At 72.0% G+C, this 56,954-nt stretch carries 47 protein-coding genes and 1 riboswitch (1 of these 48 running past the window's edge); of the genes, 17 read left to right on the top strand and 30 right to left on the bottom strand.

Annotation, left to right across the window (positions count from 1 at the left end):
* The 4 genes from J8G10_RS01250 to J8G10_RS01235 form a co-directional block, all read left to right on the top strand.
* Positions 1–252, top strand: the 3' portion of a protein-coding gene (locus J8G10_RS01250) for an ABC transporter permease (protein ID WP_251438666.1). The gene continues 699 nt to the left of window position 1, outside the view; only the last 252 of its 951 coding nucleotides appear in the window; its start codon lies off the left edge, out of view; its stop codon occupies positions 250–252.
* On the top strand, positions 249–1,154 hold the full coding sequence (locus J8G10_RS01245; protein WP_251438665.1) for an ABC transporter permease: 906 nt from the start codon (positions 249–251) through the stop codon (positions 1,152–1,154). The genes J8G10_RS01250 and J8G10_RS01245 overlap by 4 nt, the downstream gene beginning before the upstream one ends.
* Before the next feature lie 171 nt (positions 1,155–1,325).
* Positions 1,326–3,179 carry an ABC transporter substrate-binding protein gene (locus J8G10_RS01240; RefSeq protein ID WP_251438664.1) on the top strand — a complete coding sequence of 618 codons (1,854 nt, stop codon included), beginning with the start codon at positions 1,326–1,328 and terminating at the stop codon, positions 3,177–3,179.
* A gap of 63 nt (positions 3,180–3,242) precedes the next feature.
* Positions 3,243–6,479 carry an erythromycin esterase family protein gene (locus J8G10_RS01235; RefSeq protein ID WP_251438663.1) on the top strand — a complete coding sequence of 1,079 codons (3,237 nt, stop codon included), beginning with the start codon at positions 3,243–3,245 and terminating at the stop codon, positions 6,477–6,479.
* On the opposite strand, the gene J8G10_RS01230 is transcribed toward J8G10_RS01235, so the two are convergent.
* The 4 genes from J8G10_RS01230 to J8G10_RS01215 form a co-directional block, all read right to left on the bottom strand.
* Positions 6,463–8,067 (bottom strand): CdaR family transcriptional regulator, encoded by a 1,605-nt coding sequence (locus tag J8G10_RS01230; protein ID WP_251438662.1) that lies wholly within the window; start codon positions 8,065–8,067, stop codon positions 6,463–6,465. The genes J8G10_RS01235 and J8G10_RS01230 overlap by 17 nt on opposite strands.
* Before the next feature lie 103 nt (positions 8,068–8,170).
* On the bottom strand, positions 8,171–9,280 hold the full coding sequence (gene menC, locus J8G10_RS01225) for an o-succinylbenzoate synthase (protein ID WP_251438661.1): 1,110 nt from the start codon (positions 9,278–9,280) through the stop codon (positions 8,171–8,173).
* Positions 9,277–10,182 (bottom strand): GNAT family N-acetyltransferase, encoded by a 906-nt coding sequence (locus tag J8G10_RS01220; protein WP_251438660.1) that lies wholly within the window; start codon positions 10,180–10,182, stop codon positions 9,277–9,279. Before J8G10_RS01220 ends, menC begins: the two co-directional genes overlap by 4 nt.
* Positions 10,179–11,339: a M20/M25/M40 family metallo-hydrolase gene (locus tag J8G10_RS01215; protein WP_251438659.1), complete on the bottom strand. Its 1,161-nt coding sequence runs from the start codon at positions 11,337–11,339 to the stop codon at positions 10,179–10,181. The genes J8G10_RS01220 and J8G10_RS01215 overlap by 4 nt, the downstream gene beginning before the upstream one ends.
* Before the next feature lie 485 nt (positions 11,340–11,824).
* Here J8G10_RS01215 and J8G10_RS01210 point away from each other — a divergent pair, with 485 nt between their 5' ends.
* Positions 11,825–13,744 (top strand): ABC transporter ATP-binding protein, encoded by a 1,920-nt coding sequence (locus tag J8G10_RS01210; RefSeq protein WP_251438658.1) that lies wholly within the window; start codon positions 11,825–11,827, stop codon positions 13,742–13,744.
* A complete protein-coding gene (locus tag J8G10_RS01205; protein ID WP_251438657.1) occupies positions 13,741–15,549 on the top strand; it encodes an ABC transporter ATP-binding protein in 1,809 nt (602 codons plus the stop codon). The genes J8G10_RS01210 and J8G10_RS01205 overlap by 4 nt, the downstream gene beginning before the upstream one ends.
* Before the next feature lie 104 nt (positions 15,550–15,653).
* Here the strand turns inward: J8G10_RS01205 and J8G10_RS01200 are convergent, their stop codons facing one another.
* Positions 15,654–15,875, bottom strand: a complete 222-nt coding sequence (locus J8G10_RS01200; protein WP_251438656.1) for an endonuclease domain-containing protein — start codon at positions 15,873–15,875, stop codon at positions 15,654–15,656.
* Positions 15,872–16,498 carry a DNA helicase gene (locus J8G10_RS01195; protein ID WP_251438655.1) on the bottom strand — a complete coding sequence of 209 codons (627 nt, stop codon included), beginning with the start codon at positions 16,496–16,498 and terminating at the stop codon, positions 15,872–15,874. Before J8G10_RS01195 ends, J8G10_RS01200 begins: the two co-directional genes overlap by 4 nt.
* Before the next feature lie 283 nt (positions 16,499–16,781).
* Between J8G10_RS01195 and J8G10_RS01190 the strand changes: the two genes are divergently transcribed.
* Positions 16,782–17,633, top strand: coding sequence for a hypothetical protein (locus J8G10_RS01190; RefSeq protein WP_251438654.1), 852 nt, complete (start codon positions 16,782–16,784; stop codon positions 17,631–17,633).
* 190 nt (positions 17,634–17,823) lie between these two features.
* Here J8G10_RS01190 and J8G10_RS01185 read toward each other — a convergent pair whose 3' ends face one another.
* On the bottom strand, positions 17,824–18,276 hold the full coding sequence (locus J8G10_RS01185) for a GNAT family N-acetyltransferase (protein ID WP_251438653.1): 453 nt from the start codon (positions 18,274–18,276) through the stop codon (positions 17,824–17,826).
* 193 nt (positions 18,277–18,469) lie between these two features.
* On the opposite strand from J8G10_RS01185, the gene J8G10_RS01180 reads away from it, so the two are divergent.
* Entirely contained in the window at positions 18,470–20,689 is a 2,220-nt protein-coding gene (locus J8G10_RS01180) for an NADP-dependent isocitrate dehydrogenase (RefSeq protein WP_251438652.1), read from the top strand.
* A gap of 84 nt (positions 20,690–20,773) precedes the next feature.
* Here the strand turns inward: J8G10_RS01180 and J8G10_RS01175 are convergent, their stop codons facing one another.
* Complete coding sequence (locus tag J8G10_RS01175; protein ID WP_251438651.1) at positions 20,774–22,258, bottom strand: L,D-transpeptidase family protein; 1,485 nt, start codon at positions 22,256–22,258, stop codon at positions 20,774–20,776.
* A gap of 272 nt (positions 22,259–22,530) precedes the next feature.
* Here J8G10_RS01175 and J8G10_RS01170 point away from each other — a divergent pair, with 272 nt between their 5' ends.
* The 3 genes from J8G10_RS01170 to nagB are packed head-to-tail and all read left to right on the top strand — an operon-like array spanning position 22,531 to position 25,473.
* On the top strand, positions 22,531–23,682 hold the full coding sequence (locus J8G10_RS01170) for an ROK family transcriptional regulator (RefSeq protein ID WP_251438650.1): 1,152 nt from the start codon (positions 22,531–22,533) through the stop codon (positions 23,680–23,682).
* A complete protein-coding gene (locus J8G10_RS01165; RefSeq protein WP_285813933.1) occupies positions 23,679–24,701 on the top strand; it encodes an ROK family protein in 1,023 nt (340 codons plus the stop codon). The genes J8G10_RS01170 and J8G10_RS01165 overlap by 4 nt, the downstream gene beginning before the upstream one ends.
* Positions 24,694–25,473: a glucosamine-6-phosphate deaminase gene (gene nagB, locus J8G10_RS01160; RefSeq protein ID WP_251438649.1), complete on the top strand. Its 780-nt coding sequence runs from the start codon at positions 24,694–24,696 to the stop codon at positions 25,471–25,473. Before J8G10_RS01165 ends, nagB begins: the two co-directional genes overlap by 8 nt.
* 39 nt (positions 25,474–25,512) lie before the next feature.
* Here nagB and J8G10_RS01155 read toward each other — a convergent pair whose 3' ends face one another.
* The 6 genes from J8G10_RS01155 to J8G10_RS01130 all read right to left on the bottom strand — a co-directional run bounded on the left by J8G10_RS01155 (position 25,513) and on the right by J8G10_RS01130 (position 33,202).
* Positions 25,513–25,923, bottom strand: a complete 411-nt coding sequence (locus tag J8G10_RS01155) for an NUDIX domain-containing protein (RefSeq protein WP_251438648.1) — start codon at positions 25,921–25,923, stop codon at positions 25,513–25,515.
* Positions 25,916–27,334, bottom strand: coding sequence for an FAD-binding oxidoreductase (locus tag J8G10_RS01150; RefSeq protein ID WP_251438647.1), 1,419 nt, complete (start codon positions 27,332–27,334; stop codon positions 25,916–25,918). Before J8G10_RS01150 ends, J8G10_RS01155 begins: the two co-directional genes overlap by 8 nt.
* A gap of 8 nt (positions 27,335–27,342) precedes the next feature.
* Entirely contained in the window at positions 27,343–27,681 is a 339-nt protein-coding gene (locus J8G10_RS01145) for a YrdB family protein (protein WP_374208750.1), read from the bottom strand.
* 144 nt (positions 27,682–27,825) lie between these two features.
* Positions 27,826–29,937 (bottom strand): sigma-70 family RNA polymerase sigma factor, encoded by a 2,112-nt coding sequence (locus J8G10_RS19310; RefSeq protein WP_285813932.1) that lies wholly within the window; start codon positions 29,935–29,937, stop codon positions 27,826–27,828.
* A gap of 530 nt (positions 29,938–30,467) precedes the next feature.
* Complete coding sequence (nagA, locus tag J8G10_RS01135) at positions 30,468–31,643, bottom strand: N-acetylglucosamine-6-phosphate deacetylase (RefSeq protein ID WP_251438645.1); 1,176 nt, start codon at positions 31,641–31,643, stop codon at positions 30,468–30,470.
* On the bottom strand, positions 31,640–33,202 hold the full coding sequence (locus J8G10_RS01130) for a family 20 glycosylhydrolase (protein ID WP_251438644.1): 1,563 nt from the start codon (positions 33,200–33,202) through the stop codon (positions 31,640–31,642). The genes nagA and J8G10_RS01130 overlap by 4 nt, the downstream gene beginning before the upstream one ends.
* Before the next feature lie 85 nt (positions 33,203–33,287).
* A riboswitch (ZMP/ZTP riboswitch) is annotated at positions 33,288–33,370 on the top strand.
* A 34-nt stretch (positions 33,371–33,404) separates the two neighbouring features.
* On the opposite strand from J8G10_RS01130, the gene glyA reads away from it, so the two are divergent.
* The gene (gene glyA, locus J8G10_RS01125; RefSeq protein WP_251438643.1) at positions 33,405–34,679 is read left to right on the top strand and encodes a serine hydroxymethyltransferase; all 1,275 of its coding nucleotides are present in this window, start codon (positions 33,405–33,407) and stop codon (positions 34,677–34,679) included.
* A gap of 179 nt (positions 34,680–34,858) precedes the next feature.
* Positions 34,859–35,740 carry a bifunctional methylenetetrahydrofolate dehydrogenase/methenyltetrahydrofolate cyclohydrolase gene (locus tag J8G10_RS01120; RefSeq protein ID WP_251438642.1) on the top strand — a complete coding sequence of 294 codons (882 nt, stop codon included), beginning with the start codon at positions 34,859–34,861 and terminating at the stop codon, positions 35,738–35,740.
* A gap of 69 nt (positions 35,741–35,809) precedes the next feature.
* Here J8G10_RS01120 and J8G10_RS01115 read toward each other — a convergent pair whose 3' ends face one another.
* Positions 35,810–36,346, bottom strand: coding sequence for a hypothetical protein (locus J8G10_RS01115; protein ID WP_251438641.1), 537 nt, complete (start codon positions 36,344–36,346; stop codon positions 35,810–35,812).
* 118 nt (positions 36,347–36,464) lie between these two features.
* On the opposite strand from J8G10_RS01115, the gene J8G10_RS01110 reads away from it, so the two are divergent.
* A complete protein-coding gene (locus tag J8G10_RS01110; protein WP_251438640.1) occupies positions 36,465–37,808 on the top strand; it encodes an anaerobic C4-dicarboxylate transporter in 1,344 nt (447 codons plus the stop codon).
* 33 nt (positions 37,809–37,841) lie between these two features.
* On the opposite strand, the gene J8G10_RS01105 is transcribed toward J8G10_RS01110, so the two are convergent.
* Both J8G10_RS01105 and J8G10_RS01100 read right to left on the bottom strand, forming a co-directional pair.
* Positions 37,842–38,930 carry an N-formylglutamate amidohydrolase gene (locus J8G10_RS01105; RefSeq protein WP_251438639.1) on the bottom strand — a complete coding sequence of 363 codons (1,089 nt, stop codon included), beginning with the start codon at positions 38,928–38,930 and terminating at the stop codon, positions 37,842–37,844.
* 64 nt (positions 38,931–38,994) lie between these two features.
* The gene (locus J8G10_RS01100; RefSeq protein WP_251438638.1) at positions 38,995–39,582 is read right to left on the bottom strand and encodes a TetR/AcrR family transcriptional regulator; all 588 of its coding nucleotides are present in this window, start codon (positions 39,580–39,582) and stop codon (positions 38,995–38,997) included.
* 66 nt (positions 39,583–39,648) lie between these two features.
* On the opposite strand from J8G10_RS01100, the gene J8G10_RS01095 reads away from it, so the two are divergent.
* Entirely contained in the window at positions 39,649–40,125 is a 477-nt protein-coding gene (locus tag J8G10_RS01095; protein ID WP_251438637.1) for a DUF4188 domain-containing protein, read from the top strand.
* A 40-nt stretch (positions 40,126–40,165) separates the two neighbouring features.
* On the opposite strand, the gene J8G10_RS01090 is transcribed toward J8G10_RS01095, so the two are convergent.
* The 8 genes from J8G10_RS01090 to J8G10_RS01055 form a co-directional block, all read right to left on the bottom strand.
* The gene (locus J8G10_RS01090; protein WP_251438636.1) at positions 40,166–40,897 is read right to left on the bottom strand and encodes a DUF6882 domain-containing protein; all 732 of its coding nucleotides are present in this window, start codon (positions 40,895–40,897) and stop codon (positions 40,166–40,168) included.
* A 37-nt stretch (positions 40,898–40,934) separates the two neighbouring features.
* Entirely contained in the window at positions 40,935–42,185 is a 1,251-nt protein-coding gene (locus tag J8G10_RS01085; protein ID WP_251438635.1) for an MFS transporter, read from the bottom strand.
* Positions 42,186–42,350: 165 nt separating this feature from the next.
* Positions 42,351–43,154: an HpcH/HpaI aldolase/citrate lyase family protein gene (locus tag J8G10_RS01080; protein WP_251438634.1), complete on the bottom strand. Its 804-nt coding sequence runs from the start codon at positions 43,152–43,154 to the stop codon at positions 42,351–42,353.
* Entirely contained in the window at positions 43,139–43,927 is a 789-nt protein-coding gene (locus J8G10_RS01075; RefSeq protein WP_251438633.1) for a 2-keto-4-pentenoate hydratase, read from the bottom strand. Before J8G10_RS01075 ends, J8G10_RS01080 begins: the two co-directional genes overlap by 16 nt.
* Positions 43,924–45,087, bottom strand: a complete 1,164-nt coding sequence (gene hpaD / locus J8G10_RS01070) for a 3,4-dihydroxyphenylacetate 2,3-dioxygenase (protein ID WP_251438632.1) — start codon at positions 45,085–45,087, stop codon at positions 43,924–43,926. Before hpaD ends, J8G10_RS01075 begins: the two co-directional genes overlap by 4 nt.
* A 43-nt stretch (positions 45,088–45,130) precedes the next feature.
* Entirely contained in the window at positions 45,131–46,669 is a 1,539-nt protein-coding gene (gene hpaE / locus J8G10_RS01065; protein ID WP_251438631.1) for a 5-carboxymethyl-2-hydroxymuconate semialdehyde dehydrogenase, read from the bottom strand.
* 59 nt (positions 46,670–46,728) lie between these two features.
* Positions 46,729–47,394 carry a GntR family transcriptional regulator gene (locus J8G10_RS01060; RefSeq protein ID WP_251438630.1) on the bottom strand — a complete coding sequence of 222 codons (666 nt, stop codon included), beginning with the start codon at positions 47,392–47,394 and terminating at the stop codon, positions 46,729–46,731.
* Positions 47,391–48,884: a fumarylacetoacetate hydrolase family protein gene (locus J8G10_RS01055; RefSeq protein ID WP_251438629.1), complete on the bottom strand. Its 1,494-nt coding sequence runs from the start codon at positions 48,882–48,884 to the stop codon at positions 47,391–47,393. Before J8G10_RS01055 ends, J8G10_RS01060 begins: the two co-directional genes overlap by 4 nt.
* Positions 48,885–49,066: 182 nt before the next feature.
* Here J8G10_RS01055 and J8G10_RS01050 point away from each other — a divergent pair, with 182 nt between their 5' ends.
* Positions 49,067–50,446, top strand: a complete 1,380-nt coding sequence (locus J8G10_RS01050; protein ID WP_251438628.1) for an MFS transporter — start codon at positions 49,067–49,069, stop codon at positions 50,444–50,446.
* A gap of 106 nt (positions 50,447–50,552) precedes the next feature.
* Here J8G10_RS01050 and J8G10_RS01045 read toward each other — a convergent pair whose 3' ends face one another.
* Positions 50,553–51,251, bottom strand: coding sequence for an IclR family transcriptional regulator (locus J8G10_RS01045; protein WP_251438627.1), 699 nt, complete (start codon positions 51,249–51,251; stop codon positions 50,553–50,555).
* Positions 51,252–51,412: 161 nt separating this feature from the next.
* Between J8G10_RS01045 and J8G10_RS01040 the strand changes: the two genes are divergently transcribed.
* Entirely contained in the window at positions 51,413–53,281 is a 1,869-nt protein-coding gene (locus tag J8G10_RS01040; protein ID WP_251438626.1) for an FAD-dependent monooxygenase, read from the top strand.
* A 30-nt stretch (positions 53,282–53,311) separates the two neighbouring features.
* Here J8G10_RS01040 and J8G10_RS01035 read toward each other — a convergent pair whose 3' ends face one another.
* From J8G10_RS01035 to J8G10_RS01020, 4 genes are all read right to left on the bottom strand, one after another.
* Positions 53,312–54,172, bottom strand: coding sequence for a PhzF family phenazine biosynthesis protein (locus tag J8G10_RS01035; protein ID WP_251438625.1), 861 nt, complete (start codon positions 54,170–54,172; stop codon positions 53,312–53,314).
* A gap of 16 nt (positions 54,173–54,188) precedes the next feature.
* The gene (locus J8G10_RS01030) at positions 54,189–54,578 is read right to left on the bottom strand and encodes a DUF86 domain-containing protein (RefSeq protein WP_251438624.1); all 390 of its coding nucleotides are present in this window, start codon (positions 54,576–54,578) and stop codon (positions 54,189–54,191) included.
* Positions 54,579–54,598: 20 nt separating this feature from the next.
* Complete coding sequence (locus J8G10_RS01025) at positions 54,599–55,078, bottom strand: helix-turn-helix domain-containing protein (protein WP_251438623.1); 480 nt, start codon at positions 55,076–55,078, stop codon at positions 54,599–54,601.
* A 96-nt stretch (positions 55,079–55,174) separates the two neighbouring features.
* Positions 55,175–56,821, bottom strand: coding sequence for a thiamine pyrophosphate-binding protein (locus J8G10_RS01020; RefSeq protein ID WP_251438622.1), 1,647 nt, complete (start codon positions 56,819–56,821; stop codon positions 55,175–55,177).
* Positions 56,822–56,954 lie beyond the last annotated feature (133 nt).

Below are 56,954 nucleotides of genomic sequence, written 5' to 3'. Positions count from 1 at the left end.
CGCAACGCCTGCATCCCGCTCATCACGCTCGTCGGAGTCATGATCCCGACGCTGCTGGCCGGAAACCTCATCGTCGAGTCGGTGTTCAACTACCCCGGCCTCGGCCTCCTGTTCCTCAACAGCCTGCATCGGGAGGACTACCCGGTGCTGCTGGCCTACACCCTCATCGGTGGCGCGCTCACCGTGCTGGGCAACCTCCTCGCCGACCTCGTGGTCGCACGCGCGGACCGACGGATCGAGCTGAGCAGATGACCACCGCACACCCCGAGATGTCCGAGAAGACCGACGTCATCGTGGCCACCGCCACGGCGGCGCGACCTCTCGCGGCCGCCGCCGTGCTGCGCGCGCTGCGACGCAGTCCGATGGCGGTGGCGGGCGCGTCGCTGCTCGTGCTGCTCGTGCTGTTCAGCTTCGTCGGACCGCTGCTGTACCCGACGAACCAGACCGACGTGAACCTCCTCGACGCGCTGCTGCCCCCCGGCGAGGGCTACCCGCTCGGCACGGATCCGAACGGCTTCGACGTGCTCGGCCGGCTCATGCTCGGCGGTCAGGTGTCGCTCGAGATCGGTCTGCTCGCCGCGGTCTTCGCGACCACCCTGGGCACCGTCTACGGCGCCGTCGCGGGACTCGTGGGCGGGGTGGTGGACGGGATCATGATGCGCTTCGTCGACGTGCTGCTGGCGATCCCGTTCCTGTTCTTCGTGCTCATCATCGCGGCGCGCTTCACCGCGACGCCGCTCACCCTGAGCCTCGTGATCGGAGGGTTCTCCTGGCTCGTCTCGGCCCGGCTGATCCGCGGCGAGGTGCTGTCCCTGCGGGTCCGCGAGTTCGTGCAGGCGGCGCGTCTCATGGGCGCCAGCGATCGCCGGCTGATCTTCACCCACCTGATCCCGAACACCATGGGCGTGATCATCGTGAACCTCACGTTCCAGGTCGCCGACGCCATCCTGGTGATCGCCGCTCTCGGATTCCTCGGCTTCGGGCTGAGCTATCCCGTCACGGACTGGGGCAGCCAGCTCTCCAGCGGCGTCGCCTACATCACCGCCGGCAACTGGTGGCTCATCTACCCCGCAGGGCTCTGCATCGTGCTCGTGGTGCTCGGGCTGAACCTGCTCGGAGACGCCCTGCGCGACGTCCTGGACCGACGCCGATGAGCGGCCGCAGGGGTGTGTCCGCGCACACAGGCGCACCGCATCGAAACTGTCCGGATCGCTGAACGGGCGGCCGCGCCCGTCCTGCACCCTCGAATCACCGGAATACGACGCCGGCGGCCGCACCGCCGATAGCGTCCGCCCGAACCGACCCACCCGAACAAGGAGCACAGCATGAACCCGCAGGTTCCCCGGAGGCGACGGCGCCTCCTGATCGCCCTCACGGTCGCCGCCGCACTGATCACCACCGGCTGCAGCGCCGGCACCGCCAAGGTCGACCCCTCCCAGTACCGCACCATCCCCGCCTCGAGCGGCAAGGCCGTCGACGGAGGCGTCATCACGGTCGCCATGACGCCGGGCCTCGCGCCGAACTACATCTTCCCGTACCCGCCCGCCGAGGCGAACGGCGCCGTCATCGGCTACGACCTGATGTGGCGCACCCTGTACCGGGCCGACGTCGACGGCAAGAGCAACGCGGACACGAGCCTCGCCGAGGCCCCCGTGTACGGCGACGACGGGCGCACCGTCACGATCACCCTCAAGAAGAACGACTGGTCCAACGGCAAGCCCCTCACCGCGGGCGACGTGGTCTTCTCCCTCGACATCCTCAAGGCCGCCGTCGCCGCGAGCGCGGCCAACTGGGCGTTCTACACCCCGGGCCAGTTCCCCGACGGCGTGACCGCGACCGCGAGCGGCGCCGACACCGTCGTGCTGACGCTCGAGAAGGCGTACAACCCCGCCTACCTCGAGTCGCTCCTGCAGCAGCTCGTCGTGCTCCCCTCGGCGGACTGGAGCATCGCGACGGCGGGAGGGCCCGTCCTGGACTACACCGATCCGGCCAACGCGGCCGCGATCTACACGTTCCTCACCGGCCAGTCCGCCGACCAGTCGTCGTTCGCGACGAACCCGCTCTGGCAGGTCGTCAGCGGCCCCTACGCGCTGAAGAGCTTCGAGCCCACCACCGGCTCCTTCTCGCTCACGCCGAACCCCGCGTACACGGGTCCGGGCGAGCACAAGCTCGCGCAGGTCGACTTCAAGGCGTTCACGTCGGCGGCCGCTGTCTACAACCAGTATCAGGCGGGAACGGTGACCGTCGGGCGCCTCGACTCCAGCTACTCGTCGAAGATCGAGGACCTGCGCAAGAAGGGCTACGACGTCTACGCGGCTCCGGCGCCGGCGCGATCGGATCCGCTGGTGATCAACTTCGCCAACACGACCGGCGGCTTCGACAGGATCATCGCGCAGCCGTACGTGCGCCAGGCGCTGCAGCACCTCGTCGACCAGCCGGGCTACATCAAGAGCCGCGGGGTCTACAACGGGGCGGCCAGCGAGAACTACGCGACCGTGGGACTCGGCTCCGCCTTCCCTCCCGCGTTCGGGGACAAGGCCCCGTACCCGTTCGACCCGAAGGCCGCGGAGAAGCTGCTGACCGAGCACGGCTGGAAGGTCGACAAGGCCGGGACCGTCTGCGAGAAGCCGGGAGCGGGATCCGGTCAGTGCGGCGAGGGCATCGAGAAGGGGCAGAAGATCTCCTTCACGCTCGCCTCGGCGAGCTCGCCGAGCTACGTCGGCGCCCGCGACCTGGCGTTCTCCTCGGAGGCGAAGAAGCTCGGCATCGACGTGAAGGTCGTCACGAAGTCGCTGAACTACATGTACGAGAACTACACGAACCCGGGCGCTCCGGCGAACGCGGACGAGTGGGGGATGCAGGACACCGGTCCCCTCGTGATGACGTCGTACCCGACGGCGAACGGCGCGTTCAACACCGACGGCAGCTTCAACCTGGGCAGCTACAGCAACCCCGAGGCCGACAAGGCGATCGAGGCGAGCGTGTTCGGCTCGGATCCGAAGGCGCTGAGCGCGGAGACCACCCTGATCTCGAAGGATCTGCCGGTGCTGTTCCTGCCGACCCCCGACAACCTCATCGTCTGGAAGAGCACGCTCTCCGGACCGCCCGAGACGTTCGAGGGCCTGCTGAAGTTCATCTACTCCCCGGAGCAGTGGTACTTCACCGAGAAGCAGAAGTAGCGGATCCGGATCCGGGGCCGGCCGAGCAAGGCCGGCCCCGGCACGGTGAGAGGATCGACCCCGATGCATGAGACGGACCGGACGCACGTCCTGCCCCTGGCGGCACCCGGCGAGCCCTGGGATCCCGCGCTCGTCAGGGAGCTGGTCGGCGATGCGCGCATCGTGCTGCTCGGCGAGGGCGCGCACGGCGTCGACGACTTCGCCCGGCTCGCCGACGGGCTGTTCCGCACGCTCGCGAGCGATCTCGGCTTCACGGCGTTCGTGAGGGAGTCGGGCTTCGCCGAGGGCATCGAGGTGGACGACTGGATCCAGGGCGGTCCCGGGGAGGTCGGCGACATCGCCCGCGCCGGGCTCACCTACGGCTTCGGCGAGTCCGAGGCGGTGCGGCGCCAGCTGACGTGGATGCGCGCGGAGAACGCCCGTGGCCGGTCGCCGCTGCGCTTCTGGGGCATGGACCTGCCCGGCTCCGCCACGTCCCCGGGCTCCGCCGTGCGGCTGTGCCTGGCCCGGATCCCCGCGGAGGCGGGCGACGACGAGCTGCGCCGGATCACCGACCTCGGAGGGCGCACGGAGGCGGCGATCGCCTGGGAGACCAGGGACGAGGCGGCCCGCGAGCAGATCCGGGCGGGCATCAGGGGGCTCCTGGACCGCGTCGAGCGTCACGGCGACGACCTCGCGCGCCGCTCGGCCGAGACCCTGCGCGCCTTCCTCGCCGAGCTGTCGTGGTCGGGCGGCGAGGGACCCTATCCACGCGAGTCGCTCATGGCCGGCACCGTGAGCTGGATCGCCGAGCGCGAGGAGCGGATCCTCGTGCTCGCGCACAACGCGCACGTCCGCCGGGAGCCGCTGCACGGCCGGCCCACCCTGGGCTCCCTGCTGCAGGAGCGCTGGGGATCCGACCTGCGTGTGATCGGCATGACCTCCGGCCGCGGCCCGGTCGTCTCCTTCGCCGAGCGCTCGCCGCGGCCCTTCGACTGGGAGGCGTCGCTCGCCGAGCGGGAGCCCGTGCCCGGTTCCCTGGAGCACGCCCTCGACCCGCTCGGCGACGCGGTCGTCGACCTGCGCAGGGCGCCGGCCGCGCTCCTCGCGGGGGTCGTGGGCACGCTCGCCGGCACCGGGCTCGACCCGCTCGCCGATGCCGCCACCGCCTTCGACGCGATCGCCCACCTCCGGCGCGCGTCGCTCGTGGAGGGCCGCCTGGAGAGGCTGCGCGCCGAGTTCGGCGCCCCGGCAGCGGCCGGTGCGCCGCCGCTGGCGCGCACCGGAGCGACGGTCGAGACCGTCGCCGGGATCGCCGTCGCGGATCCGTACCGCTGGCTGGAGGGGGACGCGGCCGCCGACCCCGAGGTCGGCGCCTGGCAGCGCGCGCAGGCCGCCTACGCCGAGGAGACGATCTGGGCGGGCCGGGACCGCGACGCCGTGCGCGCCCTCATCGAGCGCAGCCACGCCGGCGCCCGCCCGGAGCTGCCCGTCGGCGCCGGCGGCCGGTGGTTCCGCGCCGAGGGGCGCCGCATCGTCGTCGCGGACGAGCCGTACGGTCCCGGGCGCGCGCTCGTCGACCTGGCGGAGTTCGACGGACCCGGGCGCACGGCGGTGCTCAGCTGGTTCGCCCCGTCCCCGGATGGCACGGTGCTCGCGGTCGGGGTCTGCACCGACGGCAGCGAGCACAACCGTGTCGAGCTGGTCGACGTGCGCTCGGCCACGCGGCGCGACGACGCCCCGCCGGAGCTGCTGCACAGCGCCTGGGGCGGCGGGATCTCGTGGCGTCCGGACAGCGGCGGATTCTCGTTCCTCGGGCTCAGCGGCCCGGCGCACGACTTCCACCAGGTCGTGTACCGCCGGGACCTGGGCGTCCGCGGCCCCTCCGAGCTCGAGCACGTGCCCCTGCCGGAGGGCTCCCGCGAGTACACCCGGATCCAGTTCTCGCCGGACGGCCGCTGGGCGGTCGCCAGCCATCGGGTCGGCACGCCGTTCCCCGTCGCGGTGCGCGACCTGCACGATCCCTCCGGCGGCTGGCGGCCCTTCCTCGCCCCGGGGCAGGAGACGGTGGCCGGGCACGTCGTCGGAGACCGCTACGTCGCCGTCACCGACCGGGGCGCGCCGCGCCGGCGGCTCGTGGCGATCCCGCTGGACGCCGCCGATCCCGACGACCCGGCCTGCTGGGCGGAGCTGGTACCGGAGAGCGACGCAGTGCTGCGGTCGGTCCTCCCCGTCGGCGACGCGCTCTACCTGAGCGAGTTCCACCGTACGGCGGCGCGGGTGCGGATCCTGCGCGGCGACGGCACCGCGCAGGGCGTGCTGCCGCTGCCCGGGGAGGGGGCGCTCGCCGCCCCGTTCTTCCCGCTCACCGGGCTCGCGGCCACGAGCGACGGATCCTTCGTCTTCGCGTTCTCGACGCTCACGTCGTCCTGGGGCGTCTACCGGCACCGTCCCGGCGGCGCGCTCGAGATGCTGCGGGAGCCGGCGGTGACGATCGACGCGCACGCGGAGCTGCGCGCGGCGACCGCCCCCGACGGCACCCCGATCCCGTACCACGTGGTGCGCCCGCGCGGCGCGTCCGGGCCCGGTCCCGTGCTCATCTCGGCATATGGTGCGGCCGGGATCCCCACGCTGCCCCAGTACCAGCCCGACCTCGCGGCCTTCGTCGCCGCCGGGGGCACCCTCGTGCAGGCCTATCTGCGCGGCGGGGGAGAGTTCGGCAGCGCCTGGTTCCGCGCCGCCGACCGCGAGCGCCGCGGCGTCCGCGACGAGGACCTGCTCGCGGTCGCGGAGCACCTGCTCGCCGAGGGAGTGGCCGCGCCGGGGCGGCTGGCGCTCACCGGAGGCTCCGACGGCGGGCTGATGTGCGGCAACGCGATCACGGCCCGCCCGGAGCTGTGGCGCGCCGTGCTGCCCCGCGCCCCTCTGCTCGACCTCGTCGGCGGGTTCCGCAACCCGTACCTGGACTTCGTGATCCGCAAGGCCTGGGGCGACCCCGCCGACCCCGTCGACGTGGCGCGGATGATCGCGCTGTCGCCCTACGAGCGGGTGCGTCCGGCCGAGTATCCGCTGCTGTACGTGGAGGCCGGGGCCAACGATCCGCGCTGCCCTCCCTGGCAGGCGCGCAAGTTCGTCGCGCGTCTGCAGGCCGCGCAGCGCGGGCCGGCGCCGATCCTGCTGCACGTGTACGAGAACGCCGGACACGGATCCGGCACGGGCCACGACGTGATCGTCGCGCAGGACGCGGCCTGGCTGGCCTGCCTGCTGGGCGCGCTCGGGCTCCCGGATCCGAATCCGGATCCGGTCAGCGTTCTGCGTTGATCGCGCGCAGCCGCAGCTGCATCATCGCGCCGAAGCGCGCGTTCGGGTCGTCGAGGTCGATCCGGCCGACCTCGGCCACACGGCGCAGGCGGTACCGGAAGGTGTTCGGGTGCACGAACTTCGCGGCCGAGGCGACGGTCACGTCGCCGAACGCGTCCAGCCAGGCCTCGAGGGTCTCGGTGAGGCTGGATCCGTGGGTCTCGTCATAGGCGATCAGCCGCGCCAGGGGTCCTGACGGGATGTCCCGCGCGGCCCCGGCGACCTCGAGCAGCAGCGCCTCCGCGTGCACCTCGTCGAGACGGACGACCTGCCGGTCGACGATCCCGGCGCGGAGCACGCGCAGCGCGCGGTCTGCGCTGGTCCGCGAGCGGGGCAGCAGCGAGGTCTCCGCGACCGCGACCCCGACGCCGATCAGGGGACGCAGCGCCGAGCGCATCCGGGCGAGGAACTCCGTGGCGACCCGTGCCGCGCTGTCGCCCTCGTCGTCCGCGTCCGCGGCGAGGGGGAGCACCCCGTAGGCGACGTCGCCTACGAGCCCCGACACCGAGCGCGGGTGCGCGAACGAGAGGTGCACCGCGAGCGCATCGGCGACGCGTTTGCGCTCCGCGGCGAGGTGCGCGTGCGGGAGCTGCTCGGCCGCAGGGCCGTGCAGGGTCAGCGCGAGCACGACGCAGGGCTCCTCGCGCAGGCCGAGCCGGTGCACGGCCTCACCGGCGGAGGGACCGCCGGCGAGGGCGGTGCGCAGCAGCTCGGCCCGCAGCCGGCGCTCGACGTCGGCGTCGGTGCGCTGCCACACCAGGTGCATGGCGACGAGCTTGGCGCCCTCGCGCAGTGACGCGCCGCGCTCGGGGGTGAGGGAGCCGGCGACCCAGATCGTGCCGAGCACCTCGTCGCCCGCGCGCACCGCGATCGCGGTGCGCACCTCGTCGCCGGCGGATCCGGCGGTGACCTCGACCGGCCATTCGCTGCGGGCGATCCGCGCGAGCGTCCCGCTCTCCTCCAGCGCGCGCATGTCCTGCGGCGGCAGCGGCCTGGCACGGATCCCGGGGGCCCGCTGCGACTCCGGGCCGTTGGAGAAGGCGAGCAGCTGCGCGTTGCGGTCCTCGATCGTGACGGGGGACTCCAGCAGGGCGGCGATCGCGTCCGCCACCGCGAACAGGTCTCCCGCGAGTATTCCGCCGAAGGTGACCGGACGCGCGTCGTCCGGATCCCCCGGCGTCATCAGCGAGCGCAGCATGCCGGCCAGGTGCGCCCAGGTGGTGCCGGGGTTGAGGGCGAGCACGACGACCCCGGTCGCCTCGGCCTCGGCACGCAGGGCCTCTCCCGCGGCGAACGGCGCCCGCACCACGAGCGCCGTGACCCCGGCCTGCGCGAGCAGCGGGAGCAGGCCCAGGACGAGGTCGGGATCCTCGACGCCGACGCCCATGACGAGCGAGTTGCGCGGGGCGTCCGGCACGTCGCGCGGATCGTGGATGACGATCGCCTCGACCGTGCGATCGGGCCGGACCGTCCCGCATACGACCGTGAGCAGCGTGGTGTCGAGCGCCTCGAGCACCCGCACCAGGGTCACCTGCGGACGGTGGTTCATCGGGGGCACCTTCGCGACGCTAGCACGGCGGGCGCGGGCGCTCCCGGGCGTTCGTCGCCGCCCTGGGCGGGGCCGGGACGCGTCTCGACGGGCGCCGCGCCGTTCATGACGCGAGCGGGATCCAGGCGCGCGATTCCGTGACCGCCTCCAGCAGGTCCGGATCCGGGGCCACGCCGATGCCCGGGCCCGTCGGCACCGTCATGTGCCCGTCCTCGAGCCGGAACGGCGGGGTCAGATCGGTGGCGTAATAGCGCTCCGACGCCGAGGTGTCGCCCGGCAGCGTGAAGCCGGGGAGGGCGGCGAGGGCGAGGTTGGCCGCGCGGCCGATGCCGGTCTCCAGCATCCCGCCGCACCAGACCGGCACCCCGTGCGCCCGGCAGAGGTCGTGGATCCGGCGGGACTCCAGGTAGCCGCCCACGCGTCCCGGTTTGATGTTGACGATGCGGCACGCGCCGAGCTCGATCGCCTGGGCCGCATGCTCGGCGGACAGGATCGACTCGTCCAGGCAGATCGGCGTGCCGATCCGTCGTGCGAGCGCCGCATGGCCCACGAGGTCGTCGGCGGCCAGGGGCTGCTCCAGAAGCGAGAGGTCGAACGCGTCCAGCTTCGCGAGGTGCTCGATGTCGGCTCGTCCGTAGGCGGCGTTCGCATCCACCTGCAGCAGGATGTCGCCGAAGCGCTCGCGCACGGCGCGGACGGGCTCCAGATCCCAGCCGTGCTCGATCTTCAGCTTGATCCGCACGTAGCCGTCGGCGAGGTAGCCCTCGACGGCGTCCAGGAGTGCGGGGATCGTCGGGGTGATGCCCACCGAGACCCCGCAGGCGACCCGGTCCTTCACGGCGCCGAGGTGGTACGAGAGCGGCACGTCCCGGGTGCGGAGGTCGGCGTCCAGGATCGCGGTCTCCAGCGCGGCCTTGGCCTGGCGGTGCCCCTTGAACGGCGACAGCACCGCGGCGACGCGGTGCGGATCCAGGTCCCCCTGTCCGGCGAGCGCGGGCACGAGCACGTCCGCCAGCACCGCCGCCGCCGCCGGGGTGTACTCCGAGCTGTACAGCGGCAGCGCGCTCGCTCCGCACTCGCCCCAGCCCTCGCCGCCCGCGCCCACCGCTCGCACGAGCACCGCCTCGCGCACGGTCTCGGTGCCGAACGAGGTGCGGAACGGGCTCACCAGCGGCATCCGGATCGTCCGGATCTCCACGCCCTCGAGCTTCATGACCTCTCCCGTCTGTCGATGATGTACCAGCCCGCGCGGTCGAAGCCGCGCACGGTCGCGCCCTCGGCGAGGAGCGCCCCGAGCACGTCGCGCAGGGCGAGCCGCCAGTCGGCGGCTCGCCGCGGATCCGTCTCGCGCATGCCCTCGATATCGGCGGGCACCCCGATCAGCACCGTGTCGGCGTCGGACGCCGCGACGAGCGGGGCGTCGGCATCGTCCGGCCGCAGCGCGACGGCGGCGCCCTCGGCGCGCGCCCGGTCGGCGTCGACCACGAGCGGCCGGTGCGCGGCCGCGGCGAGGACCGGCGACGAGGCCAGCTCCCACCGCACCAGGATCCGGTCGGTCTCGTCGCCGCCGTTGATGCGGTCGTCGAGCGCGCCGTAGAGGCGGGGCAGATAGGCGCCGACCGATGCGGCGAGCTTGCCGAGGTTGAAGTGCGCGTTGCGGCGGATGAGCGGATCGTAGGTCCAGGTGACCGTGTCGATCCCGCGGTGCAGCGCCCAGGCGCGCTGGTGCAGCTTCAGGGCGAAGCCGAGGTGCCGCCCGCGTGCCCGCGGGACCGTGCCGGCGATGTGGCTGTGCAGGGTGCGCGCGGCGGGCGGGCCGAAGAAGCCGAAGCAGGCGCCGACGAGATCCGGGTCGCCGCCGCGGTCGTCGAAGGCGCCGGCGACGTAGTTGCCCGCCTGCACGAGCGCGCGCAGCAGATCAGCGGTGACCGGGGGATTCGTCGCTCCCGTGCGCCAGATGCCCTCGTACAGCGCGCGCACGGCCGCCAGGTCGCGCACGTCGTCGAGCAGGCGGATCACCACGCCGGACGCGGCCTCTGCGTCCGCGGCCGCGCGGTCGGCGCCGGCGGCCAGGGCGCTCCGTGCGCCCGGGGCGAGGGCGGTGGCGCCGTTCATCGGGCCGTGCTCGAGATCGGGGCCCGCGTCGAGGACGCGGCCGGCGCGGGCGGGCCGGGCGGCGCGGCGCGGAGGTCGTCGATGAGACCGGCGAGCAGCCGCACCCGGGGCTCGAGCTCGGCGATCAGCACGTGCTCGTGCGCGGCGTGGGCGCCGCCGCCGACGGCACCGAGGCCGTCGAGCGTGGGCGTGCCGACGCCGGCGGTGAAGTTGCCGTCCGAGGCTCCGCCGACGCTGATCCCGGTGAGCGGGGGCAGCGCGAGCCGATCCGCGACGCGCTGCGCCCGGCGGAACAGCTCGGCGGACGAGTCTGCGGCAAGGGGGGAGCGGTTGACACCGCCGTCGACCACGACGCGGGCGCCGTCGATCCGGGGGCTGAGCGCGAGCATCCCGGCATGCACGCGCTCCTGCTCCGCGGCGGAGAGGGCGCGCACGTCGACCGAGAACGAGGCCAGCGCCGGGACGGTGTTCGTCGTCGTGCCCGAGCTCGTGCGCGTCGGGGTGACCGTGGTGCCCGCCGCGGCGTCGCCGAGGAGGGCGACGGCCTGCACCTGGTGCGCGAGCTCCAGGGTGGCGTTCACGCCCCGCTCGGGGTCGAGCCCGGCGTGCGACGCCCGGCCGTGCACCGCGATCTCGTAGCGGGAGACCCCCTTGCGGGCGATCTTCAGAGCGCCGTCCGGACCCGCGGCCTCGAGCACGAGGGCGGCGATCGAGGCACGCGCCTCATCCTCGATGAGCGCCCGCGAGGTCGCCGAGCCGGGTTCCTCGTCGCCGGTCACGAGCACGGTGATCCCGGCCAGGTCGGTCAGCCGGCTCAGCGCGTGGAAGGCGATGACCAGCCCGGCCTTCATGTCGAAGGAACCGGGGCCGGCGAGGGTCTCGTCGTCGGCTCGGGCGGGGAGCTCGTCGAGGGATCCGACCGGCCACACCGTGTCGTGATGGCCGAGCACGAGGATCCGCGGTGCGCCGTCGAAGCGCCAGCGCAGATGGGTGCGTCCGTCGATGACGATCCGCTCCGGCACCGCGCCGAGGCGGGTCGTGCCCAGTTCGGCCACGGCGTCGGCGCTGCGGGCGACGGCGGCGAGGTCGTCCGACGGCGACTCGCAGCGGACGAGGCGCAGGATCTCCGCGACCATCGTCTCGACGGGTTCCGGCATGGCGGCTCCTTCGGATGGGGGTGGTCCCATCCTGCTGAGGCCCGGGAGCCGCCCGACTGTCCGCTCGACCGAAACCCGCTGCCCCGTTTGATCCGATCCGACGATCGGGCCGGCAGGGAAGGGATCCGGGCGGCGGGGCGTTCCCCCTCGCACCGGAGAATCGCCCCGACGCGGCGCCCGCGGCCGGTGCCGCGGGACCGTGAGACCGATTTCGGGAAAACGCTTGCGCTCCCGTGGATCCCGAACATAGGCTGGACGGCTGTCGCGTCAACCGACCGGCGGCCGTCGAACCGAGGAGGACACCATGCCCACGATCACCACTGCGTCGTCGATCAGCGCTGTCACCGGTTCGCCCCTCACCCCGGCCGAGGACTGACCGCTCCGGTCCTCCTCGGCCCACACCGGCCGCTCATCGCACGGATGCATCGCATCCGCTCCTTCTCGTCCCTTCCCTCCGTTGCCGCGATACGTCACTTCTGAGAATCATGTCTGAACACACCACGCCCTCATCCGCCTCCTCCCTGTCCACTCCCCGCGCGCTCGCGCGCCTGGCGCCCTTCGTCAGACCGGTCGCCTGGCGCCTGGTCGGCGGCGGGCTCTCGGCGCTCGCCGCCGCCGTCATCGCGCTGTGCGTGCCGCTGCTGCTGCAGGTCGTGCTCGAAGGCCCCATCGCGACCGGCGAGATCGGCGCCATCGTCTGGGGCGCCGTGGCCGTGACCGTGCTCGCCCTCGGCGAGGCGCTCATGGTGTGGCTGCGCCGCCAGTTCGTGCTGAACCCCGCGACGCAGGTGGAGTACCGCATGCGCACGCAGCTGTACTCCAACCTGCAGCGCCTCCCGGTCGCCTTCCACGACCGCTGGCAGTCCGGACAGCTGCTGAGCCGCATGATGCAGGACATCGGCCTGATCCGCCGCTGGCTGGCGTTCGGCCTCGTGCTGCTCGTCGTCAACCTGCTCACGATCGTCATCGGCGCCGCCCTGCTGTTCCGCTGGCACTGGCTGCTCGGCACGATCTTCCTGATCACGGCCGTGCCGCTGTGGATCTCGGGCTTCCTCTTCGAGAAGCGCTACGGCGTGCTCACGCGGCGCAGCCAGGACCAGGCCGGCGACCTCGCCACGAGCGTCGAGGAGAGCGTGCACGGCATCCGCGTGCTCAAGGCGTTCGGACGCGGCAAGCACGCCCTGGTCAAGTTCGCCCGGCAGGCCGAGTCCCTCCGCGAGACCGAGCTGAGCAAGGCGCGCTCGGTGGGCTGGATCTGGTTCTGGCTCGTGCTCATGCCCGAGATCGCGTTCGCGCTGAACCTCGTCGCGGGCATCTGGCTGATCGCCCAGGGAGCGCTGAACGCGCCCGAGCTCTTCGCGTACTTCGCGATGGCGACCGTGCTGCGCTGGCCGATCGAGTCGATCGGCTTCCTGTTCTCGTTCATGCTCGACGCGCGCACGGCCACCGATCGGGTGTTCGAGATCTACGACGAGCAGAACACGATCACCGACCCGGAGAACCCGGTCACCATCGCCGAGCCGCGCGGCGAGCTCGCGTTCGAGGGCGCCCGGTTCCGCTATCAGGACGCCCGGCCGCACGAGCGCGACCTGCTCGACGGCATCGATCTCGTGCTGCGGCCGGGGGAGACGATGGCGCTGGTCGGCATCACCGGATCCGGCAAGACCACGCTCACGACACTTCCGACGCGTCTGTACGACGTGACGGGAGGACGCGTGACGCTCGACGGCGTGGACGTGCGCGACCTCACCCTGGCGGAGCTGCGCACGCACATCGCCATGGCGTTCGAGGACGCGACGCTGTTCTCGGCGACCGTGCGGGAGAACGTGCTGCTCGGCCGGGCCGATCTGGACATCCGCAGCCCGGAGGCGGAGCGCGTGCTCCGCGAGGCGCTCGACGTCGCTCAGGCCTCGTTCGTCGACGCGCTCCCGGAGGGCGTCGAGACGATGATCGGCGAGGAGGGCATGAGCCTGTCCGGCGGTCAGCGCCAGCGGCTCGCCCTCGCGCGCGCCGTGGCCGCGTCGCCCAAGGTGCTCGTGCTGGACGACCCGCTGTCCGCGCTCGACGTCGACACCGAGGCGCTCGTCGAGGAGGCGCTGCGCCACGTGCTCGCCGAGACCACGGCGCTCATCGTCGCGCACCGCCCGTCGACCGTGGCCCTGGCAGACCGCGTCGCGCTGCTGCAGGACGGGAGGGTGACGGCCGTGGGCACGCACTCCGAGCTGCTGCGCACGAATGCGCACTACCGCCATGTGATCTCCAGCCTGGAGGCGGAGGAGGCGGTGCGCACCGGAGCGATCCCCGTCATCACGGTGGCCGAACACGACGAAGGCGGCTCCGAGCCACCCGAAGGGGGCTCCGAGCCCGTCGAAGAGCGCACAGAAGCAGAGGAGGTGCAGGCATGAGCGTCGTCGGAACGCAGGACGAGGACCGCTCCGTCCTGACCAAGGAGGAGAGCCGGGCGATCCGGAACAGGTCCATGCGGCTGTTCGGATCGCTGATGGCGCCGCTCAAGGTGCAGATCACGCTCACGGCGCTCGTGCTCGTGATCTCGACCGCCGCACAGGTGGCCGGTCCCGCGCTGATCGCCTACGGGCTGAACTCGGCTCTTCCCGCCGTGCTGAAGCGTGGGGACTGGATGCCGACGTTCGTCGTGGGCGCGGCGTTCCTCGTGATCGGCGGGCTCGGATCCGCCCTCATCGGCTGGTACGCCGTGCTCACCGCCCGGATCACCCAGGCGGTGCTGCTCGACCTGCGTAAGCGCATGTTCCTGCACACTCAGCGGCTGAGCCTGGAGTTCCACGAGAGCTACACGTCCGGCCGGATCATCTCGCGCCAGACCAGCGACCTGGACTCGATCCGGGAGCTCCTGGACGGGGGCCTGAACGAGCTCACCTCGGGACTCCTCTACGGGGTGTTCACGTTCATCGCGCTCGTGCTGGTGGACTGGGAGTCGGGCGTGGTGCTCGTGCTCGCGGGGATCCCTCTCGTGTACCTGATGCGGTGGTTCTACCAGCGCTCTCAGCTCGTGTACCGCGAGTCGCGCGTGATCAGCGCCAAGGTCATCGTGCAGTTCGTGGAGACCATGACCGGCATCCGCGCGGTGAAGGCGTTCCGCAAGGAGCCGCGCAACGACGTCTCCTTCCAGGAGGTCGCCGGAGACTACCGCGACGTGAACCGCCGCTCGATGCTGCTCTTCGGCACGTTCGAGCCCGGGCTCATGGCGGTCGCCGCGCTCACCCTCGGCGTGGTCGTGGTGTGGGGCGGCATCCGCATGGCGCAGGGCGAGATCCAGGTCGGCATCCTGCTCGCGGCGGTGCTGTACGTGCGCAACTTCTTCGCGCCCATGCAGGAGATCGCCATGTTCCTGAACTCCTTCCAGTCGGCCACGGCCGCGCTGGAGAAGGTGTCCGGGGTGCTGGAGGAGGTGCCGACGGTTCCGGATCCCGCGAAGCCGAAGGACTTGTGGGAGTCGAAGGGGCACGTGCGCTTCGACGACGTCGAGTTCGGCTACGCGGCGGATCGGGTGATCCTGCCCGACTTCTCGCTGGACATCCCGGCGGGGGAGACCATCGCCCTGGTCGGCACGACCGGCGCGGGGAAGTCGACCCTGGCGAAGCTCGTGTCGCGCTTCTACGACCCGACCGCCGGATCCGTGACGCTGGACGGCGTGGATCTGCGCGATCTGCATCCGAAGGACCTCCGCCGGGCGATCGTCATGGTCACGCAGGAGGCCTACCTGTTCAGCGGCACGGTCGCCGACAACATCGCGCTGGGCAAGCCCGACGCGACGCTGGAGGAGATCCGCGCGGCGGCGAAGGCGGTGGGCGCCGACACGTTCATCGAATCCCTGCCCGACGGCTATGCCACCGACGTGAACAAGCGCGGCGGCCGCGTCTCGGCGGGACAGCGACAGCTGATCTCGTTCGCGCGCGCCTTCCTCGCCGATCCCGCGGTGCTGATCCTCGACGAGGCGACCGCCTCGCTCGACATCCCGTCGGAGCGGCTGATCCAGGACGCGCTGCAGACGCTGCTCGCCGACCGCACGGCGATCATCATCGCGCACCGGCTGTCCACGGTGGCGATCGCGGACCGCGTGCTGGTCATGGAGCACGGCCGCATCATCGAGGACGACGCCCCCGCCGCCCTCATCGCCGGCACGGGCAAGTTCGCGCAGCTGCACGCCGCCTGGCAGCAGACCCTGGTCTGATCGGCCAGGAGGCGCGATTCTGCAGGACGTTTGCAGCTCTGCAGGATGGATCCGCGTGGATCGTCCTGCAGAGTTGCGAACGTCCTGCGCGTGACGCCTCGTCGTCATGCGTGGAACGGGGCGAGATGCGCACCGCGACTGATCGCGGCGATGAGGATCCGCTCGACGCTCGGCCAGTCGTACATGATCTGCGCGTAGGAGAACCGGAACACGGTGTAGCCGCGCAGACGCAGCTCGGCGTCGTGCGCGATGTCACGGGTGCGGTCTGCCGACGACGAGTGATAGGCCCAGCCGTCGACCTGGACGATGAGGTGCGTGCCGATCACGAAGTCCACGTCGTGGCCGGCCAGATGCACCTGAAGCGCAGGCGCACGCCCCAGCCGGTCAGCCGCACGTGGAAGATCGTCTCCAGCGAGGATCCGGTGTCGTTGCGCGCGTGCTCGGCGACCCGACGCGCAGCCGTGCTGCGCCACTTCACCTGCTGCAGGGAATCCAGGGTGATCGCCTCGGTGCGGATCGCCGATTCCCAGATCGCCGTCGCCTGGTCGAGTTCGAAGCACTCCGCTGCGTGGGCGAGCGCGTCTTCCACCGACGCCTCCAGGGATCTCGGCCGAGTCGGGCCGAGCGGCTTCGCCCAGTGCGCCCGAAGGCTGTCCTCCCGGATCGACTCGTGTCCCGGCAGGTGGACATGCAGCGCATCGTCCGCCTCGGGCGGCACCCACCACTTCCTCCGTCGCGCCAGAGAGACGCAGGTGAGCGCGCCACCGGCCGCAGCTGCTCGTTTCAGCTCGACCGGAGCGGACGGGAGCGCGATCCATCTGGCGCGGATGCGCTGAACCCCGCCCGTGCGGATCACGGCCCGCACCCGGACAGGAGAGAAGCCGGCCGCCGCGGCGTCGTCTCGGTGACCGATGCCTTCGCGAAGAGAGAGCCAGGTGAGCAGATCCATGCGGACAGCCTGCGGTGCGGCAGAGGCGAGCGGGAGCCGATCTGCGGAACAGGGGGACAGGTCGCGCCGACATGCCGATGTGGAGGACGAGCCGCCGCCGGCGGGCGGTCGTGCACCCGCCGTACGTTGTGCAGGACGTCGGCGACTCTGCAGGATGGATCCGGAGGAATTTTCCTATGGAACTGCAATCGTCCTGTGGAGTGGTGCGCCGTGCGCGCGCGGGCGACGCCCCCACCATGACGGACGGCCGAGGCGGCGAGTGCGAGATCGGTAGGCTCGAGGCGTGGATCCGTTCTGGGCCGCGGCCGCGGAATTCTGGTGGGTCGCGCCGGTGCTCGCCGGCGGGGCGGTGCTGAGCGTGGCCGGCGCACGGCAGCGGCTCCGCTCCGGCGGCCGTCGCCTCGGGTACGACGCCGCGCGGCTCGATCTGCGGAACGCCCTGCGAGAGGCGAACGAGTCCCGCGTCGCCGTGCGCGTCGCCCGGGCCGAGCTCACGGGCCTGGTCGCGGGCCGCGCCGCGGGGGCGACGGATGCAGCGACGGTCGCCGAGGCGCGTCGCCTCGCCCGCGACGCCGAGCAGCGTTCGCGCGCCGCGGCGGCCGCGGTGCGCGCGCGGCGCGCCCAGCTCGACGCGGCCCGCGCGGAACTGGCGATCGGCGCGGATCCGCAGCGCCGTCCCCTTCCGCGCACCCTCGCGGCGCACGACGCGGTGCTCACCCGCTGGATGGCCTACGAGACCGATCCCGGCCTGCTCCTCGCCTTCCCGACGATGGGCGATGCGCGGGATCCCTCGACGCACGCCTTCCTGACGGCGATGGCCGAGGCCCGTGATGCGCGACCCGCGCCGACCGCCAAGGTGACGCCCGCGGAGTTCGGCGCCTATCGCGACGCCGTGGACCGCCTCCGCCGCACCTTCGGCCTGGCGGAGGCCGACGCCCGGGCGCGCGCGGAAGGACGGGATCCGCTCAGCGAGCGCGAGCGTGCGGAGCGCGCGACCGGATGGCAGGACGCGGCGCAGCAGGTGCTCGCGCTCTCGTCGGACGTGCTGGACCGCGCCACGGACGCGGCGGCCTCCTGGGTCGCTGCGTGGAACGCCCGCGGCCGGGGCTCGAAGCGTCGCGACGGGCGCGACTGAGAAGAGGGCGGCGGAGGACCGGCGGGCCGTCGGTCGGCGGCTCCGGTGCCGATGTGCAGGGCATCCGGGGCGCGACTCGAGGTGACGGAGGACGACGGGGCTTCGATGGGGGAGGGGATTCGAAGCCCCGCCGCCGGTCTCAGATTACTGTGCAACCCGGCCGTACCGTGCAACTCGGCCGCACCGAAGATCAGAAACGGATCTCGGCGATCACTTCCGCGTACTCGGTCTCGCCGACCGGGCTGAAGCCGACGCGCTGGAAGAACGCCTCGGGACCCCCGTCACCGGCTTCGTAGATCACGTTCAGATGCTCGAAGCCGCGCGTGCGCGCCTCGGCGATCATGCTCTCGACGGCGAACCGACCGACGCCGCGGCCCTGGTCGTCGGCATCGACGTTGATCCGCCACAGGACGGAGCGGAAGTGCTCCTCGGGGGCGTCGTGATCGAAGTTCGCACTGACGAAGCCGACGACCTCGTCGCCGTCCAGCACGACCCGCTGCCAGCTGGTCTGCGGGTTCATGACGGTCGAGGCGATGCCGTAGGAGACCGGCGCGAGGTACTGCTCCTGCCCGGGCTTCAGGGAGAGGTTGTTGACGGCGACGATCGTCGCCGCGGACAGTTCGACCAGTCGCAGTTCCGTCATGGTCCCCAGGCTAACCCCTGGACGGCGCTCGTGGCGGAGCGCGGTGAAACGTGGGGAGAAGTTCATCTTCGGCCCGGACCGGCCGGAGCAGGCCGCGACGGTCCGGATCCGCACGGAGCAGGACCGGGGGAAGGTATCTTGGTATCGAGACAAATCCTGCGTGAAATCCGCCCTGTGCGAAACGGAGACCCCGGTGACCGACGACGCCATCATCTACACCTACACAGACGAGGCGCCGGCTCTGGCCACGGCCTCGCTGCTGCCGATCGTCCAGGCCTACGCCCACCAGGCGGGGGTCGACATCGAGACCCGCGACATCTCGCTCGCCGGCCGGATCCTGGCCGCCTTCCCGGAGCGCCTGAGCGCAGGGCAGGCCGTCGGCGACGCGCTCGCCGAGCTCGGGGGACTGGCCACCACCCCCGAGGCCAACATCATCAAGCTGCCGAACATCTCGGCCTCCATCCCGCAGCTCAAGGCGGCCATCGCCGAGCTGCAGCAGAAGGGCTTCGACGTCCCGGACTATCCGGACGACGCGAACACGGTCGAGGAGAAGGACGTCCGCGCCCGCTACGACCGCATCAAGGGCTCCGCGGTGAACCCGGTGCTGCGCGAGGGCAACAGCGACCGCCGCGCCCCGCTCGCGGTCAAGAACTACGCGAAGAAGCACCCGCACCGCAACAAGGCGTTCGGCGCCGGATCCAAGACCCGCGTCGCGACCCTCGGGCACGACGACTTCAAGGCGAACGAGAAGAGCTGGGTCTCGCCCGGCGACGACGTGCTGACGATCCAGCACGTCTCCGGCGACGGCCAGGTCACCGTCCTCAAGGAGAACCTCAAGGTGCTCCCCGGCGAGATCGTCGACGCGACCTTCCTGAACGCGGCCGCCCTCGACACCTTCCTCGCCGAGACCCTCGCCACGGCGGCGGCCGAGGACGTGCTGTACTCCGTGCACCTCAAGGCCACGATGATGAAGGTCTCCGACCCGATCATCTTCGGCCACGTGGTGCGCGCCTACTTCAAGGACGTGTTCGCGACCTACGGCGACTCGCTCGCCGCCGCCGGGCTCACCGGCAACGACGGACTCGGCGCCATCCTCGCCGGCCTCGCGAACGTCGAGGGCGGCGCCGAGATCGCGGCGGCGTTCGCGGCGGCGATGGACAACGGCCCGCGCCTCAGCTACGTGAACTCGGACAAGGGCATCACGAACCTGCACGTGCCGAGCGATGTGATCGTGGACGCCTCGATGCCCGCGCTGGTGCGCAACGGCGGCAAGCTGTGGGGCAAGGACGGCGGCGAGGCCGACACCCTCGCGGTCATCCCCGACTCCTCCTACGCCGGCGTCTACCAGGCCACGATCGAGGACGTCATCGCGAACGGCCCGCTGGATCCCGCCACGATCGGCACCGTGCCGAACGTGGGCCTGATGGCCCAGGCCGCCGAGGAGTACGGCAGCCACGACAAGACGTTCGAGATCGCCGCGGACGGCCGCGTGCAGGTCGTGAACGCGGCCGGCGAGGTCGTCCTCGAGCACGAGGTGCACAAGGGCGACATCTGGCGCGCGACGCAGACCAAGGACGTCCCGGTGCGCGACTGGGTCAAGCTCGCCGTGAGCCGCGCCCGCGCGACCGGCGCTCCCGCCGTCTTCTGGCTGAACCCGGCGCGCTCGCACGACGCCGCGCTGATCGCCAAGGTGACCGAGTACCTGAAGGACTACGACACCACCGGGCTGACGATCGAGATCCTCACCCCGGAGGAGGCCACGCGCTACTCGCTCGCGCGCATGCGCAAGGGCGAGGACACCATCTCGGTGACCGGCAACGTGCTGCGCGACTACCTCACCGACCTCTTCCCGATCCTCGAGGTCGGCACGAGCGCGAAGATGCTGTCGATCGTCCCGCTCCTCGCGGGTGGCGGCCTGTTCGAGACCGGGGCGGGCGGGTCCGCGCCGAAGCACGTGCAGCAGCTCGTCGAGGAGAACTACCTGCGCTGGGACTCGCTGGGCGAGTTCTTCGCGCTGGCCGCCTCGTTCGAGCACTACGCCGACCGCACGGGCAATGCGAAGGCCGCGATCCTCGCGAAGACCCTCGACGCGGCGACCGGCACGTTCCTGGAGAACGACCGTTCGCCGGGCCGCGCGCTCGGCACGATCGACAACCGCGGCAGCCACTTCTACCTCGCGCTGTACTGGGCGCAGGAGCTGGCGAAGCAGACGGAGGACGCGGAGCTCGCCGCGGTGTTCGCCCCCGTGGCCGCGGCGCTCGCCGCGGACGAGGACCGCATCGTCGCCGAGCTCACCGCGGTGCAGGGCAAGCCCGCCGAGATCGGCGGCTACTACCGTCCCGACGGCGCGCTGGTGGCGAAGGTCATGCGCCCGTCCGCCACGCTCAACGCGGTCGTCGACGGCCTGAGCTGATCGGAACGCCGAAGGGGCGGACGCGCGCTGCGTCCGCCCCTTCGGCGTCTTCGCTCAAGGCCCGCGGATGCGGGAGGATCCGGCTCAGTAGTGGACGTTGACCTCGGTGCCCTGCGGGCTCCAGTCGAACAGCCACTCGGCGCGCCACTCCGGCATGCCGACGCAGCCGTGGCTCATCGGGGTGCCCCAGTTGTCGTGCCAGTACACGCCGTGCAGCGCCTCGTCGCCGTTGAAGTACATGACCCACTTCACATCGGGCTGGTAGTAGAACGGCGCCTTCGTGAGGTCGGTGTTGCCCATGTTCTGGCTGTCGAGCTTCCAGTTCACGGTGAACGAGCCGGTGTGCGTGGCGAAGTCGCCGCGGCCCGAGGAGATCAGCCAGGAATCCACGACGTTGCCGTTCTCGGTGACCGTCAGCGTCTCGGTGCTGAGGTTGACGTCGATCTTGCGCAGCAGCGTCGTGGAGGCGAACGGGGTGTCCTTGACCGGCAGGGCGAAGCTCCCCTTGCCCTCGGCGAGCTGCGCGGCGAACGCGGCCGCCGCTCCGGAGACGTCGCCGAGCTGCCGCCCGGCGACGCCGGGGGTCACGTCGTCGAGCACGGAGCCCGAGGAGTCGACGATGCTGGTGGCGTTGACGGGCGCCCGGTTGACGAGTGCGGGCAGCGCATCGACCGACTTCTGGATGGCCGCCTGGTCGGCCCGGATGGTGAGCTTGCCGTCCTCCGGGGCGACGGTGAGCCACTTCGAGGCGGTCGCCGCGTCGATCGGGACGGTGCGCTCGGTGCCGACGTAGAAACCGACCGTGGAGAGCAGGGTGTTGAGCTCGCCGACCGTGGCCGCGGCGTCCTTGTCGCTGATCGCCGGGGAGACCGCTGCAGGCTCGGCCCGGAACGACAGGGTGCTGCGACCCTTCTCCGCCGCGTCGGAGATCGCCGCGGTGAGCGCCTTCAGGTCGATTCCGGAGCCGTTCTTGGCCGGCGTCGCGGTGTAGCCCGCGCCGGTGAACGACACGGTGGCGTCGGTGGCGTCCTGATAGACCGTGGGCACCTGCGCGCGCAGCGCGTGATCGGCGGCCCGGTCGTCGAGGGTGAGGGGCGCGCTGATCGGCGCGGCCATCCAGCTCGTGATGTTCCACATCGGGCGCTCGGCGAAGGCCTTGTCGGCGAGCTTGGTCGCATCGACGCGGACGCCCAGATCGGATCCGGTGACCTGCTTGCCGCCGCCCTCTCCGGTGAGCGTGACCTGCATCCCGTTCAGGTGGTTGCTCACGGCCTCGGCCGCGGCGCCCGCCGTCATGCCGCCGACCTGCACGCCGGCGATCGCGGTGCCGGGGGCGATGAGGATCGTCGAGGCGGCCCCGAGACCGAGCGCGATGACACCCAGTCCGATGCCGATCCAGCGGCCGATGTGGCGCTTCTTCTTCGGTGCGTCCTCTGCGGGAGCCCACTCCACGGGGCGGTCTCCTGCGCCGTCACCGCCCGCGGACTCCGCGGAACCGGTCGCATCCGTGCCGTCGACGATCGCGTTCTCCTCGGTCGGAGCCCCCGCTGCCGTTGCCAGATCCGTCACGTGCACACCCCCCTGCTTCAGAGCATTGTCAGTCTTTCCAGGATACGCGAAGCCATATCACAAAACGGCAACGGAGGCACATCGGTGGAGGGTCACGTGGAGCCAGGCGGGCGGACGCGTGAGACGGCATGACGGGAAAGCCGGGCCTGGGCCTGCGGATCCGGTAACCTGTGGCAGGTCCCGAAACGCGCCACGCGCGTGAGGGCTTGATTTTCACCTCGTTCGTAAGGTGTACTTACAAACATGGTCGCACGAATGAGCAGGGTCGCCCGGTGAGCGCGGAGAACGGCGGCGCGAGTCCGCACCGCTTCGGGTCGGCGCGCCAGCTGCGCACGAGCACCAAAGTGCTGCCCGAGCACGCCCGCGGGCACAACAGGGCTCTCGTCCTGCAGACGCTCTACCACTCCGGCGCCATGAGCCGTGCCGATCTCTCCCGTGAGACCGGACTGACCCGCGTGACGATCTCCGACCTCGTCGGGGAGTTCATCCACGACGGGATCGTCGTGGAGAGGGGCATCCGGGAGACGACCGGCCCCGGCAAGCCGCCCATCCTCATCGACATCGCCCGCGAAGGGCACCGCATCGTCGGTCTCGACCTCTCCGGTCCCGGAGTCTTCGAGGGCGCCCTGATGAGCCTCGACGGGGTCGTCCTGGAGCGCCGCGAACTGCCGCGGCCCGCCGGGGGCACCGCGGCCTATGAGGCGGTGCGCTCCCTCGCCGAGGAGCTGGTCGCCCTGTCCACCGTGCCCGTGCTGGGGGTCGGCGTCGGCGCTCCGGGCATCGTGCGACCCGATGGGGTGGTGCTGAACTCGCCGAACCTCGGCTGGAGCGACTTCCCGCTCGAGGCACTGCTGGGGGCGGCGCTCGATCTGCCGGTGCTGGTGCGCAACGACGCGAACGCGGCGGTCCTCGCCGAGTACACGTTCGGCCAGGCGCTGCCCGACATGCTGCTGATCCGGATCGGCCGCGGCGTCGGCGCCGGGCTCATCTCGGACGGCCAGCCGCTCGTCGGGAGCAGGTACGCGGCCGGCGAGATCGGCCACGTCGTGGTCGGCACCGACGGGGGACCGCGCTGCGCCTGCGGCAAGCACGGCTGTCTGGAGGCGTGGCTGAACGCCACGAGCCTGCGGGCGCGCATCGCCGAGGATCCCGCCTCCGAGGAGGAGGTCCTCCGCGAGGCCGGAACCAGGCTGGGAGTGGCCATCGCCCCGATCGTGGCGGCCCTCGACCTGTCCGAGATCGTGCTCTCGGGTCCGGCGGATCTGCTCGCGGGCACCCTGATCGACGCCGCGCGCAGCACGCTGACCGCGCGGACCCTCGAGGGCGTGTTCGACGACCTCGTGATCCGTCTCACCGCCCAGGACGACATCGTGCTGCGTGGCGCCGCCGTGATGGTGCTCTCCGGCGAACTGGGCGTGTCATGAGCGCGATCCGGGTGGGCCTGGACGTCGGCGGCACGAAGATCGAGGCGCTCGCGCTCAGCGCGGAGGACACGATCCTCGCGCGCACGCGGATCCCGACGGGCTGGGGTGACGAGGGCGTCATCGCCGCCGTGTTCGCCGCGATCGCGGCGCTGTCCGACGAGGGGGGCTTCACCGCCAGCGAGGTGATCTCGATCGGCATCGGCATCCCCGGCCTCGTCGATGCCGCCGGCGGACGGGTGCTGCACGCGGTGAACCTGGGGGTGGAGGAGCTCGACCTCGCGGCGGCGATCCGCGCGCGGATCCCCGTCCCGGTCGCCGTGGAGAACGACGTGAAGGCCGCCGCCGTGGGGGCGGGGTCGCTTCGCGGCGACTCCCGGTCGATGGCCTACCTGAACCTCGGCACCGGGGTCGCCGCCGGCATCGTGATCGACGGCGTGCTCTGGCGCGGCGCGCGCGGCACCGCCGGAGAGGTCGGGCATCTCTCGGTGGATCCGGCGGGCCGCGTGTGCGGCTGCGGACAGCACGGCTGCATCGAGACGTTCTGCGGCGGGGGCGCCGTCATGAAGGCCTGGGGCCGCGGCGGGGAGCTGCCCATCCGCGACATCTTCGATCTGGCCGAGACGGGGGACCCGCTGGCCGCCGAGCTGCGCGCGGGGATCGCCTTCGGCGCCGCCTCGGCCGTGCGCAGCCTGGTGCTCAGCGCCGACGTGGAGACCGTCGTCATCGGGGGCGGGATCACCGCCCTCGGCGACCGGCTGCTCGACGACCTCCTCGCGCGACTGCGCCGCGAGAACGCGGAGTCGCCGTTCCTCGCCTCGCTGCGGCTGGACGAGCGCGTCGAGCTGCTGCCGGCGGGATCGCCGGCGGCCTCTCTCGGCGCCGCTCTGGTGGGCGCCGCGCTGCGGGAGGGCGAGAACCCGCACACAGGTCGTGTCATCCTGGGCGCGGGTGCCGCGCCGAGCATTCCCGTCGGGACCGGACGTCCCGAGATCGAAACAGAAGGAGCCGTGCATGGCTGAAGTCGTCATCGTCGAGAACTCCGCCGCCGCGGGTGAGCTGGTGGCCGCCGAGATCGGCCGGCTCATCGCCCGCCGCTCCGACGCGGTCCTGGGGCTCGCGACCGGATCCACGCCGCTGCCGGTGTACTCGGCCCTGCGCACGCAGCTGAAGGGGGTCGATCTGTCGCGGGTGCGGGGCTTCGCCCTGGACGAGTACGTCGGGATCGACCCGTCGCACCCGGAGAGCTACCGCTCGGTGATCACGCGGGAGGTCGTCGAGCCCCTGGGCCTGACCCCATCGCTCGTGCACGTGCCGGACGGATCCGAGGACGGCATCGAGCATGCCGGAGCCGAGTACGACGCCAAGATCCACGCGGCGGGCGGCGTCGACCTGCAGCTGCTCGGCATCGGCACCGACGGGCACATCGGGTTCAACGAGCCGGGCAGCTCGTTCGCGTCCCGCACCAGGGTGAAGACGCTCACCGAGCAGACCCGCGAGGACAACGCCCGCTTCTTCGATTCCCCCGACCAGGTGCCGATGCACTGCATCACCCAGGGGCTCGGCACGATCCTCGAGGCGCGCCACCTGGTCCTGCTCGCCTACGGTGCGGGCAAGGCGCAGGCGATCGCGGACGCGGTGGAGGGTCCGTTGTCGGCCTTCGTCCCCGGATCGGCGATCCAGCTGCACCCGCACGCCACGGTCGTCGTGGACGAGGAGGCGGCGTCGAAGCTCAAGCTCGCGGACTACTACCGCTACACCTTCGCGCACAAGCCGTCGTGGCAGGGGATCTGACAAGACCCCGCCGGGGCTGCCGGGCGAGCACCGACTCGCTCAGCGGCCCCTCACGCCGGGCCACGCCAGCGGGAGCAGGTGCTCCTCGCTGAGCGGGGCCAGCGGCAGCGTCTCCGCATCGGCCGGCGTGATCCAGCGCAGCTCGGCGAGTTCGGCCTGCACGCGCACGTCGGCCGGCTCGGCCGTGGTCGCGAACGCGGTGGCGATCACGCGGTGCCCGGGTTCGTTGGCGGCGGCCGAGACGAACACGCCCAGCGGCACCAGCGCGTCCTCCTCGATCCGCAGGCCGAGCTCCTCGTGCAGCTCCCGGGCGAGCGTCTGAGCGGGCGTCTCGCCCGCCTCGGGCTTCCCGCCGGGCTGCATGAAGCGCTCGGTCCCCTCCTTGCGCACCACGAGCACGCGTCCGGCGCCGTCGGTGATGATCGCGGCCGAGACGTGGATGTCAGGCATGGGGCTCCTCGGAGGTGTGCGCGGCGGCGGGTCGTGGATCGGCGGCCTGCGGTGCGAAGACGCGGCCGGGCGCGAGGATCCCGCGCGGGTCGAAGACCCGGACGATCTCGCGCTGCAGCTCCCACTGATCCTCGCCGAGCTCGTCGGCGAGCCAGCGGCTCTTGAGGATGCCGATGCCGTGCTCGCCGGTGAGCGTGCCGCCGAGGCGGAGTGCGGCGCGGAACAGGTCGTCCGCGGCCTGCCAGACGCGGTCCGGGATCTCGGGTCCCGGCACGATGAAGTTCGGATGCAGATTGCCGTCCCCGGCGTGCGCGACCGTGGGGATCACGATGCCGTAGGCCGGCTCGATCCGGGCGATCTCGTCGAACATCGCGGGCAGCGCGCTGCGGGGCACGGACACGTCCTCGATGAGCGTGGTCCCGAGGCTGGCCATCGCCGCGTGCATTGAGCGGCGGATCCGGAGCAGCTCCTCGCCTTCCGCGGGATCGTCGGTGACGGTCACCGCGCCGCCCGCCTCGCGCAGGACCGTCGCGATCCGGTCGGCCTCGGCGGCGGCCGAACGGCCGTCCGTCCGGATGGTGAGCTGGGCGAGCTCGGCGGCAGGAGGCTCGAGCTGCAGCAGGGCGTGCACGGCGGCGAGGCTGTGCGCGTCCATGAGCTCCATGATCGCCGGCTGCGCACCCGACGCCGTCACGGCCGCCGACGCCCGTGCGGCGTCGCGCACCGCGGGGAAGGTCGCCACGATCGTGCATTCGGCGCCCGGCTCGAGGCGGCGCAGCTTGAGGGTGGCTCCGACGATCACGCCGAGTCGTCCCTCGGATCCGATCACGAGGGAGGTCAGATCCAGGCCCGTCACGCCCTTCACACTGCGATGCCCGAGGTGGAGCAGGCGTCCGTCGGCGAGCACGAGGTCGACCGCCAGCACGGCGTCGCGGACCACGCCGTACTTCGCGCAGAGCAGGCCGCCGGCCCCCGTGGCGATGTTCCCGCCGACCGTCGAGATGTCGCGACTGGCCGGATCCGGCGGCCACCACAGCCCGAGCGGAGAGAGCACCGCGTCGAGTTCGCCGTTGAGGAGTCCCGGTTCGACGACCGCCAGGAGGTCGTCGGGGCGCACCTCGAGCACGCGCCGCATCCGCAGGGTGGAGAGGACGATCTCGCCCGCGCCGGCGATCGCGGCTCCGGCGAGCCCGGTTCCGGCGCCGCGCACGACGACGGGCGTCCCGGTGTCGTGCGCGATGCGCAGCACGGCCTGCACGTCGGCGGTCGACGTGGCGTGGACCACGGCGAGCGGCGGCGTCGGGGACGAATGGCCCGAGCGGTCGGCCCGGGCGGCGTCGAGGGCTGCGGAACCGGTGTCGACGAGCTCTCCCAGGGCGGCTCGCAGCCGCTCCAGCACCGAGTCGCCCACGGCAGCCCTCAGGACAGGGCGCGGCGTCCGGCCAAGAGGCCGGACGCGACCGCGACGACGGCGAAACCGATGCCGATCCAGGCCTGACCCATCGTCCACCAGGCGACGGTCACCCCGGCGTAGACGACGAGCTCGACGGCGGCGCGGAGGAACGGATGCACGGCCAGCACCGGCCGCGGCGACAGGAACAGCGCCCAGAGCAGCAGGGTGATGACGGGCGCGCCGATCGCGGCGACGAGGTTCCACGGCAGGGTCCACGCGACCAGGCCCCACAGGGCCAGGGACGCCAGCGCGGCGACGAGGACGACGACGCGGACGATGTCGAGCGGCGTGGCGCGCGGCAGCATGCCCTGAGGCGGGGTCGGCACCGGCTCAGCGGGAAGCGGCGGGGTCGCCCGGGGACTTTCGGCGGCAGGGGTGTCGGCGGGCATGAGGACGATTCTACGCGGGGGCGATGGGAGGATCCGCGGAGGATCCGGCGGGCGTGCGGCTCAGGCTGCCGGGACGCTCGAGGCGGGGTCGGAGGACGGGGTCGGCTCGCCCGACGTCGCGGGCGCGGGGGAGACGGGATCCGTCTCCGGAGCGTTCTGCGGTGCGGGTGCGGGATCGACCGTCGGGGGGTCGGCGGGGGCCGGTTCGGTCGGCGCCGGTGTCTCGGCGGGAGCCGGGGTGTCCGCCGGGGCGAAGGAGTCGGCCGGAGGGGCGGCGGGATCGGTCGCGGGGGCGTCGGCGGGCGGCGTCGGGTCGGCGACGTCCGAGAGCAGGCACTCCCACCAGTGCAGCGGGCCGAGCGTGCCGAGATCGAGCACCGCCGATCCGCCGACCTTGTCGCCCAGGACGTAGGCGATCGTCACGAGGGCGCCGCTGTTGATCTGGCTGCGGCTCGGGGCGAGTTCGATCACGCCGTTTCCTGCGGCGTTCAGGACGACGCTCGTCGTGAGGTTCGCGCCGTTGTCCGAGGTCGCGCGCAGCGTGGTGCCGGGCACGCCGCTGACGGGCACGGTCACCCGGATGCCGTCGATCAGCGAGAGGATGCCGCAGTGCAGGGAGGCCGTCCCGAGCACCGGCGCCGAGGCCGGCGGAGTCGCGGGACCCGGATCGGTGCCGGGGTCCGTGCCGGGGTCGGTTCCCGGGTCTGTGCCAGGGTCTGTGCCGGGATCGGTTCCCGGGTCTGTGCCGGGGTCCGTTCCCGGGTCCGTGCCAGGATCCGTTCCCGGGTCAGTGCCAGGATCCGTGCCGGGATCGGTACCGGGGTCGGTTCCCGGGTCCGTGCCGGGGTTGGTGGGCGGCTTCTCCTCCGCCGGGGGATCCGGAGGGAGCACGGGGTCGGCGGCGGGCTCCGGGGCGGTCGTGGTGTCGACCGGGGCGCTCACCACCGGCTTCGGCTTGTCGACGTGCGGTGCGGGGTCGGCCGGGGGCTCCGTCGGCACCGGGGCCGGCGCGGGGACGGTCGTGGTGGAGGGGGGCGTGACCTGCGCGACGATGCTGGAGTCGCCCTGGTCCGACGCGGACGGGGCGGAGGTCGATGCCGGATTCGCCGTGAGGCCGGGGACGACCGCGGCGGCGACGATGGCGCCGGCGATCACCAGTGCCGCGGAACCCGCGCCCACCAGGGCGCCGAATCCTGCGATGGCACCGCCGGACGAGCCCGTCGCCCCGCCCGAAGCGGTCGAGGACGCCGCGGCGGCGCCGTGCGCCGCGCCGACGCCCGCCGCGCTCGCGCCACCCGCGACGACGGCCCCCTGCACGACGCTCGACGGCATCGCTGCGAGAGCCACGGCCGGCAGGGCGCCGCCCTGCAGCATCGCGAGGTAGGCGCTCGATCCGCCGACGCCCAGGACGAGCGGGAGGAGCACGAAGGCCAGCCGGTGCGAGACCTCCTTGGCCTCGGCGGCGACGATCAGGCAGCGCGCGCACTCGCCCAGATGCCGCTCCAGCTTGGCGCGATCACGGGTGCCGAGGTTGCCGCGCGAGTACGCACCGAGGCGCTCGATCGTCCATTCGCAGACGGATCCGGGCACGGCGGTGCTGAGGTGGGCCTGGATCCAGGCCTCGCGCAGGCCCTCCCTGGCCCGGAACGCGAGCTGTGCGGTCGCCCCGGCGGTCATCCCGAGCAGAGGCGCGATCTCGGCCGGCTTCATCTGCTCGATCTCGGAGTACCAGAGCACCTCCTGCCAGCGCGAGGGAAGGCTGCGGAACGCCTGGGCCGAGAGGCTGCGATCGAGGGCGTCGTTCGTGGCCTGCTCCGTCGAGGACGGATCGGCGACCGTGTCGAGCTCGTCGATCGGCGCCTCCCGGCGCGCGCGCCCCCAGCCGGCCGCGGTGTTGCGGATGCTCGTGAACAGGTACGCGCGGAAGGAGCCGGTCGGGCCGCCGCCCTTCTGGATCGCCTGATAGGTGCGCGCGAACGCCTCCTGGACGAGGTCGTCGGCATCGAAGGTGCTCGTGATCGACCGTGCGACCGTGATGCCCGACGCGTAGTGACGACGCCACAACTGGGCGAAGGCTTCGGGGTCGCCTGAGCGCGTGCGCAGCACCAGATCGGCGTCGCTGCGCGGCGATGCGGCCGCGGCATCGTGCGAGTGTTCGGTGTAGTCGGTCATCTCTCGGTTCTCAGGTCGGAAGCGCTCTCGGCAAAGAGACGCGGACCCAGTCTTCTCATCACGCGGACTCCCCATTCTTCACCCTCTGGCTGGGAACGCGCCAGGGTGCGAACGAAATCCCCGAACCGAAGTCGGGTTCTGCGCTCACGGGACTCGGTGTCGGGGATGCTGAGACGCGGTTTCCCGACACGGTGCCGGTCGGCCCCCGGCCCCGCGGATCCGGGGCTTCAGAAAAAATCCGAAGAAATCTTGCGAAGTCGCGTAATGGATCCGTTGCGACCCCATCTCTCCTGTCAGAGACAGTCTGCGAAAGCCACCGGGGGGCGGCGAACAACGACTCCGGCGGATGGGGATCCGCCGGCGGGGTCGGCCCGGCGCCTCGGGGGAGGAGTTCCGGGCCGCCCCGCTCTGAACACGGGGGGATCCTCCGATTTCGGGTTGCGTGAGGATCTGGGGAAGGGTCGAGGGTACGGGGGTCGCCGCTGGGGAGCGGCAGGCCCCCGGCCCTCGCCGGATCCGCGTCTCGCGGATCAGCGCGTCAGCGCGCCGCCGGTCCACACCACCGCGACGTCCAGGTCGGCGGTCAGGAGCACCGCGTCCCCCAGCTTTCCCGGCTCGAGGCCGCCGAGCCGGTCGCCCACGCCGATCGCCCGCGCCGGGGTGCGCGTGAGCGCGTCGATCACGTCGGGCAGCGGCACGCCGGCCTCCACGGCGCGGCGCAGCGCCACATCCTGGGTCAGCGTGGATCCCGCGATCGAGCCGCTCTCGACGCGAGCGACGCCGTCCAGGACCGTGACCCGCAGCGAGCCCAGCATGTAGTCGCCGTCGGCCGCTCCGGCCGCGGCCATGGCATCGGTGACCAGGGCGACCCGGCCAGGGGCCTCGTCGAACACGAGCTTGATCACGTGCGGGTGCAGGTGGATGTTGTCGGCGATCGCCTCGAGCGTGACGCGCTCGTCGTGCGCCGCCGTGAGCACGGGGCCCGGGTTGCGGTGGTGCACGGGGCGCATCGCGTTGAAGGCGTGCGTGAGGATCGTCGCGCCGGCGTCGAAGGCCTCGCGCAGCGTGTCGTCATCCGCATCGGTGTGCCCGACCGCTGCGGCGGCGCCCGCCGCGACGACGAGGCGGATCGCCTCCATGCCGCCGGGGAGCTCGGGTGCGAGCGTGACCTGCCGCACCGTGCCGCGGCCGGCGTCGAGCAGGCGCTGGACGTCCGCGGCTTCGGGCAGGCGCAGGAGCTCGGGGTCGTGGGCGCCCTTGTGGCCGGGATCGAGGAAGGGACCCTCCAGGTGCGAGCCCAGCAGGTCCCGGTCCATCTCCATCAGGTCGGCGACCATGCCGATGCGCTCGGCGAGCTGGTCGAGGGCCGCGGTGATCAGCGACACCACGGCCCGGGTGGTGCCGTGGCTGCGGTGCATGGCGCGCGCGGTGCGGATCGCCTCCACGCCGTCGTCGAACGCGGCCGTCGCGCCGCCGTGCCCGTGGATGTCCACGAACCCGGGGGTGAGGATCGCTCCGGGTCCGGCCGCCTCCCGCGCGTCGACCACCGTCTCGGCCGGAGCCCAGCCGGACCCGGTTCCGCGCGCGACGACGGCGCCGTTCTCGAAGCGCACCCACCCGTCGTCGACGGAGGACCCGCCGGAGACGATACGGGCGGAGTGGATGACGAGCGTTCCCTGCGCGGAGCTCTCGGTGCGGGCGGTCATGCGGTCTCCTGGTCGGTCGTGGTCGAAGGGGCGTGCGGGGTCTCGGTGTCCGCCGTTCGCGCCGGCGGATCGTCGTCGAGTGCGGCGCGATCGACGGCGATGCCGGCCGCCTCCCAGGCGGGGACCAGCTCCGCGACGCGCGTGCGGAACGACTCCCAGGAGCGCTCCGGGCCGTCCTGTGCCGACCAGCCGACCTCGGCCTGCGCGGCGATCCGCGGGAACGCGAGGCCGTCGGCCTCGGCGAGGGTCGTCACGGACTCGGTCCACAGCGGCGCCTCGATGCCGAGGATCGCCTCGACCGGCACTCCGTCGATCACCCGTGCGGGATCCCAGTCATAGGAGGTGCGCAGCGGCACGATGCCGGCCCAGGCCAGCCCGCGCGGATGATCGGCGCGGGGCTTCATGTCGAGGTAGGCGCGGTCGGACGGCGACAGGATCAGCGCGCCGCCGCGCTCGACGAACCGGCGCGCGTGCGCGGCGTGATCCCCCTCCGGCGTGACGGATCCCCAGTACTGGCCGATCATCCCGGCGGGGAGGCCCTCGACGGCGCCGGCCTCGTGCCAGGCCACGGGAACCTTGCCGGTCTCGGCGGCCAGCCTTCCCGCGCGCTCGAAGAACAGGGCGAAGTCGGCGGCCGAGGTGCCCAGGCACTCGTCGCCGCCGATGTGCAGGAACGGGCCGGGGGTGAGCGCGGCGATCTCGCCGAGCACGTCGCGGATGAGGTCGTAGGTGCGCTCGTCGTGGATGCGCACCGAGGAGTGCCCGACGCCCCAGCCGGCGTACTGCTCTCCGTGCACCGGCAGCGGCTGGCCGAGATCGGCGGCCTCGGTGAGGTTCGCCTCGGTGAGGGTCGGCTCCTCGACGAGCTCGGGGTAGCCCAGACCGACCGCGTGGGTGTGCCCGGGCAGGTCGATCTCGGGGATCACCGTGACGTGGCGCGCGGCCGCGTAGTCGACGATCGCGCGATAGTCGTCCTGGGTGTAGAAGCCGCCGGGTCCGCCGGTCGCGTCGCCGGCCGCGCCGCGACCGGTGAGCTGGGGCCATGAGGCGATCTCGATGCGCCAGCCCTGGTCGTCCGTGAGGTGCAGGTGGAGGCGGTTGAACTTCAGCCCCGCCGCGCGGTCGATGTAGCGCTGCACGTCGGCGACGGAGAAGAAGTGGCGCGCCACGTCGAGCATGACCCCGCGATAGCCGAAGCGCGGGGCGTCCTCGATGCGCACGACGGGCAGCGTCCCGTCGCGGCGCACCAACTGCAGGAGCGTGCGGGTGCCGTGGTACAGCCCGGCCCGGTCGTGCCCCGTGATGCGGACCCCGCCTGCGGACGAATCGAGCAGGTAGCCCTCGGCGGATCCGATCGCCGGATCGATCGCGAGGCTGATCACGGTGCCGCCGTCGGTCGTGAGGGCCTCTGAGCCGAGGATCGCGGCGAGGTCGGTGCGCAGCAGCGCGGCCGTCTCGGGATCCCCGTCGACCCGCACGGAGGCGATCGGGACGGATCCCTCCCCGAGGCTCGCGGAGGACGGGAACGGGATGAGCAGCAGCGCATCATGCAGGACCATGAACAAAAACTACCGCGCCCGCGGGCCGACCGGGGCATCCGCCGCTCGTCATCGCCCGACGGATCCGCATCCCGATCGGGTAGGCTCGGGATGTCGCGACTGGCGTCTGGGTGGGTCACCACCGGGGAGCGACCGTCATGGATTCGACCGCGCGCCTGGGCCGATGAGCACCCCTCTTTCGCAACCGTCAAAGGAGCACGCCATGACCGACCGTTACTTCAACGCGCCTCTCTCCGAGGTCGATCCCGAGATCGCCCAGGTCCTCGACCGTGAGCTGAAGCGTCAGCAGACCTTCCTCGAGATGATCGCCTCGGAGAACTTCGTCCCCGTCTCGGTCCTGCAGTCGCAGGGCTCGGTGCTGACGAACAAGTACGCCGAGGGCTACCCGGGCCGCCGCTACTACGGCGGCTGCGAGGAGGTCGACGTCGCCGAGGAGCTGGCGATCGCCCGCGCCAAGGAGCTGTTCGGCGCCGAGTTCGCGAACGTCCAGCCGCACTCCGGCGCGACCGCGAACGCCGCCGTGCTGCACGCGATCGCCCGTCCCGGCGACACCCTGCTCGGCCTCTCGCTCGACCAGGGCGGTCACCTCACCCACGGCATGAAGATCAACTTCTCCGGCCGCCTGTACGACATCGTCGCCTACGGCGTGAACCCGGAGACCTCGACCATCGACATGGACGAGGTGCGCCGTCTCGCGATCGAGCACAAGCCGAAGGTCATCATCGCCGGCTGGTCGGCGTACCCGCGCACGCTGGACTTCGCCGCGTTCCGCGAGATCGCCGACGAGGTCGGCGCCCTGCTGTGGGTCGACATGGCACACTTCGCCGGTCTCGTCGCCGCGGGCCTGCACCCGAACCCGGTGCCGCACGCCCACGTCGTCTCGTCGACCGTGCACAAGACCATCGGCGGCCCCCGCTCGGGCTTCATCCTCACGAACGACGCCGAGATCGCGAAGAAGATCAACTCGGCCGTCTTCCCCGGCCAGCAGGGCGGCCCGCTCATGCACGTGATCGCCGCGAAGGCGACCGCGTTCAAGATCGCCGGCACCCCGGAGTTCAAGGAGCGCCAGGAGCGCGTGCTGCGCGGTGCGGCGATCATCGCCGACCGTCTCTCGCAGCAGGACGTGAAGGATGCGGGCATCGCGGTGCGCTCGGGCGGCACCGACGTGCACCTCGTGCTCGTCGACCTGCGCGACGCCGAGATCGACGGCAAGCAGGCGGAGGACCTGCTGCACGACATCCACATCACGGTCAACCGCAACGCCGTCCCGAACGACCCGCGTCCGCCGATGGTCACCTCGGGCCTGCGCATCGGCACGCCCGCGCTCGCGACCCGCGGCTTCGGGGATGCGGAGTTCACCGAGGTGGCCGACGTCATCGCGCTCGCGCTGCAGCCCGGCGCGGACGTCGAGGCCCTGCGCGCCCGTGTCGACGCGCTCGCCGGCGCCTTCCCGCTGTACCCCGACCTGCAGCAGTAGACCCGACGGGATACTGCCCCCGGGGTCGTTGAGCGAGCACGGCCGCAGGCCGAGCGAGACGAAACGCGGCAAATGTCGCAAGAGCGCCGCGTTTCGTCTCGGTCGCCGCCGGCGTCCTCGCTCAACGCCCCCGAGGGGCGGGCGACAGAACACCTTCGACGAGAGAATGGAAGACCTCGATGACCGCGAAGATTCTTGACGGCAAGGCGGCAGCGGCGGAGATCAAGGCGGAGCTCGCCGAGCGGGTCTCCGCACTGAGGGAGCGGGGGATCGTCCCCGGCATCGGCACCGTCCTCGTCGGGGCCGATCCGGCCTCGCAGCTGTACGTGGGCATGAAGCACCGGCAGTCCGAGGCGATCGGGATGAACTCGATCCAGCGCGAGCTGCCGGCCGACGCGACCCAGGCCGAGGTCGAGGCCGTGATCGACGAGCTCAACGCGGATCCGGCCTGCCACGGCTACATCGTGCAGCTGCCGCTGCCGAAGCACCTGGACACCGATGCGATCCTGGAGCGGATCGACCCGGCGAAGGACGCGGACGGGCTGCACCCGACGAACCTCGGCCGGCTCGTGCTCAACGTGAACGCGCCGATCCGCACGCCGCTGCCGTGCACGCCGCGCGGCGTGATCGAGCTGCTGCTGCGCAACGACTACGACCTCAAGGGCAAGCACGTGGTGGTCGTCGGCCGCGGCGTCACGATCGGCCGCCCGATCGGGCTGCTGCTCACCCGCCGCGACATCAACGCCACGGTGACGCAGGTGCACACCGGGACGCCGGACATGTCGCCGTATCTGCGTCAGGCCGACGTGATCGTCGCGGGCGCCGGGGTGAAGCACCTCATCCGCGCCGAGGACGTGAAGCCGGGTGCGGCGGTGCTCGACGTGGGAGTGACGCGCGAGGACGACCCGGAGACCGGGAAGAGCAGGGTCTACGGCGACGTGGAGCCCGCGGTCGCCGAGGTGGCCGGCTGGGTCTCGCCGAACCCCGGCGGGGTCGGGCCGATGACGGTCGCGCTGCTCATGACGAACGTGGTGGAGGCCGCCGAGCGCGCCGCAGCCTGAGCACGCGGACGAGAACGGGCGGATCCGACGACGCGTCGGATCCGCCCGTTCCCCGTCCGGGACGGGAGATCAGCCGAGTTCGTCGAGCATGCGACGCTGCTCGGGCGTGAGGCCGTCGTCGAGCTCCTGCCGGCCGGCGGCGGTCGCGGCGGAGGACGGTGCGGACGACGCGGAGGGCGCAGGCGAGGCCGAAGAACGGGATCCGGCGATCCTCGCCCCGGCGGCGTCGTACAGCTCACCGGCCTTGCGGGACAGCGCGTCGTCGACCTGGTCGTAGACGACCCAGCCGACCAGCAGGATCACGGGCGGGACGATCCAGCCCCAGACGTTGCCGGCGCGCACGCCGCTCAGCCAGACCGTGAGCGCCCAGATCAGGAACTCGACCGCGAACACGGCGAGGTACTGCACGAACTTCGTGCCGCTCGACGACATCGAGGTGGCGGCCCTCTTCAGCAGCGGCTTGAGGAAGAGCGTCGCCAGGGTCAGGATCACGGACGCCCACAGCGCGTGCAGGCCGACCCGCGCCGGGGTCAGCCAGCCGACCACGAGCAGCACGACCACGTTGAAGACGTAGAGCGACGCGAACCGCACGATCAGATTCCTCATGCGTCCAGACTGTCATGCGACGGAGCGCGCCGGGAGGGGCGCCGCGCCGGGCAGGGGGTGCGCGGCCGGACCGCAGGCCAATATGCTGGCCGCGTCCGCGACCCTCGAGGAGACGCACATGCAGATCGCCCTGTTCATCGCCGAACTGATCGTGGTCCTCGGCTGCATCGTCATGGGCACGCGCTCGAGCGGCGTGGGGCTCGGCCTCTGGGGAGGGACGGGCGTCGCGATCCTCGTGTTCGTGTTCCGGGTGCCGCCCGGGTCGCCGCCCGTGGATGCGCTCCTCATCGTGCTGTCGGTCGTGCTCGCCTCCTCGATGATGCAGTCGGCGGGAGGGATCGACTGGATGGTGTCGGTCGCGGCGAAGCTCATCGCGCGCAGCCCGAAGCAGATCACGCTCGTCGCGCCGCTCATCTCGTTCCTCTTCTCGGTCGGCGCGGGGACCTCGAACATCCTCTATCCGCTGCTGCCCGTGATCCAGGACCTCTCGTACCGCAACGGCATCCGGCCGTCGCGCCCCCTCTCGCTCTCCGTGGTCGCGACCGGCGTCGCGCTGGCCTGCAGCCCGGTCTCGGCGGCGATGGCCGCGATGGTGACGCTCACCGACGTGGCGCCGTGGAACTTCGAGCTCATCGACATCCTCAAGGTGACGATCCCGGCCGCCGTCGTCGGCATCGTGGTGTCGAGCCTCGTCGTGAACCGTCTCGGCAAGGAGCTCGCCGACGACCCGGAGGTGCAGGCGAAGATCACCCGCGGCGAGCTCGCACCGCCGCGCACGGGCGCCGCCGAGGTCAAGGCGGACGTGACCGTGACCGCCGCGGGACGCAACGCGGCGATCGTCTTCCTGCTCGGCGTCGCCGTGATCGTGCTGTTCGGCCTGTTCAAGGGGCTCCGCCCGCTCGACGGCTCGGGCGACCCGGTGAGCATGACGCCGATCATCGAGATCGTGATGTTCGTGGCCGGAACCGTGATCCTCCTCGTGTCGCGCCCGAAGGTCGGCGAGATCCCGACGATGTCGGTGTTCAAGGCCGGCATGGTCTCGGCGATCGCGCTGTTCGGCCTCGCCTGGCTCACCGACACCTTCCTCGGCGCGCACGCGACGCTCATCTCGGAGGGCGTCGGCGGCCTCGTCACCGCGGCCCCGTGGATCTTCGCCCTCGGCGTCTTCCTCGTCTGCGTGCTCACGACCAGCCAGTCCACGGCCACCCGCACGATCGTGCCGATCGGCCTCGCGGCGGGGATCCCGCTCGGGCTGCTGTCGGGCATGTGGGCTGGCGCGTTCGCGGGCATCTACCTGCTGCCGACGAACGGCTCGCAGATCGCCGCGGCGAACTTCGACACCTCGGGGACGACGAAGCTCGGCACGAAGCTCGTGGACCACTCGTTCTTCGCCCCCACACTCATCCTCGCCGTGACGACGATCGGCTTCGGCGCCCTCTTCGGCGTGCTCTGGGGCGGCTGATCCGCCCTCGTCGGCGGGCGGGCTTCGCCGGGATCAGCCCGCTCGGTACAGGTCCCAGGAGCGGCGGCAGGCCGTGGCGATCCTGTCGACGTGCGCGGGGTCCTCGGTGATCCAGTCGGTGCCGGGCCGGTGCAGCTGCGCGGTGGCCGCGTCGCCGAGCAGGAACTCGCGGAGGAACTCGGCCTGCACGGCGTCGAGCACGGCTCCCGCCGCGGCGGCCTCGTCCGCGAGCGCGCGGAAGCGGGCGCCGGCGGCGAGGATCTCCTGGCTGCCGAGATAGGGCTGGTTGAGGGCGACATCACCCGGCTGCGCGGCGTCGAAGCCGACGCGGTGCGCTTCGGCGAGGGCGCGCAGGCGCTCCGGCGCCATGGTCGGGGGATCGGCGGGGTCGCGCTCCTCGCCGCGGGCGTCGCCCCGGTTGGAGAGCGCGACGATGTTCGGCAGGCGGTCCTTCTCGGCGCGCGGGACGTCGACCGCGCCGTCCTTCGTGGTCGTGGTGTTCATGGTGTCGTGGAACGACAGCCGGGTGAGCGCGCCTCCGGTGCGCAGCCGCTCGGCGACCATCTGCTCGGTCAGCTCGTCGCGGGTGCGCTCGTAGACGCCGAGACCGCGCTCGGCGACCTCGACGAACGTCTCGACGAGCCGGTGCAGGCCGGCCTCGGTGTCCGGCACCTCGATGATCGGGAAGAACGAGAACGTGACGGGGCGGATCGCGTCGACCCCGGAGAGGTCGACCCTCTGCCAGGGGCCGGCGGCGCGGACGCGCTCGATCGCCGCGGTCAGGTCGGCGGCGACGTCGGCGGGCCGTGCGCGGTTCGGATCGCGGACGAGACGCGGGTGCGGGTTGATCACGGCGACGACCCGGGGATCCTGCGAGGCCCAGCGCCGCACGACGGCCGCCGTCGCGACATCGGTGAAGTCGTACTGCAGCCGTCGCGTGAGCGCGGGGGCGAGAAACTCGGCGAGCTCCTCGGGGATCGCGGCGCCGGCGTGCGGGCAGCTGACGAGCAGGTCGGCGTCGCGCAGCGCGTCGTCGAGGGAGCGGTGCTCCGGATCCGCGTAGACGACGATGTCGTCGGGGGTGAACGTGCGGCCGGCGGGGATGAGGTCGAGGGCGCCCATGCGGCTCATGCTACCCAGCGGCCCACCGGGCGAGCGGTCCGGGCTCGCGGTCGTCCTCCGGGACTCAGCGCCCGGGGTGCACCGCGGCGATCGCGTCGAGCACCGTCGCGTACACGGCGTCGGCGTCGATCCAGGGCGGGGCGACGCGCGCGAGCTCGAGGCTGACCGCGCCGTGCACCTGCGCCCAGACGGCCAGGGTGCTGCGCAGATCGACGTCCTCGTCGACGCGATCGGCGCCGGTGAGGGTGCGCGCGAGGGGGAGGAGCGCATCCAGCTCCGGATCGGGCTCCGGATCGCCGCCGGCGCTCGGGGCGCCGTGAGGTGCTCCGGCGATCGCGCCGCTGAACATGAGCCGGTAGCGGTCGGGGTGCCGCAGCGCCCAGGCCCGATACGCCTCGCCGAGAGCGCGGAGGCCCCCGGGCTCCGCCTCGCGCTGCGCGCGGGCGAACGAGGCGAAGGAGTCCGCGACCACGGCGGTGATGAGGTCCGCCTTGCTGCCGAACAGCGAGTAGACCGCCGATGTCGAGGTCCCTGCCTCGCCCGCCGCCTCGCGCACGGAGAAGCGGTCGGGGCCGTCCCGGTCGATCATCGCCGAGGCGACCTCGATCAGTCGCGAACGCAGGGCCGCGTCGTGGGTGATGGGTCTTGCCATGGAAGGGATCTTATCGTAACGTCGTTCTGTAACAGTGTTCTATAACGACGTTCGCAAGGAGTGGCGATGAGCAGGCAGGTCTTCCCCGGTCGGTACACGGCAGCCGTGGACCGCAGCGACATCACGGTGTTCGTCATCGGGATGCGGGCGAACAGATGGTGGCAGCTGGGCCGGGTGCAGCGCGTGGCGCGGCAGATGCCGAAGATCCTGCGGCATCTCGCAGAGCACCCGGAGGCCGGCATGCTCGGTTGCGAGAGCTGGCTCGGGCGCACCACGATCCTGCTCTCCTACTGGGAGAGCCCGGAGCACCTGCAGCGCTTCGCCGCCGATCGGGAAGCCCCGCATCTGCAGCCGTGGCGCGACTTCATGCGCACGATGCTCGGATCCGGCAGCGTCGGGGTCTGGCACGAGACGTACCAGGTGCCGGCGGGGGAGATGGAGGCGATCTACGCGGACATGCCGGTGTTCGGACTCGCCGCCGCGACGGCGCACGAGCCCGTCGGCGCGGGCCGGAACACCGCGCGCCAGCGGCTCGGCCGCTGAGCGGGCCGGCGGGCGTGGGCGAGCGGGACTCCGCCCCGGATCAGGCCTGCGGGACCTGCCCGAGCTGCGACTCGATCCCGGCGATGCGCGCGTACTCGTCGAAGCGGAACGTCGCGCTGCCGCTCGCGTCGCTGACGACCGCCGCGGAGTAGGCCTCGTCGGCCCACTGCATGCTCCAGCCGGCGAGCCGGGCCAGATCCCAGACCGAGGAGCGCGCGTCGGAGAGCGTCAGCTCGGAGAGGATCCGCGGGAGCGCGACGACGGCGTCGGCGACGGTGAGCGGCGGGAGGGGCGCGTCGAGCAGGAAGACGGCGCGCGTGCCGCTGCCGACGGGCGCGGAGTAGTACGGCGAGCGGCCGGTGATCTCCTCCGCGATCGCGCCGACCTGATGCGCGGCGCCGGCGATCCAGCCGTCCAGATCGGCGTCGGCCTCGGCCGGGAACGGCAGCTCCGGGGTCGAGAGCTCGGCGATCGAGTAGGTCGTGCCGTAGTCGCGGAGGCCTGCGACCGACGGGTCGGATCCGCCCTGCGGGTGCGCCCAGGCCCACATCAGCGAGCGGGGTCCGGGCGCGATCGTCGCGACGAGCGACGCGCGTGCGACGAGCGTGCGGCTCGGATCCGTCTCGGACGTGAAGGTCAGGGTGCCCGCCGCGAGGTCTGCGTCCCAGCGGTGCTCGCCCAGGGCGGCGGTCGCGGCGACCAGCTGGTCCTGGCGGAGGGCGGCGAACAGTGCCGCGCGGTCGGCGAGGGGCGCGAGGACGGGGAAGGTCATGGGTTCATCCTGCCGCGGACGCCTATGAATGCGCCAGTCAGACGCCATCCGGCGCCTGTTCGCGGGCGCCGGACGCGGCCGTCGCCCGTCCCATGCGCCAGACGCCGGGGATCAGCATGGTGCCCAGGGCGATGAACGCGTAGACGATCGCCGAGCCGACCATGAGCGCGGTCACGTCGGCGCGCGCGATCAGCCAGCCGAAGGCGAGCGTGCCGAGCGGCATCGCGATGTAGCTGCCGAGCATGTCGTAACTGGACACCCGGGACAGCTTGTCCTCGGGGATCTGCTCCATCATCGTGACGTTCCACCCGGTGCTGAACACCTCGACGCCCGCACCCGCGATGAACGCGGCGGCGATGAGGAGCAGCACCGAGGGGTGCACGCCCAGGAGCGTGAGCGGGATCGCGAGGGCGCTCATCCCGAGCATGCCCAGCCGCAGCGGGCGCCGCAGCGGCAGCCAGAGCAGCACGAGGGTCATCACGAGCACGCCCGCGCCCTCGGCGCTCACGACCCACCCCCAGCCGGCGATGCCGAGGAGCGGGTCGTTCTTGGCGATGTACGGACCCGCGACGCCCCAGGCGCCGACGTGGATCGCGTTGAGGACCATGAACGCGAGCACGACGATCCACAGCCAGGGGCGGGACCAGAACTCGCGCCATCCGTCGTGCAGGTCGTGGAACAGGCCCGCCCGCTGCCCGCGCACGGGCGGCGGCAGGCGCACGAGCGCGAGGAACACGATCGCGAGCGCCCAGCCCGCCGCCTGGATCACCATGACCCAGGCGGGGCCGGCGAGCGCGACGATGCCTCCTGCGACGACCGGGCCCGCGATCGTGGTGGCGGAGCGGGCGAAGGACAGCAGCGCGTTGGCCTGCTGCAGATGAGCGGGCGTCGTCAGCTGCGGGATGAGCCCCTGCATCGCGGGCATGACGAAGGCGGCGGATGCGCCGTTCAGTGCGGCGAGGCCGGCCAGCAGCGGGACCGTCGCGGTGTGCGTGAAGAGCAGTGCGGCCGTCGTGCCGATCGAGAGGATGTCGACCACGTAGCTGGTCTGGATCACGAGCGCCCGCGGCAGCCGGTCCGCGACGACGCCGCCGAGCAGCAGGAAGAGGACGTTCGCCACCGTGAACGCCGTGAGCACGATCGAGAGCGCACCGGCATCGTTGTCGATGCTCAGCACGGCGAACGCGAGGGCGATCGACGACATCGAGCCGGTGACGAGCGTGAGGGTGCGCGCCAGGAAGAACCAGCGGAACCCGCGGTCCTGCAGCGCGGCGAGGGCCTTCTTCACTCGCCCCATCCTGACAGCTTCGGCGCACCGCACGCCGGACGGCACGCACTACTCAGGCCGGATGTCGCCCGGGACCGGGATCCATGGCCGGATCCCTCGCGCGAGCGACATCCGGCCTGAATTGTGCGCACCGGGCCTCGGTCACCCCGGGTGAGGAGGCCGAGGTCAGTAGCTGGAGGCGGGGCCGACGGCCGAGGCCGGGAGGAACCGGGTCGCGAGTGCCTCCGAGGCGCGGGCGAGGAGGGCGACGTCGGCGCCCACCGCGACGAACGCGGCGCCCGCGGCGATGTACGCATCGGCCGCGGCCGGGTCGAACGCGTTCACGCCCACCGGCTTGCCCGCAGCGGTCACCGCGGCGAACACCTGCTCCACGGCGGCCATCACGTCGGGGTGCGTCTGCTGTCCGAGCAGCCCCAGCGACGCAGCGAGATCGGACGGCCCGACGAACACCGCGTCCACGCCGTCGACCGCGGCGATCTCCGCCGCCCGGGCGACCCCCGCGGCGGTCTCGATCTGCACGGTGACCGACACGTGCTGCGCGGCCTCGGCGAGGTATCCCTCGACCCGGTTCCAGCGGGCGCTGCGGGCCAGGGCGGATCCGACGCCGCGCATGCCCTGCGGCGGATAACGGGTCGCGGCGACCGCGGCGCGCGCCTCGTCGGCGGACGACACCATCGGCACGATGAGGTTCTGCGCGCCGAGGTCCAGGACCTGCTTGATGATGACGGGATCGTTCCACGGCACGCGCACGAGCGGGGTGATCGGGTAGGCCGCGGCGACCTGCAGCTGCACCTGGAGGGTGTCCAGCGTGTTGGCGGAGTGCTCGCCGTCGACGAGCAGCCAGTCCAGTCCGGATCCGGCCGCGATCTCGGTGACGACGGGGCTACCCGTGCACGCCCACATCCCGATCAGGGGGCGGTCGGCGCCGGCGAGGCGCTCGCGGAACGTCGGGCTCAGACGAAGCGGCATTCGATGACTCCCATCGGCCCATAGTCGCAGCGCACCTCGTCGCCGCGCGAGACCCACATCGGCCGGGTGAAGGATCCGGCCAGGATGATCTCGCCCGCCTCGAGGCGCGCGCCGTGCTGGTGGAACTTGTTCGCGAGCCAGGCGACGCCCGTCGCGGGGTGACCGAGGACGCCGGCGGCGACCCCGGTCTCCTCGATCTCGCCGTTTCGGCTGAGCACCCCGGGCACCCAGCGCAGGTCGATCTCGTCCGGGCGCTTGTGCACGGTGCCGAGCACCATCGCCCCGTAGGCCGCGTTGTCGCTGATCGTGTCGACGATCGTGCGGCCCTCGAGCTCGATGTGCGAGTTGAGCACCTCGAGGGCCGGCACGGCGTAGTCGATCGCGGCGAGGGCGTCCTCGAGCGTGCAGTCGGGGCCTTCGAGCGGCTCCTTGAGCACGAACGCGAGCTCGACCTCGATCCGCACGTTCGAGAAGTGGTCGACCGGGATCTCGGATCCGGACGGGTACACCGTGTCGTCGAACATGACGCCGTAGTCGGGTTCGGTGATGCCCGTCGCCTGCTGCATCGCCTTGCTCGTCAGGCCGATCTTGCGCCCCACCAGCCGGCGTCCCGCGGCGACCTGCGCGTCGCGCCAGACGCCCTGGATCGCGTACGAGTCCTCGACGGTCGCCTCGGGGTGCCGTGCCGTGATGCGCGGGATCACCCCGTGCGCGCGGTCGGCCTCGGCGAGCTCCGCGGCGAGCTGCGCGATGGTGCCGGCGTCGAGGCTCACAGCTGGTGTCCGAGCTTGTACTCGCCCTGCTTCCACTCCGGCATGGCCTCCTCGTCGGCGGGACGGGTGTAGCTGAACCCGTCGGCGCCGATCGTGACGGCCATCTCGCTGCTGTCCGTGCGGGCCACGACCGGCTGCGGGTTGCCGTCGAGGTCGAGCACGAGCGAGGCGTCGGTGTACCAGCTCGGCACGACGGGGTTGCCCCACCAGTCGCGGCGCTGGTTGTCGTGCACGTCCCAGGTGACCACGGGGTTGTCCGGGTCGCCGGTGTAGTAGTCCTGCGTGTAGACCTCGACGCGGTGGCCGTCGGGGTCGCGGAGGTACAGGTAGAACGCGTTGCTCACGCCGTGGCGGCCGGGTCCCCGCTCGATCGCGTCGGAGCGGCGGAGCGCGCCGAGCTTGTCGCAGATCGCGAGGATGTTGTGCTTCTCATGCGTCGCGAAGCACACGTGGTGCATGCGCGGGCCGTCGCCGCCGGTCATCGCGGTGTCGTGCACGGTGGGCTTGCGGCGCATCCACGCGGCGTACACCGTGCCCTCCTCGTCCTGGATGTCCTCCGTGACGCGGAAACCGAGGTCCTGCATGTACTTCACGGCGCGCGGCACGTCGGGGGTGACCTGATTGAAGTGGTCCAGGCGCACGAGCTCGCCGGGGATGTGCAGGTCGTAGCGCCAGCTCATCCGCTCGACGTGGTCGGTCTGGTGGAAGAACTCGTACGGGAAGCCGAGCGGATCCACGACGCGCACGGAGTCGCCGATCCCCTTCACGAAGCCGTCGGGGTTGCGTCGCACGTCGCAGCCGAGCTCGGTGTAGAACGCGACGGCGAGGTCGAGGTCCGAGGGCTCCCGCACACGGTACGAGAACGCGGCGACGGCCGCGACGGGGCCCTTGCGCAGCACGAGGTTGTGGTGGATGAACTCCTCGGTGGAGCGGAGGTAGATCGTCTCGTCGTCCTCCTCCGTCACGTACAGCCCGAGCACGTCGACGTAGAAGACCCGCGAGGCGGCGAGGTCGGTGACGACGAGCTCCATGTAGGCGCAGCGGAGCACGTCCGGGGCGGGGGAGGCGGGGGTCGGGATCGGGTTGTCGGTGGAGATGGGCGCCTCCTGGCTCGTGAAGAAGCCGGAGGAGGTGAGCGTCATGTCGGCGCGATTGGTCATGTCAGCGTCCTTGCGTGAAAGAGAAGTCGGTCCGGTGATCGGGTCAGCGGGGGTCCGGGTCGTCGAGGTCCTGCTCGGCCGGCGGCGCCTGCTTGCCGAAGACCGGGTTGTGCGGGGCGCCGAGGGTGATGTGCACGCTCTGCTGGTCGGTGTAGAAGTCGATCGAGCGGTAGCCGCCCTCGTGGCCGAGGCCCGACGCCTTCACCCCGCCGAACGGTGTGCGCAGGTCCCGCACGTTGTTCGAGTTCAGCCACACCATGCCCGCCTCGACCGCGCCCGCGAAGTTGTGCGCGCGCTTGAGGTCGTTGGTCCAGATGTAGGCGGCGAGGCCGTAGCGGGTGTTGTTCGCGAGGGCCAATGCCTCCTCGTCGGTGTCGAAGGGGGTGATCGCGACGACCGGGCCGAAGATCTCCTCCTGGAAGATGCGCGCGTCGGGGGCCACGTCGGCGAACACCGTCGGGGCGACGTAGTTGCCGGTGGGGAAGCCCTCGGGGCGCCCGCCGCCGGCGACGAGGCGGCCCTCGCCCTTGCCGATCTCGACGTAGCTCATGACCTTCTCGTAGTGCTCCGGGTGCACCAGCGCTCCGACCTCGGTGGTCGGGTCGTGCGGCAGGCCGACCTTGACGCGCTTCGCCTGCGCCGCGAAGCGCTCGACGAACTCGTCGTACACGTCGCGCTGCACGATCACGCGGGATCCGGCCGTGCACCGCTCGCCGTTCAGCGAGAAGACGCCGAAGATGCAGGCGTCGATCGCGGTGTCGAGGTCGGCGTCGGCGAAGACGACGGCCGGGCTCTTGCCGCCCAGCTCCATCGACAGGCCCTTCAGGAAGGGCGCCGCGTTGCCGAAGATCAGCTGACCGGTGCGGCTCTCGCCGGTGAACGAGATGAGCGGCACGTCGGGGTGCTTCACGAGGGCGTCGCCGGCATCCTCGCCGAGGCCGTGCACGAGGTTGAAGACGCCCTGGGGCAGCCCCGCCTCCTCGAAGATGCCCGCCCAGAGGGAAGCGGACAGCGGCGTGAACTCGGCGGGCTTCAGCACGACCGTGTTGCCCGTCGCGAGCGCGGGGCCGAGCTTCCAGGACTCGAGCATGAACGGCGTGTTCCACGGCGTGATGAGGCCGGCGACGCCGATCGGCTTGCGGTTGACGTAGTTCATCTGCTTGCCGGGCACCTTGAACGCATCGTCGGCCTGCGCGACGATCAGGTCGGCGAAGAAGCGGAAGTTCTCGGCGGCACGGCGGGCCTGGCCGAGCGCCTGGGTGATCGGAAGACCCGAGTCGAAGGACTCGAGCTCGGCGAGGCGCGCATCGCGGGACTCGACGATGTCGGCGATCTTGTGCAGCACGCGCGAGCGCTCGCGGGGGAGCATGCGCGGCCAGGGGCCCTCGTCGAAGGCGCGCTTGGCGGCCGCGACGGCGCGCTCGATGTCGGCCTTCTTGCCTGCGGCGGCGCGCACGTAGGTCTCGTTCGTGACGGGGTTGAGCACCTCGAAGGTGTCGCCGTCGAGGGAGTCGACGAACTCGCCGTCGATGTAGTGCTGGATCTTCTCGGGGAGATCGGCGGGGGTGTAGGCGTCGGTCATCATCGTCCTTCCGGGTGGTTCCTGGGTTGTTCCGGCCCTTCTCGGGGCCGGTCGTGCGGTCAGAGTGTCTCGGAGCGGCGGGCGTCGAGGAACGCGTCCATCGTGCGCCAGCGGTGGTTGCGGGCGGCGAGCTCGATCTCGAGGGGATCGGCGCCGGAGCGGATGAGATCCAGGATCTGCACGTGCTCCTCGACGGAGTGCCCCGCCCGTCCCGGCACGAAGGCGAACGTGGAATCGCGGATCCCGGACAGCCGGGCCCAGCCGCGGTGCACGAGGTCGAGGATGTGCGGGTTCGGGCAGGGCTCGTAGAGCACGGAGTGGAACTGGCGGTTCAGCTCGGTGAAGCGGTGCGCGTCGAAGCTGTCCAGCAGCCGGGTCATGCGGTCGTTGACCTCGGCCGCGCGGGCGAGAGCATCGGCGTCGAGCAGCGGGGCGGAAAGCGCGGTCGCCGCGCCCTCGACCAGGCCCAGGGTCTGCATGGTGTGCGCGTACTCGCTCTCGTCCACGAGCGAGACCCGCGCCCCGACGTTGCGCTCGAAGGTGACGAGGCCCTCGGCCTCGAGCCGGCGGATCGCCTCGCGCACGGGCACCACGCTCATCCCGAGCTCATCGGCGATCGTGCCGAGCACCAGCCGGAAGCCGGGGCCGAAGGCGTGCGAGGCGATGCGGGAGCGGATCCACGAGTAGGCCTGCTCCGACTTGCTCGCCGTGAGCAGGTCGGTCATGCCCCGGGCTCCGCGGATGCGGCCTTCGCGGCGTCGTACTTCGCCCGCCAGGCGGCGTTCATCGGGAACAGCCCGTCGACGGGATGCCCGGCCTCGACCTGCTCGGCGATCCAGGCGTCCTCCTCCTCCTGGGCGAGGGTGGCGTCGACGACCTCTTCGACGAGCGCGGGCGGGATCACGATCACGCCGTCGCTGTCGCCGACGATGATGTCGCCCGGCTGCACCGTGGCGCCGCCGCAGGCGATCGTCACGTCGACGTCCCACGGCACGTGCTTGCGGCCGAGCACCGAGGGGTGCGCGCCCTGGGAGAAGACCGGAAGGCCGATCTCGGCGACCGCGGCGAAGTCGCGCACGCCGCCGTCGGTGACCACCCCGGCGGCGCGGCGGGCCTGGGCGCGCAGGGCGAGGATGTCGCCGAGCGTTCCCGTGGTGGCGTCCCCCCGGGCCTCGATCACGATGATCTCGCCCTCCTCGACGGCATCGAACGCGCGCTTCTGCGCGTTGTAGCCGCCGCCGTGGGTCTTGAACAGATCCTCGCGGGCGGGGACGAACCGCAGCGTCTTCGCGGTCCCGACGATCTTGGCGCCGGGGAGGTTCGCCGAGACCCCGTCGATGAAGCAGGCGTGCAGGCCGCGCTTGCGGAGCTGGGCGCTGAGGCCCGCCGTCGGGGCGGCCGCGAGTTTGGCGCGGAGCTGCGGGTCGAGTCCGGGCTCCGTCGCGGGGGCTTCCGCGGCGGCTTCGGCGGGCAGCCCGGCCGCTTCGCGCGATCCCCAGGCCTCGGCGCGCTGCAGGTCGTCCACGGCGGGGAGGGATCCGAGGGAGCCGTCGAAGGCGACGGTGCCCTGCGTGACGGTGGTGCGCAGCCCGCCGGAGGTGAACGTCCGGGAGGAGTGCGGGGCGTCGACCTCGACGACGACGACGTCCCCGGGGACGATCACGCTGGATCCGGCCGGGGTGCCGGTGAGGATGATGTCGCCGGGCTCGAGCGTGAAGTGCTGGGAGAGGTCGGCGATCAGCTGCGGCAGCGGGAACAGGAGGCCGCTGGTCTCATCGTCCTGCCGCAGGTCGCCGTTGACCCAGGCGCGCACGCGGAGCTCGGCGGGGTCGACCTCGGCGGCCGGGATGAGGTCGGGCCCGATCGGGGTGTAGCCGTCGCCGCCCTTCGAGCGCACGTTGGAGCCCTTGTCGTTCGCGCGCAGGTCGTAGAGCCCGAGGTCGTTCGACGCGGTGACCCAGGCGACGTGCGACCAGGCGTCCGCGACGCTCACCCGGTGGGCGGCGGTGCCGATGATGAGTGCGATCTCGCCCTCGAAGGCGAGCAGCTCGGTGCCGGCGGGGCGCTCCACGACGCCGTCGGTGCCGGCCATGGAGGAGGACGGCTTGAAGAAGTAGGAGGGGGTCGCGGGGGTGCGGCCGCGCTGGTCGGCACGGGAGCGGTAGTTGAGGTGGATCGCGATGATCTTGCCGGGCCGGTCGATCGGTGCGGACATGGGCGCCTCCTCGCGCGGTGGGTGCCAGGGGGTGCCTTGGCGTCGTATTCGAAATCGTATATCATCGTGTCGAGCCCGGCAAGCAGGGAATCCGGATCCGTCCGCAACGGGATCCGAGGCCCCCGACGGGCACGACGACGATGTCGGCCAAGACGACGACGTCCCATGCAAAGGAGTACGCAATGTCCGCAGAATCCTCCCCGGGCTTCACGCCCACCGGCACCATCGCCTCGGCCGCCGACCGGCGCCGGGTGGTCTTCGCCACCGTCATCGGCACCACGGTCGAGTGGTACGACTTCTTCATCTACGCCACCGCGGTGGGCCTGGTGTTCGGCCAGCTCTTCTTCAAGGACCTCGGTGCGAACAGCGCCCTCGTCGGGTTCGCGACCGTCGGCGTGAGCTTCCTGTTCCGCCCCCTCGGCGCGTTCCTGGCGGGCCACTTCGGCGACAAGTTCGGCCGCAAGGCCGTGCTGATGTGGACGCTGATCCTCATGGGCGCGGCGACGGCGCTGATCGGCGTGCTGCCCGATGCGAACGCGATCGGGGTCGCGGCTCCGATCCTCCTGGTGCTGCTGCGCATCCTGCAGGGGATCTCGGCCGGCGGCGAGTGGGGCGGGGCGGTGCTGATGGCCGTCGAGCACGCCCCCAAGGCCAAGCGCGGCATCTTCGGCGCGGCGCCGCAGATCGGCGTGCCCCTGGGCCTGCTGATCGCCTCCGGCGTGATGGCGATCATGGCGCTCGTCGCGCCGGGCGACCAGTTCCTGTCCTGGGGCTGGCGGATCCCGTTCCTGCTCAGCGTGGTGCTGATCGTGGTCGGCTACTACGTGCGCCGTCGGGTCGAGGAGAGCCCGGTGTTCACCGAGCTCGCCGAGCGCAAGGAGGCCGCGAGCATGCCGATCGTGCAGCTGTTCCGCAAGCACCTGCTGCTCGTGATCATCGCCGCCCTCGTCTTCGCCGGCAACAACGCGGTCGGGTACATGACCACCGGCGGGTACATCCAGGGATACGCGACCAACCCCGAGGGCGCGCTCAAGCTCGACCGCGGACCCGTGCTCTGGGCGGTAGCCGGCTCTGCCGTCACCTGGCTGCTGTCGACCCTGGTCGCCGGGTGGATCTCGGACCGGATCGGGCGTCGCACCACCTACATCATCGGCTGGATCCTGCAGCTGATCGGCGTGTTCACGCTGTTCCCGCTGGTGAACACCGGGCAGATCGGACTGCTGTTCGTGGCCCTCGCGATCCTCACGATCGGACTCGGCTTCACCTACGGCCCGCAGGCGGCGCTCTACACCGAGCTGTTCCCCGCCTCGATCCGCTTCTCCGGGGTCTCGATCTCCTACGCGATCGGCGCCATCGTCGGAGGCGCCTTCGCGCCGACCATCGCGACCGCGATCGTGCAGGCGACGGGCTCGACGCAGGCGGTCACCTGGTACCTCGCCGGCATGACGGTGATCGGCCTCGTCGCGACGCTGCTGCTGCGCGACCGCAGCGGCATCCCGCTCGGCCCCGACGCGGAGGCCGAGCAGGCGGTGAGCCCGATCTACGGGATGTCCCGGGCCTAGACCGGAAGACCGGGCGCGGCGCCGTATTCAGGCTGGGCTGCCGGTGGTGGGGGTTCTGGCCCGTGGTTTCGCGGGGTGGGGCTGGTCTGGCCTGAGTTGGGTCGGCTCAGGCCCCGAGGGCGTCGCGGATGGTCGCGGCGGAGTGCTGCAGGCGCGCGGCGATCTCGGCGTCGGTGCGGTCGGTGGCGACGTGCACCACGGCGATCGCGGCGGGGCGCTGTCCGCGCAGGGCGAGCGGAACCGCCACCGACTGCACGGTCGGGATGACCTCGTCGTGGCTGGTCGCGAAGCCCGCGAGGCGGGATCCGGCGACCGCGTCGTACAGCGCCGCGGGGGCTCCCTCGGGCCACTCGGCCTCGGGCAGTTGCGTGAGGATCGCCTTGCCGGGGGCGCCGACCGTCACGGGATGCCGGGCGCCCGGGCGCTGCGCCACGCTCGCGACGGTGTGCCGCGGCTCGACGCTGACCAGGGTGATGCACTCCTCGCCGTCGAGCACGGCGAGGAAGCAGGTCATGCCGAGCTCGTTCGCGACGGCGGTCAGCTCGGGAAGGGCCTCGGCCTGCAGATCCTGCGCGACGCCGGCGGCGAGTGCGGCCATGCGCGGCCCCAGCGCGACGAGGCCCGCCGCGTCCCGCCCGATCAGGCGGTGGTCCTCGAGGGTGCGGAGCAGGCGGTACGCGATCGAGCGGTGCACGCCGAGGCGTGCGGCGATCTCGTCGATCGAGAGGGGGCCCCGCTCGTCGCCGAGGATCTCGAGGATCCGGATTCCGCGGCTGAGCGTCTGGGATGCAGGGGCTTCGGCCATGGATCCGCCTTCCGATGTTGATCGACGTCGCGACCTCGGCTAGTCTGTGTTCAATAGTAGAACGTTGCGTTCGAATATAGAACACGGATCACCCGGTGCGCAAGAGCCGCCGACGATCCCGAACCACGCCCGACGGCGCCGTCAGGAAGGAATCGACGACGATGCAGTTCCACCACCACGGATACGTCTCCCACGACCCGCGGGTGCTCCCGGCCGCCGGCACCGGTATCGACCGCCCCGCCGACCTCCCCGACGAGGTCGATGTGCTCATCGTCGGATCCGGGCCTGCGGGAATGCTGCTGGCGGCTCAGATGTCGCAGTACCCCGGCATCACGACCCGGATCATCGAGCGCCGCGGCGGTCGGCTGGAGCTCGGTCAGGCCGACGGGATCCAGCCGCGCAGCGTCGAGACCTTCCAGGCGTTCGGCTTCGCCGAGCGCATCGTCGCCGAGGCCTACAACATCGGCTGGATGAACTTCTGGGGGCCGGATCCGGAGAACCCGCAGAACATCGTCCGCACCGCGCGCACGGCCGACTACGCGTACGACATCTGCGAGTTCCCGCACCTCATCGTGAACCAGGCGCGGGTGCTCGACTACTTCGCCGAGGCGGCCGCCGACGGGCCCGCCCGGATCGTCCCCGACTACGGCGTGCAGTTCACCGGCCTCACCGTCCACGAGGACGGCGAGCACCCGGTCGAGGTGCAGGTGCGCTACGTCACCGGCGACCGCGAGGGGGAGGAGCGCACGATCCGCGCGACCTACGTCGTGGGCTGCGACGGCGCCCGCAGCGGAGTGCGCGAGGCGATCGGGCGCACGCACGTGGGCGCGATGGCCGCGCACGCCTGGGGCGTCATGGACGTGCTCGTGAACACCGACTTCCCGGACTGGCGCACCAAGTGCGCGATCAACGCGGAGGCCGGCAACATCCTGCACATCCCGCGCGAGGGCGGCTACCTGAGCCGCATGTACATCGACCTCGGCGAGGTCGCGGCCGGGGACGACCGCCAGGTCAGGCACACCCCCATCGAGGCGATCATCGCCAAGGCGAACGAGATCCTGCACCCCTACGCGATCGACGTGAAGCAGGTCGCCTGGCACAGCGTCTACGAGGTGGGGCACCGGATCACGGACGGCTTCGACGATGTGGGGGAGGACAGCACCCGTCACCCGCGGGTCTTCCTCACCGGCGACGCCTGTCACACCCACAGCGCCAAGGCGGGCCAGGGCATGAACGTCTCGATGCAGGACGGGTTCAACCTCGGCTGGAAGCTGGGGTCGGTGCTCACCGGCCGCAGCCCGCAGGAGCTGCTCTCGACGTACGGCGCCGAGCGGCACCCCGTGGCGCAGCAGCTCATCGACTTCGATCGCGAGTGGTCCTCGCTCATGGCGCGCAAGCCCGAGGAGATCTCCGATCCGCAGGAGCTCGCGAACTACTACCTCGCGACCGCCGAGTTCCCCTCCGGGTTCATGACCCAGTACACGAGCTCGATGATCACCGGATCCGCCGCGCATCAGGCGCTCGCCGCGGGCTTCCCGCTCGGCAAGCGCTTCACGAGCGCCGAGGTCGTCCGCGTGTCCGACGGCAACGTCGTCCACCTGGGCCACCACGCCCGGGCCGACGGCCGCTGGCGCGTGTACGCCTTCGGCGACGCGACCGGCGCCGGGCTCGAGGTCTGGGCCAAAGCCGCGGCGCCCGTGCTCGCCCGGTTCACGCCCGCCGACGGCGACGTGGACGCGGTGTTCGACGTGAAGGCCGTCTACCAGCAGTCCGCCGAGGACCTCGATGTCACGACCGCGCCGGCGCTCTTCCAGCCGAAGACGGGCCCGCTCGGGCTCACCGACTGGGAGAAGCTCTACGCCGCCGCGCCCTCGCACTGGTCGAAGGGCGACATCTTCGCCGAGCGCGAGCTGTCTCGCGACGGCGTCGTGATCGTCGTGCGTCCCGACCAGTACGTCGCCGCGATCCTGCCGCTCGGCGCGATCGGCGAGCTGGAGTCGTTCCTCGAGGGGGCGTTCCTGGAGGCCTGAGGCTCCGGAGCCGGCGCCGGGCGTTCGGCCTCAGCCGCGGATCGGCGTCGCCCCGCCGGTGACGACGATGCCGCCGACCTCCGGGATCGTGACCGTCAGCAGGCTCGGGCGGCCGACGTGCGCGCCCTGGTGGATCCGCACCACGCGGTCCTCGGGCACGCGGCCGATCGCCCGCAGGTAGGCGCCGGTCGCCGCGGCGGCCGATCCGGTCGCCGGGTCCTCGGTGATCCGGCCGACGGGGAAGAGGTTGCGTGCGAGCAGCTCTGCGCCGGCCACCGGGTGCAGCACCGTGATCGTGCCGGTCCAGCCGCGCTCGCTCATGAGCGCGGCCACGGGCTCGGGCGCGAAGCGGAACTGGTGGAAGATCTCCGGATCCCGCAGCACGAGCACCGGATGCCAGTTGCCGGCGAACGACTCGCGCGCGGGATGGGCCGGATCCAGATCCTCGGCGCGCAGCGAGAGCACCTCGAGCAGGCGGGCGAGGACGCCGGGATCCAGCTCCCGCACCACCGGCTCGACGCTGGTGAAGGCGATCTCGATGCCGCCCGCGCCGGTCGACGCCGTGAGGGCCACGTCGCCGACGGGGGTCTCGAAGGTCATGTCGCCGTCGCCCTCGCGCTCCGCGAGCAGCACGGCGGTCGCCACGGTCGCGTGTCCGCAGAACGGCACCTCGGCCGCCGGCGACCAGTACCGGATCCGGTAGCGGCGCTCGCCCGCCTCGTCGCTCCTGCCGAGCAGGAACGCCGTCTCGGGGTAGCCCACCTCGGCCGCGATCCGCTGCATGTCCGCGTCGGTCAGCGCCCCCGCGTCGAGCACGATGCCGGCGGGATTGCCGCCTTCCGGGGCGGCGGCGAAGGCGGCGTAGCGGAGGATCTCGGGGGCGACGCTCATGGGGTCGAGCCTACGGCTACCGTGGCTCCGGGCCGTCCGGGCCGTCCGGGCCGTCCGGGCCGTCCGGGCCGTCCGGGCCGTCCGGGCCGTCCGGGTCGGGTTGATCGAGGGAGGCGAGGATCCGCCGGGTCGCCTCCGCGAGAGCGGGCACGCTCGCGCGCGCCGTTTCGAGCACCACCGCGTGCGCCGTGTCGAAATAGTGATGCGCCAGGTGGTCGCGCATGCGGGCGATGCGCGACCAGGCGACGCCCGGCTCCGTTTCGAGGAGTGACATCGGCAAAGCCTTCGTCGCCTCTCCGATCTCGAAGAGCCGCATGCGGATCGCATCGAAGCGCATCCCCTCGTCGATGTCGACGGCGCCCAGATGCTCGGCGATCGCTTCGGCGGCGCTGAGGGGGTCATCCAAGCGCGCTCGTGGCGAGCGCTTCACAGCATCACGACATCTCGCGTGACAGAAGGGGTGACATCTGCCTTCAATCCGTCGCGCGGAACGAGATCGACCGAGCGGCCGAGAAGGTCTTCGAGTTCGACCTGAGCGCCGATGATAGCGAGCAGCCCCGTTCCGTCGGCGATGTCGACGAGCAGGTCGATATCGCTGGTGCTCGTCTCCTCGCCCCGCGCCACGCTGCCGAAGACGCCCACGTTCGTCAGGCCGTGCGCGGCCAGGACGTCGACGATCTCGTCGCGTCGCCGTCGGATGCGTTCCAGCTCGGAGAGCGGCGCGTACTCGATGGTGAGCCCGGCGGCCCCCAGTAGCAGGTCGACAGCGCCGAAGGAGGGCTCGCGCTTGCCGCGTTCGTAGTCGCTGATCACGTTCTGCGCGATGCCGCTGCGACGGGCGAGCTCGATCTGGGTCATGCCGGCGCGCTTTCGCGCCTCCCGGATCACTTCCGCCGCTCGTGCCATGACGCCACGATATCACTGATCCGCGATATCCCGGATCAGTGATATCGAAGAGTTCTTGGCGTGGTCCGTGTGGGGCAGGCGTGCACCGGCCGAGGTTCAGGAGTTCACGCGGATGATCTCCTCCTGGTACGGGGCGATGACGTCGCCGGAGATGCGCAGGTCGAGGACGAGGAACGGGCGGGTCGCGGGATCCTCGGACGTCCAGGCGGCCAGGCGGTCGAGGTCCGCGAGGGTGCGCACAGCGACGCCCTCGGCCCCCACCGCCGCGGCGAAGGCGGCGAAGTCGACCTGCGGGATGAGCATGGGCTCGCGGGCCAGGCCCTTGAGGCCGTAGAGGTTGACCTCGGCGCCGTAGGCCGCATCGTTCCAGATCACGGCGAGGCCGCGGCCGCCGGCGGAGCGCACGGCCGACTCCAGATCGGCGATCGCCATGAGGCCGCCGCCGTCGCCGGAGGTGAGCACGACGGTCGCCTCCGGGCGGGCGCGGGTGGCGCCCACGACGCTCGGCCAGCCCTGGCCGATGGCCTGGAAAGCGGTGCCGATCATCATCATCCGGTCGGGGGACGCGACCGGCCAGTACATGTTCGCCCAGCCGATGAAGTGCCCGCCGTCCGAGACGACGACGCGATCCTCGGGCAGCAGCTCGGCGATGCGGCGGGCCGCGGAGCGCGGGTCGAGCCGGCCGTCGGGCGCCGCCTCGTCGCCGGGCGCGTACGCGCGGGCTGCGACGACGTCGACGCCCTCCCGCCAGCCGGATCCCTCGGCGCCCTGCAGCCGGGCGACGAGCGCCTCGGCCGCGAGCCGGGCGTCGGCCCGCACGAACCCGCCGACGTGCGCGTGCGTGGCCGCGGGCGCCACATCGATCTGGAAGACCTGCGTGCCCGGGGCGAACAGGGCGCCGAACCGCATCGTGAACTGGTTCAGCGAGGCGCCGAACACCACGGCGACGTCGGCCTCGCGGATGAGGTCCATCCCGCCCTCCGCGCCGAAGCCTCCGGTCACGCCGAGGTCGAAGCGCTGGTCGGGGAACACCCCGCGGCCGAGCGCGGAGGACGCGGTGAGCGCGCCCGTCGCGTCGGCGAGCGCGCCCAGCGCCTCGCCGGCCCCGGCGAGCCAGGCGCCGCGCCCCGCGAGCAGGAACGGGCGCTTCGCGGAACCCAGGGCCTCGGCGATGCGGTCGAGCATCCCCTCGGCGAACTCGCCCTTCACCGCGAGCGCCGCCGGCACGCGCGGCGCGGGAGCGGCGGGCACCTCGCCGGCCTCGAGGGCGGCGACGTCGTAGGGGATCGCGAGGACGACCGGCACGCGATAGGTGAGGGCGTGCTCGATCGCGATGACCGAGGTCGCGGCGGCATCGGCCCGGCCGACGGTGTACGTGCGGGCGCCGACGCCCGAGGCGAGGGCGATCTGGTCGACGTCCCAGGGGCGCGGGCCGCTCGTGGGCTCGTCGCCGACGACGAGCACGAGCGGGATGTGCGCCTGCACCGACTCGGCCAGCGCTGTGAGCGTGTTGGTGAAGCCGGCGCCATAGGTGCTGGTCGCGGCGGCGATGCGCCCGGAGGCGCGGAAGTGCGCGTCGGCGGCGACCACGGCGCCCTGCTCATGACGGACGGCGGTGAAGCCGGCATCGGTCTGCTTCTCGATCGCGTCGAGGAAGTAGGCGTTGCCGTTGCCCATCACGCCGAAGACGGCGTCGATGTGCTGGGCGAGGGTGAGCGCGACGTGCGCGGAGACGGTGGGCATGCGGAACGTCCTTTCGAGACGACAACGGAACAGGATCCGTATGTGTCTCGCCGGAGCTGCTGCGCACCGTCGTCGGTGCGTGCGCTGCGGGCTTCGTGCCCCTTTTTCGAGCACCGGCGCACGGAGGCGGGTG

The organism is Microbacterium sp. USTB-Y (assembly GCF_023703415.1).
GTDB lineage: Bacteria > Actinomycetota > Actinomycetes > Actinomycetales > Microbacteriaceae > Microbacterium.
This window is presented reverse-complemented; position numbering and strand designations above follow the sequence as displayed.

Excerpts from the sequence above, each read along its gene's own strand:
- nagA (WP_251438645.1), bottom strand. The coding sequence starts at position 31,643 with ATGACCGCCCGCACCGAGAGCTCCGCGCAGGGAACGCTCGTCATCCAC.
- J8G10_RS01205 (WP_251438657.1), top strand. The coding sequence starts at position 13,741 with ATGAGCGTCGTCGGAACGCAGGACGAGGACCGCTCCGTCCTGACCAAG.
- J8G10_RS01060 (WP_251438630.1), bottom strand. The coding sequence starts at position 47,394 with ATGACCGACCTGCTCACGGCGAGCAAGTCGGAGCAGGCCTACTCGTGG.
- J8G10_RS01185 (WP_251438653.1), bottom strand. The coding sequence starts at position 18,276 with ATGACGGAACTGCGACTGGTCGAACTGTCCGCGGCGACGATCGTCGCC.
- J8G10_RS01050 (WP_251438628.1), top strand. The coding sequence starts at position 49,067 with ATGTCCGCAGAATCCTCCCCGGGCTTCACGCCCACCGGCACCATCGCC.
- J8G10_RS01115 (WP_251438641.1), bottom strand. The coding sequence starts at position 36,346 with ATGAGGAATCTGATCGTGCGGTTCGCGTCGCTCTACGTCTTCAACGTG.
- J8G10_RS01165 (WP_285813933.1), top strand. The coding sequence starts at position 23,679 with ATGAGCGCGATCCGGGTGGGCCTGGACGTCGGCGGCACGAAGATCGAG.
- J8G10_RS01235 (WP_251438663.1), top strand. The coding sequence starts at position 3,243 with ATGCATGAGACGGACCGGACGCACGTCCTGCCCCTGGCGGCACCCGGC.
- J8G10_RS01195 (WP_251438655.1), bottom strand. The coding sequence starts at position 16,498 with ATGGATCTGCTCACCTGGCTCTCTCTTCGCGAAGGCATCGGTCACCGA.
- J8G10_RS01080 (WP_251438634.1), bottom strand. The coding sequence starts at position 43,154 with ATGCCGCTTCGTCTGAGCCCGACGTTCCGCGAGCGCCTCGCCGGCGCC.
- J8G10_RS01240 (WP_251438664.1), top strand. The coding sequence starts at position 1,326 with ATGAACCCGCAGGTTCCCCGGAGGCGACGGCGCCTCCTGATCGCCCTC.
- hpaE (WP_251438631.1), bottom strand. The coding sequence starts at position 46,669 with ATGACCGACGCCTACACCCCCGCCGATCTCCCCGAGAAGATCCAGCAC.
- J8G10_RS01040 (WP_251438626.1), top strand. The coding sequence starts at position 51,413 with ATGCAGTTCCACCACCACGGATACGTCTCCCACGACCCGCGGGTGCTC.
- J8G10_RS01120 (WP_251438642.1), top strand. The coding sequence starts at position 34,859 with ATGACCGCGAAGATTCTTGACGGCAAGGCGGCAGCGGCGGAGATCAAG.
- J8G10_RS01035 (WP_251438625.1), bottom strand. The coding sequence starts at position 54,172 with ATGAGCGTCGCCCCCGAGATCCTCCGCTACGCCGCCTTCGCCGCCGCC.
- J8G10_RS01110 (WP_251438640.1), top strand. The coding sequence starts at position 36,465 with ATGCAGATCGCCCTGTTCATCGCCGAACTGATCGTGGTCCTCGGCTGC.
- J8G10_RS01210 (WP_251438658.1), top strand. The coding sequence starts at position 11,825 with ATGTCTGAACACACCACGCCCTCATCCGCCTCCTCCCTGTCCACTCCC.
- J8G10_RS01230 (WP_251438662.1), bottom strand. The coding sequence starts at position 8,067 with ATGAACCACCGTCCGCAGGTGACCCTGGTGCGGGTGCTCGAGGCGCTC.
- J8G10_RS01155 (WP_251438648.1), bottom strand. The coding sequence starts at position 25,923 with ATGCCTGACATCCACGTCTCGGCCGCGATCATCACCGACGGCGCCGGA.
- J8G10_RS01130 (WP_251438644.1), bottom strand. The coding sequence starts at position 33,202 with ATGGTCCTGCATGATGCGCTGCTGCTCATCCCGTTCCCGTCCTCCGCG.
- J8G10_RS01100 (WP_251438638.1), bottom strand. The coding sequence starts at position 39,582 with ATGGCAAGACCCATCACCCACGACGCGGCCCTGCGTTCGCGACTGATC.
- glyA (WP_251438643.1), top strand. The coding sequence starts at position 33,405 with ATGACCGACCGTTACTTCAACGCGCCTCTCTCCGAGGTCGATCCCGAG.
- J8G10_RS01215 (WP_251438659.1), bottom strand. The coding sequence starts at position 11,339 with ATGCCGGAACCCGTCGAGACGATGGTCGCGGAGATCCTGCGCCTCGTC.
- J8G10_RS01090 (WP_251438636.1), bottom strand. The coding sequence starts at position 40,897 with ATGACCTTCCCCGTCCTCGCGCCCCTCGCCGACCGCGCGGCACTGTTC.
- J8G10_RS01245 (WP_251438665.1), top strand. The coding sequence starts at position 249 with ATGACCACCGCACACCCCGAGATGTCCGAGAAGACCGACGTCATCGTG.
- J8G10_RS01055 (WP_251438629.1), bottom strand. The coding sequence starts at position 48,884 with ATGTCCGCACCGATCGACCGGCCCGGCAAGATCATCGCGATCCACCTC.
- J8G10_RS01105 (WP_251438639.1), bottom strand. The coding sequence starts at position 38,930 with ATGGGCGCCCTCGACCTCATCCCCGCCGGCCGCACGTTCACCCCCGAC.
- J8G10_RS01220 (WP_251438660.1), bottom strand. The coding sequence starts at position 10,182 with ATGAACGGCGCCACCGCCCTCGCCCCGGGCGCACGGAGCGCCCTGGCC.
- J8G10_RS01020 (WP_251438622.1), bottom strand. The coding sequence starts at position 56,821 with ATGCCCACCGTCTCCGCGCACGTCGCGCTCACCCTCGCCCAGCACATC.
- J8G10_RS01045 (WP_251438627.1), bottom strand. The coding sequence starts at position 51,251 with ATGGCCGAAGCCCCTGCATCCCAGACGCTCAGCCGCGGAATCCGGATC.
- hpaD (WP_251438632.1), bottom strand. The coding sequence starts at position 45,087 with ATGACCAATCGCGCCGACATGACGCTCACCTCCTCCGGCTTCTTCACG.
- J8G10_RS01025 (WP_251438623.1), bottom strand. The coding sequence starts at position 55,078 with ATGGCACGAGCGGCGGAAGTGATCCGGGAGGCGCGAAAGCGCGCCGGC.
- J8G10_RS01145 (WP_374208750.1), bottom strand. The coding sequence starts at position 27,681 with ATGCTGCCGCGCGCCACGCCGCTCGACATCGTCCGCGTCGTCGTCCTC.
- menC (WP_251438661.1), bottom strand. The coding sequence starts at position 9,280 with ATGAAGCTCGAGGGCGTGGAGATCCGGACGATCCGGATGCCGCTGGTG.
- J8G10_RS01095 (WP_251438637.1), top strand. The coding sequence starts at position 39,649 with ATGAGCAGGCAGGTCTTCCCCGGTCGGTACACGGCAGCCGTGGACCGC.
- nagB (WP_251438649.1), top strand. The coding sequence starts at position 24,694 with ATGGCTGAAGTCGTCATCGTCGAGAACTCCGCCGCCGCGGGTGAGCTG.
- J8G10_RS19310 (WP_285813932.1), bottom strand. The coding sequence starts at position 29,937 with ATGACCGACTACACCGAACACTCGCACGATGCCGCGGCCGCATCGCCG.